The sequence below is a fragment of the Stenotrophomonas sp. P5_A8 genome (assembly GCF_056400545.1).
In genome coordinates this window covers 1-44,198 of record NZ_JBFULB010000004.1, presented here as the reverse complement: position 1 = coordinate 44,198, position 44,198 = coordinate 1, and the positions used below count along the sequence as shown (strand labels likewise).

Sequence of the window (44,198 nt, the reverse complement as noted above, 5' to 3'; positions counted from 1 at the left end):
GGCGGGGCCTTCTGCGTTGTAGGTGCCGACATCCGACGGGGCCGGAACAGGGGGGATCCAGAGTTTCCCGCCGGATATCGACATAGAACTGCATGTGACGCGTTCTGTCGCYTTTGTCACTTTGCGACCGAAGCCGTCACCACCTGACTAGATTGAACCGGGTGGGTGGTGAAAATCAAGACGGCTCAGGGCTCAACTGTGCGCTGGTGCAAATTGTTCATGTTCCGCCACGGCGAACCATTCGACCGCTGGGCTGGGCGCGGGGCCTGCTGGGCCGGGCGCGACTGCGGCGGCGGCGAGGGACGCTGCTGCTGTTGCGGGCGGCCGACCGAATCCATGTTCCGCCACGGCGAGCCGCCGTTGTACGACGGACGCGGGCGATCCGGACGCACCGGCGGATTTCCGCCGTTGCCCGGGCGCGGCGGCGGCCGGTGGTTGTGCGGCGGGCGATAGTTCGGGTACGGACGGTAGTTGGGATAGCCGTAGCCGTAGCCACCGCCATACCCGCCGCCGTAATAGCCGCCACCGTAGTAGCCACTCCCGTAACCGTAGGACGGATAGCCGTACGGGTAGCGATACTCCACCGACGGCGCGCCGTGGTAGTAGCCGCTGCCGCCACCGCCACCGCCACCGCCGACATAGTCGTAGGTGGCGCAGCCGGACAGGGCCAAGAGCAGGCCACCGGCGAAGATCAGGCGCATTTTCATGATGGGGTCCCCCCGAGGGTATGGAGCCAGCTTCGGCCCGGCGCATTGAATCGGCCCTTAACTCAGCCCCGATCCGATGAATGATTGCCATGTTGGCACGCGCGACCGGCGCGATGCGAACCGTGGGCATACGTTAATCTTGCGTCATGAGCGATTCACCCTTGCCCTGTGTCGACGACCTCCTGGCGGCCGCCGCACGCATTGCCCCGTATGCCAGCGTGACCCCGGTACTGCAGTCGCACGTGCTCGACGGGCTGGGGGGCGCGTCGCTGGCGTTCAAGGCCGAGCACCTGCAGCGCGGCGGCGCCTTCAAGTTCCGCGGCGCCTGCAATGCGGTGTGGTCGCTGGAGCCGGAGCAGGCCGCGCGCGGGGTGGTCACCCATTCCTCCGGCAACCATGGCGCCGCGCTGGCGCTGGCCGCGCGTACCCGGGGCATTGCCTGCAACGTGGTGGTGCCCGAGGGGGCAGTGGCCACCAAGCTGGCCAACATCGCCCGGCAGGGCGCTACGGTGTGGCGTTGTGCGGCCAGCATCGAGGCGCGCGAAGCCATGTGCGCCGAGGTGAAGGCCCGGACCGGCGCCAGCCTGGTGCATCCCTATGCCGACCCCCGGGTAATGGCCGGCCAGGGCACGGCAGCGCTGGAACTGCTGCGCAGCCACGGCCCGTTCGACGTGCTGGTGGTGCCGGTCGGCGGTGGTGGTCTGGCCGCCGGCACGCGCCTGGCGCTGCAGGCGGTCGCACCGAACACCCGTCTGGTGCTGGCCGAACCGGAGGGCGCGGCCGACACCGCGCGCTCGCTGGCCGCCGGCGAACGCCGCATCGACTTCACCCCGGCAACCGTCTGCGATGGCCTGCGCACCACCCTCGGCGCGCCCAACTTCGCCCTGCTGCATGGGGCGGCCGAGGTCATCACGGTGCCCGACGCGGCCACCCTGGCGGCGATGCGGCTGCTCTGGCAGGTGCTCAAGCAGGTGGTTGAACCGTCCTCGGCGATCGTGCTGGCCGCGATCCTGTCCGACCCGGCGCGGTTTGCCGGGCAGCGGGTCGGGCTGGTGCTGTCTGGCGGCAATGTCGACCTGGACGCACTGCCCTGGGGGCGCGCATGAGCGGGCACGCGCGGGTGGGCCTGCTCGGCTGGCTGTGGCGGCTGTGCGTCGTGCTGTTCGCCTGGCTGCTCGGGGTGACCGCGTGGATCGTGTGGGTGGGCGAGCGCGACCAGGCCGCCAAGGCCGATGCGATCATCGTGCTGGGCGCGGCGGCCTACGATGCCAAGCCGTCACCGGTGTTCGAAGAGCGCATTCGCCATGGGCTGGACCTGTACGAGCAGGGGTATGCGCCGCTGCTGATCTTCACCGGTGGCTACGGCGGCACCGGGGCGCGCTTTTCCGAATCGCAGGTGGCACGGCGCTACGCGCTCAAGCAGGGCGTGCCGGACAAGGCGATCCTGATCGAGACCGCCTCGCGTACCACCCGGCAGAACCTGATCGAGGCACGCCGGCTCATGGAGCAGCGCAACCTGCACCGGGTGATCATCGTCAGCGATCCGCTGCACATGGCGCGCGCGCTGCGCCTGGCCCGTGAGCTGGGCATCGACGCGCTCTCCTCTTCGACCCCGAGCACCCGCTTCCGCAGCTTCCACACCAGCTGGAAGTTCCTGGTGCAGGAGATCTACTTCTTCCACCGCGACATGTTCCCGGCGTAGAGCCGACCGTTGGTCGGCTGGACCGCTTCCACCAGACATGTTCCCGTCGTAGAGCCGACCGTTGGTCGGCTGGACCACCGACCCGCCACACGGGCAGCCGACCATACGMGTGGCCGACCACACGGCAGCCGACCAACGGTCGGCTCTACGATCAATCGTTCTGCGCCGGATCGGGATCGCCGATTCCACACCAGCTCGAAGTTCCCGGTGCAGGAGATCTACKTCTTCCACCGCGACATGTTCCCGTCGTAGAGCCGACCGTTGGTCGGCTGGACCACCGACCCGCCACACGCGTAGCCGACCATACGAGTGGCCGACCACACGGCAGCCGMCCAACGGTCGGCTCTACGATCAATCGTTCTGCGCCGGATCGGGATCGCCGATTCCATACCAGCTCGAAGTTCCCGGTGCAGGAGATCTACGTCTTCCTCCACGACATGTTCCCGTCGTAGAGCCGACCGTTGGTCGGCTGGACCGCCGACCCGCCATACCGGCAGCCGACCACACCGGCAGCCGACCAACGGTCGGCTCCACGCGATCAGCGCGGTCGGCTCAGGGCGTTCTGCGCCGGATCGGGATGGCCGACACCGGCACGCTGGCCACGTCCTGGCCGCGCTCGCGGATCGGGGCGCCGGCCTCGGGTGCCCAGGCATGGGCGTAGATCACTTCCCAGCTGCTGGGCAGCTTGCCGTCGTCGCGGCGCAGCGGCTCGTAGGCCGCGCGTGCGGCGGCAAAGCGTCCGCGTCCAGTCAGTGTGTGCCGGCGATCCTGGCGGGCGTTGGTGGCGCCAATGGCCTGCAGCTCGCGCATCAGTGCGGTCAGGTCGTCGTAGGTGAGGGTGAACAGATCGCGGTCCAGCACCGGATCGCGGAAGCCGGACATCATCAGCGCATCGCCGAACTGCGCGATCGGGGCGAAGCGACTGACATGCGGCACCGCGTCGGCCTGGGCGAAGGCCTCGCGCAGTTCGACCAGCGTGTCCGGGCCGAAGGTGGAACACAGCAGCAGGCCGCCGGGCTTGAGCGCGCGGCGGAAGCCGGCGAACACCGCCGGCAGGTCGTCCACCCACTGCAGGCACAGGTTGCTGTAGATCACATCCACGCTCTGGTCCAGCAGCGGCAGTGCCTGTGCATCGGCGCAGACACGCGAGAACGGTCTCCACCAGCCGGCCTGCTTCTTCGCTTCGCGCAGCATCGGCTCGGCCAGATCGAGGGCGATCACCTGCGCCTTGGGCCAGCGCTTCTTCATCGCCGCGCTGGCATGGCCGGTGCCGCTGCCAATATCCAGCACCACCTGCGGTTGCCGGTCTTCCAGATAGTCCAGCGATTCGAGCAGGCGCTTTTCGACCTCGCGCTGCAACGCGGCGGCGGCATCGTAGCTGTGGGCGGCGCGCGAGAACGCGCGGCGGACGTGGCGGGGATCGAAGCTGGACGTCATGGAAGGCTCACTGCGGAAAACACGATGGCGAAGGTCAGAACGTGCCGGGGTAGGCGCCGCCGTCGATCAGCAGGTTCTGCCCGGTGATGTAGCCGGCGTGCGCGCTGCACAGGAACGCGCAGGCCGCGCCGAACTCATCGGCGGTGCCGAAACGGCCGGCCGGAATGGGGGTGCGCTTGCGCTCGGCCAGCTGGCCGGCATCGATGCCCTGCTGCTGGGCGAGATAGGCGAAGTTGCCGCGCAGGCGATCGGTATCGAACTGGCCCGGCAGCAGGTTGTTGAGGGTGACGTTGTGGGCCACGGTCTTGCGCGCCAGCCCGGCGACGAAGCCGGTCAGCCCCGAGCGTGCGCCGTTGGACAGGCCGAGGATGTCGATGGGGGCCTTCACCGACGAGGAGGTGATGTTGACCACCCGCCCGAAGCCGCGCTCGATCATGCCATCGACGGTGGCGCGGATCAGTTCGATGGGGGCCAGCATGTTGGCATCCAGCGCGGCGATCCAGTCCTCGCGGGTGAACTGGCGGAAGTCGCCGGCCGGTGGGCCACCAGCGTTGTTGACCAGGATGTCTACCTGCGGGCACGCCGCCAGCGCGGCCTGCCGGCCTTCGTCGGTGGTGATGTCGGCGACCACGCCGATGACCTGGCGCGCGCCCGGCAGCGCCTGCAGCTCGCGTACGGCGCGGTCCAGCGCGTCTTCACCGCGCGCGGCGATCACCACGTTGACGCCTTCGCGCACCAGCGCACGTGCGCAGCCCAGGCCGAGGCCTTTGCTGGCGGCGCAGACCAAGGCCCAGCGCCCGGCGATTCCAAGGTCCATGGGTCAATCCTGTGGTGGGAGACGGGCGTACATGATCGGCGATGCGTAGCGGCAAGGTCAGGGCAGGGCGGCAACGAAGTGTTGCAGCTGCGCGGCAACCTCATCGCTATGGCCCAGGAACGGGGCGTGGCCACCGTGGGCGACCACGTGCGCCTGCGCCGCCGGGGCCAGTGCGGCCGCCGCCTGCATGGCCTTGGCCGAGACCAGCCGGTCGCGCTGGCCGGCCAGCCACAGGCTGGGCTTGCCCAGGCCGGGCAGGGCGCCGCGCAGATCGGTGGTTTCCAGTAGCCGCAATCCTTCCTGCAACGCGCGTGGGGCCGGCTCGCCGCGCGCGACGAGCAGGTCGCGCAGGGTGCGCAGTTCCTGGCGGGCGTGTTCGGAGCCCATCGCATCCAGCGCCAGGAAGCGTTCCAGTGTGCCGCGGTAGTCCGTGGCCAGGTCCTGGCCGAACTGTTCGAACACCGCCGGCTCGACCGCGTGCGGCCAATCGTCGGCGCACACGAAGCGCGGGGTCGCGGCGATCATCGCCAGCGCGCGCACCTGCGGCAGCGTGGCGGCAGCGTGCAGCGCGAACAGGCCGCCCAGCGACCAGCCGCACCACACCGCCGGCGGCGTGGCCGCGGCAATCGCATTGACCACGTAAGGCAACCGCAGCGGGGTGGGGTCGTCGTGGCTGTGGCCGTGGCCAGGCAGGTCGACCAGGTGCAGCTGATGCTGCGCGGCCAGGCGCTCGACCAGTGGTGCGAACACGCCGCCGTGCAACGCCCAGCCATGGATGAGGACCAGCGCCGGCCCGTGCCCGAGCACCTCGATATGCAGGCTCACAGCGACCGGCTCACGCGCTCAGTGCATCCAGCGACTGCTGCCGCAGCACGGTATCGCGTGCATGCCCGATCGCATCGGTGAGCGCGCGTACCTGGGCCGGGGTGTGCAGCGCGGACAGCGTCACCCGCAGCCGCGCCTTGCCTTCGGGCACGGTCGGCGGGCGGATCGCGCTGACCAGGAAGCCGGAGGCTTCCAGTGCCGCCGACAACGCCATCACCGTCGATTCGCTGCCGCACAGCAGCGGCTGGATCGGCGTGTCCGACGGCATCAGTTCCAGGCCGTGCTGGCGTGCACCGGCGCGGAACACACCGACCAGCTCGGCCAGCTTTTCGCGGCGCCAGTCATCGCGCCGGGCCAGCTTCACCGCCGCCAGCGACGCGGCGGCCTGGGCCGGCGACACCGCCGTGGTGTAGATGTAGGGACGTGCGGTTTCGGCCAGGTGCTGGATCAGCGCTGCATCGCCCAGCACTACCGCACCGCTGCCGCCGAGCGCCTTGCCCAGCGTGGCCAGCTGCAAGGGCACATCGGCCACGCCCAGGCCGGCATCGGCCACGCAGCCGCGGCCGTGCTCGCCGACCACGCCGATACCGTGCGCGTCGTCCACGTACAGCAGCGCTTCCTGCATGCGCGCCACCAGCGACAGCGAACGCAGCGGGGCGATGTCGCCATCCATGCTGAAGACGCCATCGGTGACCAGCATCGCCGCGCCGTCCGGCGCGTGCTTCAACTGGCGCAGCGCGCCTTCGGTATCCAGGTGCGGGTAGCGGCGCAGACGGCAACCGGCCAGGCGCGCGGCATCCAGCAGGCTGGCGTGGTTGAGCCGGTCCTGCACGCACACATCGTCTTCTTCGCTGAGCAGGGCCTGCTGCACCGCCAGGTTGGCGGCAAAGCCGCTGCCGAACAGCAGCGCGCGCGGATAACCGAGCCAGTCGGCCATTTCCTGTTCGAGCGCTTCATGCAGGGCATGGTGGCCGCAGATCAGGTGCGAGGCGGTGGCGCCGGCACCTTCGCGCGCGGCCGCGTCCTGCAGCGCGCTGACCACGCCGAACTGTTGCGACAGCCCCAGATAATCATTGCTGCAGAAGCCGGTCAGCCATTGGCCATTGATCTCCAGCCGCACACCGTCGCGACGGGTCACCGTGCGGCGCACGCGGATGCGCCCCTGCGCGTCGCGGAGCTTGCGCTGGGCCTGGATGCGGTCGTGCAGGTCGGGGCGGGCCATGGTCGTCGGCTGGCATGGATGGGCGGTTAGCGTACCCGGTTGACGGGCCCGGCGCTGCCCCGGCAGGGCCGGCCGGGCGCCGCCCTCAGGCGGCCTGCTCGCAGCCACCCTTGCAGCGGCCTGCCTCGGCCGTGATGTCGGCGTGGACCGTGCCCGGGTGGTCGTGGTCGGCCGCGTCCACCTGGACCGCCATCGGGCGCAGGCCCAGCCGTTCGAACAGGGCCAGGTCGCGCGCGGTGTCCGGGTTGCCGGTGGTGAGCAGCTTTTCGCCATGGAAGATCGAGTTGGCCCCGGCAAGGAAGCACAGCGCCTGCAGCTCATCGCTCATCGCTTCGCGCCCGGCCGACAGCCGCACCATCGAGCGCGGCATGACGATGCGCGCCACCGCGATCATCCGCACGAACTCGAACGGGTCCAGTTCGGCGATGCCGTGCAGGGGCGTGCCGGCGACCTGCACCAGCCGATTGATCGGTACCGAATCGGGATGCGCGGGCAGCGTGGCCAGCGCCAGCAGCAGGCCCGCGCGCTGCTCACGGGTTTCACCCATGCCGACGATGCCGCCGCAGCAGGTCTTCAGCCCGGCATCGCGCACGTGCGCCAGGGTATCCAGGCGGTCCTGGTACTGGCGGGTGTGGATGATCGCGTCGTAGTAGTCCGGCGCGGTGTCCAGGTTGTGGTTGTAGTAATCCAGCCCGGCCTCGCGCAGGGCCACGGCCTGGTCGCCGCTGAGCATGCCCAGGGTGGCGCAGGTCTCCAGCCCCAGCGCCTTCACCTCGCGGATCATCGCCGCCACCTTGGGCACATCGCGATCCTTGGGCGAGCGCCAGGCCGCGCCCATGCAGAACCGCGACGCACCGGCGGCCTTGGCCTGGCGTGCCTTGGCGACCACCGCCTCGGTGTCCATCAGCTTCTGCGCCGCCACCCCGGTGCTGTAGCGCTGGGCCTGGGGGCAATACGCGCAGTCCTCCGGGCAGCCGCCGGTCTTGACCGACAGCAGGGTGGAAACCTGCACTTCCGCCGCATCGAAGTGCTCGCGGTGGATGCCGGCGGCGCGGTGCAGCAGGTCCGGGAACGGCAGTGCGAACAGCGCCAGCAGTTCGTCGCGGTGCCAGTCGTGGCGGAGGGCAGCAGCCATGGGGTGTCCTGACGGAGAGAGGCGAAAGGGCGGCAGTCTGGTGAGTGCAGTCGAAGCTGTCAACCTTGAGGATCAAGTATAGGTTTACAGTGAAACGGTTTGCTCGAGCGGATCAATGTTGAATAAATCCAACACAAACCCCGCGAATGTTGGATTTATGGATCATGGGTGTCTGGCTACGACCCGATGCCGTATGAAATGTAAGATAAAAATGACACCAGCCGCCAAAGTGATGGTTTAATTACGCATGGCCAAGCGAACGCCACCGGTAAGACCAGGAGATGCCAAGCGCATCGCCGCGCTCGGCGAGCGCCTGCGTACCGCGCGGCTCGCGCGTCGCATGAGCCAGGCAAACCTCGCCGAGCGCGTCGGTGTGGATCGCACCACCATAGGCAAGCTGGAAGCCGGCGATGCCGGCACCAGCCTGTCCACCGTCCTGCGCGTGCTTTCCGCGTTAGGCCTGGAGCGGGACATCGAGCGCATTGCAGCGGACGACGCGCTGGGTGCACAGCTGGCTGCAAGCAGCCTGAAACGACCGCCACCGCGCCGCGTGCCCGCCGCAACCGGCCGGGCATCGAGCCCGCAAGGTACGACGCCCGCCACGCTGCAGGTCCGGGAGCCAAGGGGTGCTGAAACGCACCCCACCTATTCGACCGATCACACCGGGCCATCGCAGGACGCAACCGGCGACCGATACACGTTGGTTGCAGGCCATCGCGCGCCGCGTCTGGATGCTCCGGCTGCAACGCCGACGCGGCGTCGATCCCGCGCACCCGGTAGCCGCTGAACATGGCCGGCCGGGAGCAGATCGACCGGGAAGTCTGGTTCGACGCACCGGAACTCTGCCCACCGGTGCAGGTGGGATGGATCAGCCGGCACGCCGGTCGCACCGGCGACACCGTCGCCTTCACCTACGCCGATGTCTGGCTGCGTGGCGCCATGGGCATCGCTCCTTTCGCACTCGATCCCGGCCTGCCGCTGGTGGAAGGCCACCAGTTCGCCCGCACAGGCGCCGGCGAGGTGACCGCCGCGTTCCAGGACTGCTCGCCCGATCGATGGGGGCGGCTGCTGATGGATCGGCGCGAGGCAGTACGCGCCAATCGCGATGGAGTGCCTCGCAGATCCCTGCGGTCGTGGGACTACCTGATGGGAGTGGATGACACCACCCGCATGGGGGCGCTGCGTCTGCGTGATCCGGACACGCAGACGTGGATCACTTCGGACAGCCCGGCCGCACCGCCGGTCACCGACCTGCGCCGATTGGAAAGCATCGCGGGAAAGGTGGAGTCCGGTGCCAGACTCACCCGCGACGAGGAGACGCGCTGGCTGATCCAGCTCGTCGCACCTGGCGCATCACTGGGCGGGGCCCGCCCCAAGGCAGGGTATCGAGATTCCGACGGTGCGCTGTGGTTGGCGAAGTTTCCCGGCAACGAAGATCGCCATGACGTCGGGCTCTGGGAATACATCACCTACCGCCTCGCCACGGAAGCCGGCGTGCGGATGCCGCCGGCCGCCCTGCTGTCGCTTTCCGCGCGCGGGCACACGTTCGCCGTCCAGCGCTTTGATCGTAGTCCTGAGGGGCGGCGTCACTACGCGTCGGCGTTCACCCTGCTCGACGCGACGCACGGCGAAGGCCACAGCTACCTGGATCTGGCCCAGGTGATCGAAAACGTCGGCACGCAGCGGGGCATCGCAGACGATCTTGACCAGCTTTTCCGCAGGGCCCTGTTCAACGTGCTGGTCGGCAACCGCGATGACCACCTGCGTAACCATGGCTTCCTGCGGACCCGGACGGGCTGGTCGCTTTCCCCCGCGTTCGATGTGAACCCGAATACGGCCAGCGACACGCACGTGCTGGCGCTGGACGATGCCGATCCCACGCCAACGACCGCGCATGTTCTGGCGACGGCTGCGTATTACCAGCTGACGCCGGCCGATGCGGCTGTCATTGAACGGCAGGTGCGGCACGCGGTGCGCAAATGGCAGGCAGTTGCCAAGGCACAAGGTGCCAAATGTGCCGAGATGGAGTTGATGGCCTCGGTGATCGACGCCGACCGATAAGGCACCTGCAAGGCGAAACGCCGACGCGCTCGAAGGGAACGCACTGACAGACATTCGCCGACCGAGGCGGCAGCCTTGTCGCACTCCACGCGCTGCGGTGACACCTTGCCTCTTCACTGGTTCGATTCTCTGGCGTGGCTGTCCCGACAGGCCCTGCCGCTGCGCTGCCTGGTCTGTGACGAAGCCGGGGCCGACGGGCGCGACCTGTGCCTGGCCTGCCATGCCGCATTGCCATGGAATGAGCACGCCTGCCCGCTGTGCGCGCTGCCACTGCCAGCCGACGAACCTGCCGAGCGCTGCGGCAGCTGCCAGCACGATCCACCACGCCAATCCGCCGCCGCTGCGGTGTTCCTGTATGCCGCGCCCGTTGACCAGTTGCTGATCCGCTTCAAGTTCCATCAGGATCTGGCGGCGGGACGGCTGCTTTCCCAGCTCATGCTGCAGCGAGTGCCCGCGTTCGCGACCGGTCCGCTGGCGCCGGTGCCACTGCACTGGCGGCGCCTGCGTTCGCGCGGCTACGACCAGGCCCTGGAGCTGACACGCCCGTTGGCGCGCGCGCTGCGACAGCCTCTGTGGTGCGGGCTGCACCGGGATCGGCTCACTGCCGCGCAATCTGACCTGGATGCCGATGCGCGACGTCGCAACCTGCGCGATGCGTTTGCAGTGACCTCGCCGCCACCGTCACGGCTGACCCTTGTCGATGACGTAATGACCACCGGCGCCACGCTCGACGCGGCGGCGCACGCGGTGGAGCGAGCCGGACTGCCCGATGCCGCCCTGTGGGTGTGCGCGCGGGTGCCGTAAGCGACCGCTCTATACTTGGCCGCTGTCATAGGGAAAGCGCACCCGATGGATCCGTTCGCCACGTTCGACTTTGATGATTTCTGGGACGACTGCGAGTACGCCCTGCAGAACTACCAGGAGCCGCCGCCCGGCGATGCAGTGATCGCCGAACTCCAGGCCGAACTGGGCTACCGCATCCCCGACGCATACGTCGCCCTCGCGCGGCGCCACAATGGCGGCCTGCTGCAGCGCAGCTGCCATCCGATGGATGAGGCCACCAGTTGGGCCGAAGACCACATCCAGGTCTGCGGCCTGTACGCGCTGGGGCGGCAGAAGCCCTACTCGCTGGGGGGCGAATTCGGTTCGCGTTTCATGCAGGAGCAGTGGGGCTACCCGGACATCGGCATCGTCTTCGCCGACTGCCCCAGCGCCGGCCACGACGTGATCATGCTGGATTACCGCCACTGCGGGCCGCAGGGCGAGCCGCAGGTGGTGCATGTGGACCAGGAGGCGGACTACGCGATCACGGTGGTCGCCCCGGACTTTGCCGCGTTCATCCGCGGGCTGGTGGACGAGGAGGCCTTCGATGACGCCGCCGAAACGCTGGAGATCGATCTGGTCACGGTGGATCGGGGCACCTTGTCACCGATCGTGCGCCGCGCGCTGGATGCATCGGTGGCCGTGCGTCCGCACGGCGAGCGCCACCTGCGCGCGCTGGCTAGGAAGATCACCGAAGAGAAGGGCTTCTTCGCCCTGCACGCCGACGCAGACTCGCACCGCATGTACGACTGGATGTTCTGGCTGTATTCGCAGTTGGCTACGGCCAGGTCGTTCACGCAGTTCCTCAAACTCCCGGCCGAGCAGAATGACTACGCAACGCCGTGCTACGAACTCATGCTGCCCTTCGACCTCGTCGCGGCGCCGTTCGGCTTCAAGACCGGTGGCTTCGCGCCCGGGTTCGTCGAGGACTGGTGGAACGCGCGGGTGGCCGACGGTGCCATCGTGCCGGTGGACGGCGGCTATCGTTTCAGTGCCGAGGCCGAGCAGCGGCTGCTGGCGGAGGCGGCTACCGCGACGGGCTGATGGACACGCGGTGATCGAGCCTCTCATCGCCCGGCGCCGGATGGACCACTGACCCCTGCACGGCGCTGGCGATGAACACCCCCTTGTCCCCTGTGTTGTCCCTGATCGGCCGCAGCTGGTGGGTACTGCTGCTGTACGGCATCGTGGCCGTGGTGTTCGGCCTGATCGCCATCGCCCGGCCGCTGGCGGCCGCCACCGCGCTGGCCTGGGCGATCGGTGTGATGGCACTGGTGTGGATCGGTGTGGGCAGTCTTATCTACGGTGTGCTGCAGATTGTGGTGGGCTGGCGGCTTCGCCGGCTGCGTTGAGTCGCCCGAGCGGTGATACTGCTCCCAGATCCGAGTGGAGGTGGATGTATGCGCGCTGTTGTGCTGACTGGACTGATCCTGGCTGGATGTGTCGCCCTGACCGGTTGCCCGCGGAAGGAGATGACCTCCCCTGTTGCGGATGTCGCCGGTGTTGCACCGCTGCCCCAGGCCCGCATTTTGATGCGCGAAGTGGACGAACAGCGCGCCGCCGGCTCCACCCACCTGAAGAATCGCGACGGCACCCCGCTTGCGCTGCTGGAGCCGCCTTTCGTTCTCACCGCCGACGTAGCGTCGGTGGCGCTGGGGATGGATTCCACCGGCCAGCCGGTACTCAACCTGCAGATGACCGAGGCCGCCGCGCCACGCATCCTGGCGGCCACCGAGGCGCGGGTCGGCCGCCGTGTGGCCTTTACCGTGGGCGACCGGGTGCTGACGGTCGCCACCATCCGGGGGCCCTTCGGCAAGGCGATGCAGGTCGCCGGGCTGGAAGATGCCACCGACGCGCAGCGGATATTCACCGAGATCACCGGCAAAGCGCACTAGCCGAACACAGCCTGCGAGGGCCGGTGGCTTGACCACCGGCGCGTTTCATCAACGGAACGTAGCCTCGATCTGCTCCAGCGTCTTCCCCTTGGTTTCCGGCAGCCAGAAGGCGGCGATCAGGAAGTACAGCAACGTGCAGCCGGCCCAGAAGAAGAACATGCTGGCATAGCCGTGGTGGCCGACCGTGGGCAGGAAGATCGCCGCGATCACGGTGGACACGAACTGGTTGATCAGCAGCGCGATGCTCATCCCGTTGGAGCGGATCCGGGTGGGCATCAGTTCGGACAGCGCCAGCCACACGCACACGCCGGGACCGACGGCGAAGAAGGCCACGAACAGCAGGATGCAGCCGGCCACCAGCCAGCCGTGGGTGGGCGAGGGGACCGGGCCGATCATGGCGCGCTCGATCACCAGCGGCGCCTGCGCGGCATGGGCCGGGTCCGGGAACGGGTTGAGGTGCAGCGTGCGGAAGAACGCGCCGATCACGCTGTCAGCCGAGACCGCATCCTCACGGCGGATCTCCAGCGCGGCATCGATGGGATTGTCGCTGCGCAACGAACGCACGTTGCTGAAACCGCCGTACGCATAGGACACCGTCAACTGCTGCGGCCCCATGCCGGCATGGCCATCCAGCCGCTGCCACTGCGCGGCGTCCAGCGGCAACGACAAGCTGCTGCCGGCCACCTGCTGCTGCAGCTGCGCATGCACGTCCACGCGGCCGTGCTCGCTCTTCACGAACAACAGCGCGGCCGCCAGCAGCGCCACGGTGATGCCGCCGCTGCCCAACATCAGCAGGAACTTGCGGCCCTTGCGGTCCACCAGCACCAGCGCCACCACCGTCATGATCGCGTTGAGCAGCTTGATCGCCACGTCCGCGCCATTGGCCACCGAGCCGGGCAGGCCGGCCTGGTTGAGAATGTTGACCGCGTAGGCCAGCACCGAGTTGATGCCGGTGGCCTGGGTGAAGGCCAGCACCAGGCAGGCCAGCACGAACGGCCACACATAGCGCCGGCTCAGCAGCGGATCGCGCGTGCCGTTGCGGCCGGCCTGCACGTCGTCCGGAGCCTGCATGCGCTGCAGGGTCGGCTCCACCTCGGCAGYGGCGACCGTGCGCTGCAGGGCAACGCGTGCCTTGTCGATGCGCCCACGGCGGACCAGCCAGCGCGGTGATTCGCTGATGAGCAGCACGCCGGCGGTGAACACCAGGCCGGGCAGCAGGCAACTCCAGAAGATCGTGCGCCAGGCGTGGTCCTTGACCACGAACAGCAGCCGTTGCTGCTCGGCGGCGGGCAGCTGGCGCACCGCGTCGGTCGCCGCGTCCACGGTATGCGCGTGGTACAGACCGATCAAGGCGGCCAGTACCAGCCCGATGGTCAGCAGCAGCTGGAACATCGCCGCGCCGCGGCCACGCCGCTCGGGGCTGAGCACTTCGGCCAGGTACAGCGGCACCACCACACCGATCAGGCCGCCGCTTACACCCTGCAGCAGGCGCCCCATCAACAGCGCGGCGTAGCCATCGGACAGTGCCATGACCGGAATGCTGGCGGTGAACAGCACGCCGGCCACCAGCATCGCCCCACGGCGGCCGATCAGGTCGGCGACCATGCCGGCGAACAACGAGGACAGCACGCTGCCCAGCAGCACCGCAGCGACCACGAAGCCCAGCTGCTGGCTGGTGAGGTGCCAGCTCGCGGTCGCGGTCGCTTCCAGGTAGGGCAGGGCGCCGGCGATGATGCCGATGTCGATGCCGTAGAGCAGGCCGCCCATGCCGCCGATGAACAACAGATAGCGTACCGGCCAGCGCGGCGCGTCGGCGTGGGCATGCATGGGCGTAGCGGCGGAAACCTGATTCATCGAGCCGGTCCTGTCTGCAACTGCATGCGCCGCATCGGCGCGGGATTCAACGCTTAATCGAGTGCGATGTCGTCGCCTTCCACCACCACCCCGCGCACCTGCAGGTCGCGGTCGAGCACGACCAGGTCGGCCCAGGCGCCGAGCGCGAGGCGACCGCGATCGGCGATGCCCAGGTAATCGGCGGGGTAGCGCGACAGCCGGTTGCTGGCATCGGCGATATCCAACCCCAACGACACCAGGTTGCGCAGTGCCTGGTCCATGGTCAGCGCGCTGCCGGCCAGCGAGCCGGTCGACAGGCGCACGCAGCCCAGGCACTTGTGCACGCGCYGCACGCCCAGCGCGTACTCGCCATCGGGCATGCCGGTGGCGGCGGTGGCATCGGTGACGCAGTAGAGCTTTGGGATCGCGCGCAGCGCGGTGCGGATGGCGCCGGGGTGCACGTGCTGCAGATCGGGAATCAGCTCGGCGTACTCGGCATGGGCGAGCGCGGCGGTGGCGATGCCCGGGTGGTAGTGGTCCACGCCGGTCATGCCGTTGAACAGATGGGTGAAGCCCGACGCGCCGGCCTGCAGTGCGGCCACGCCGTCGGCGTAGCTGCCGGCGCTGTGGCCGAGCTGCACGCGGATGCCCAGGGCGCTCAGCGCGGGAATCAGCGCCAGGTGCTGGCCGATCTCCGGGGCGAGCGTCAGTACCTTGATCGGGGCGATGGCATGCAGGCGGCGCACGTCGTCCAGCGTGGCTTCCACCACCAGCGGGGGCTGCGCGCCCAGGCGCTGGGCGCTGATGAAGGGGCCTTCCAGATGCACGCCCAGCATGCGCGCCGTCCCGGGCGCGCGCGTTGCGATCACCGCGGCCAGGCCCGCCAGCGCCTGCACGATGTCATCCTCGTGCGCGGTCATGGTGGTGCCCAGCAGTGCGGTGGTGCCGTGGCGCGCATGCGTTCGGGCGACGGTGCGCCCCGCCTCGCCACCCTGCATGATGTCCACGCCGGCCGCGCCATGCACGTGCAGGTCGATGAAGCCGGGCAGGATCAGCGGTACCTCGTGGTCATCGCGCCGGTCTTCGTGCGCGGTGTCGATGGCGGTGATGCGCTGGTCGAAATGGATGTCGCCGCGCATCCAACCGGTAGCGGTGAGCAGGCGGCCATGCAGGGAGCGGGTCTGGGTCAAGGCGGGGACTCGGCGATGATCACTTCGATGCCCAGCCGCTGCAGTCCTTCCAGGTACTCGGCGTCGATGCTGGCGTCGGTGATGACGGTATGGACCTGGTCCAGCTGTGCGATACGGTGCAGGCTGACCCGGCCGAACTTGGAGGCATCGGTCAGCACCACGATGCGGCGCGCGCGCTCGACCATGCGGTGGTTGAGGCTGGCTTCGGCCTCGTGGTGGGTGGTGAGACCGAACTGCAGGTCCAGGCCATCCACGCCCAGGAACAGGGTGTCGAAGCTGTAGGTGTTGAGGCTGGCCTCGGCCTGGCTGCCCTGCAGCGACAGCGACTGCTTGCGCAGCAGTCCACCGGTGAGCAGCAGCTCAACCCCCGGTGCGTTGGCCAGCTCCCAGGCGATGTTCAGGCCGTTGGTCATCACCGTCACGTCGCGGTGCGCGCGCAGGTGGCGGGCCAGGGTCATCGTGGTGGAGCCGGAGTCGATGATGATGTTGTCGCCTGCCTTGACCAGCCCAGCCGCGTGCGCGCCGATGCTGTCCTTGACCGGCAGGTTCAGCGTGTCCTTCTCGTGGATGTCCTGCTCCGGCAGCGGCGTGCGCACCAGCGTGGCGCCGCCGTGGGTGCGGGTGGCCATGCCCTGCGACTCGATGTGGGTCAGGTCGGCGCGGATGGTCACCGCCGACACGCCAAAGCGCTCGACGAGATCGCTGACCTGCACGTTGCCGTGGTCGACCAGCAACTGCAGGATCTGTTGGCGGCGCTGCCGTGTGTTGCGCATGGGGACGATTCCGTTCAGAAGGAAAGCCAAAGCTTACCGTTCCGAAAGCTCCGTGGCCCGGGAAGTTTCGTTATCGGCAGCTGCCCGGTTGCGATTGCAGGCGCGGGCGTACTCGGCAAGGCGCTCGGCCACCTTGTGCTGGATCAGCGCGCGGGGCTCGGCCTGCAGCTCGCCGCGTTCGATGGCCAGCTGCTGGGTGGGCAGGAACTGACTGAGCAGGATCTGCGGCGGCGCGTGTTCGGTCAGGTTGGCCAGCAGGGTGTCCAGTGCTGCCTGCACCGGCGCTTCACCCCAGTAATAGCGGCTGCGGTCACTGAGTGCGTACGCGCGCAGCAGGCGCAGTTGGTCTTCATCGCCCTGGTAATAGCTGCGCCAGCTGCCTGGCATGTCGACCATGCAGCGGTCCAGCACCTCGATCAGGTTCGAGCACTGCGCGGCGGGCAGCAGTTCGCGCTCGATCATCGCCAGTGCGAACACCGCCTCGCGGAAGGCATAGGTCGCCGCCGGGCCCACCTTGAGGATGGCGAAGTGATCGCGCACCAGCGCATGCAGGCCAGCTTCGGTCTGGTAATCGGTGGAGTGTGCCTCGAACACGATGCGCGGCTGCTGCTCGACAAACGCCGACAGTTCGGCCGCGGCGGCCGGGTCGTAGTAGTGCACGCTGCTGTGGTCGAAATCCACACCCGGCTGCACCACCATCGCGATCACCCGCTCCCACGCTGGCAGCAGGTCCGGCGCGGCGAACGCCTCGCGGTGGATCGCCAGCGTGGTCGCCGCGGCGGCGGGCGTGGTGACCTGCAGGCCACCGGCCAGTGAGGCCTCGCCACCGGGGATCGGCACCTCGGTCCCGATCACATACACCGGCGGCGGCAGGCCGTGCTCGGCAGCGGTCCGCTCGGCGATGCGCGCCAGCTCGGCCGAGCGCGCCGCGACGGTCGCGTCCGGCAGCGGCACCGGGTCATCGGCGCAGGACATGCTGCAGTCCAGGTGGATCTTGTGGAAGCCGGCGGCCACGTAGGCGGCGATCAGCACGCGCGCATTGGCCATGGCCGCCTCGGCCGGACCCTTCTGCCAGGCGTTGGGGCCGAGGTGATCGCCGCCCAGCACCAATCGCTCGGCCGGGAAGCCGGCGTCGCGTGCCAGCTGCAGCACGTAGTCGCGGTACTGCGGCGGGGTCATGCCGGTATAGCCGCCGAACTGGTCGACCTGGTTGGAGGTCGCCTCGATCAGCAGCAGGGTGTCGTAGCGCCGGGCCACCTGCATCGCCGCCAGCAGCACCTGTGCGTTGCTGCAGCACACGCTGTACAGCCCGACGGGGTGGCCTTGGCGATGGGCGGCGATCAGCGATTGGATGGCAGACATGGCAACTCCAGTAACAACGGAAGATCAGTGGGCCCGGTGGTGCTGCCGCGCGAGCAGGGCGGCGCCGCGTGCGCCACCGGCATCGCCGAAGGCCGGCGGCAGGATCGGGGGCACGCGCACCCCCTGGAACAGGTACGGAGCGATCGCCGCTGGCAGGTCGCGGTAGAGCTGCTCCAGCTTGGACAGCCCGCCGCCGAGCACGATCACGTGTGGATCGACGGCCAGGATGAGGTTGGCGAAGCTGTAACCGAGCAGATCGCGGTGGACCGCCAGCGCCTGCGCCGCGATGGGATCGCCGGCGGCGGCCAGGGCCACCACGGTCGTGGCGTCCATCGCCTCGCCGCCGCGGCCTTCGTAAATCAACGTCAGCCCATTGCCGGAGACATACCGCTCCAGGCAGCCGCGCAAGCCGCAGGCGCAGGCCAGCACCGGCAAGGCATGGCGCTGCAGGAGGGTGGCCGGAATGCTCCAGTGCCCCCACTCGCCGGCAATGCCGTTGGCACCGGCGACCAGGCGCCCACCCACGCAGAAGCCGCCACCGGCACCGGTGCCGAGGATCGCGCCGAACATGCTCGCGTAGCCCGCACCCGCGCCGCCGTGTGCCTCGCTCAACGCGAAGCACTGCAGGTCGTTGCCGAACTGCAGCGGGCGTTGCAGCAACGCCTGCAGGTCATCACCGACCAGGCGCCCGGTCAGCACCGGTACGTTGGCGCTCAGTTGGCGGCCGCTGACGCGGTCGCGCACGCCGGGCAGGCCGATGCCGATGGCAATGCCTGCACCGCCCAATGCCGCGTCCGCGCCGTGCACCAGACCGGCGATGGCCTGCAGGAACGCGTCGTAGTCCTGGGTCGGCGTGCCCACCCGCTGCCGATGCAGCTCGCGCAGGTCGCCGTCGTAGGCGACCAGTTCGATCTTGGTGCCACCCACATCGAGGCCGTACCAACACTGCATGGGCGTTGCCTGCTCAGCCATGGGGATGGATGGTCACGCCCTGGACGACCCGGTTGACGGTGCCGTCGGGGAAGGGATTGTCCGGCGTGATGCCGAGCGCGGCCGAGCGCTGCAGGGCATAGCACTGCGGCACCAGCAGCCACAGCGGCGCCAGCCACGGGTCGGCCAGCGCGGGCGCATCCAGGACGAAGTCGCCCTCGACGCGGTCGGCGCCGTCGGGGCCCACCGAGATCACCTTGGCGGCGATGCGGTCGCGGCGCAGTTCGTCCAGCAGGTCCTGCTCGTAGCGGCGCGACAGCGGCTGCGCGCTGCGCAGCATCACCACCAGGGTGTCGCCATCGAGCGTGGACTTGGGACCATGACGGAAGCCGAGCGGCGTGTTGGCCAGCGCCAGGACGCGGCCGCCGGTGAGTTCGAGGACCTTCAGCGCTGCCTCGCGTGCCAGCGCTTCCAGCGGGCCGCTGCCCAGGTAGATCACCCGCGAATACGCCGCTTGCGCCAGTGTACCCACGCCGGTATCCCAGGCGCCCAGCGCCTGCTCACCGTGCGTGGCAAGCGTGCGCAGACGCTGCAGGCGCTGCGGCCACGGCGCGGTGTCGAACACACTCAGCGCGGCGAGCAGCATGCAGCTCAGGCTGCTGGTCATGGCGAACGCACGGTCGCAGCTGGCCGCCGGCATCAGCAGCGACAGCGTGTCGCTGCGGCCCTGGCCACGCCGGGCCAGTTCGCCGTCGGGGTTGCAGGTGATATCCAGGAAGCGCGCCTCATCCACCATCGCACGCACCAGCTCCACCACGGCAACGCTTTCCGGGCTGGAGCCGCTGCGGCCGAAGGACACCAGCAGGGTCGGGCGGTCGCGGCGCAGGTACAGCGCCGGGTGGGTCAGCAGGCTGGTGGTGTGCAGGGCGCGCACTTCGGCCGGCCACTGCGCGTTGATCTGGTCGGCCACCATCTCGGCGATGAAGCCCGAGCTGCCGGCGCCGGTGAAGATGACCAGTTGGCCCGGCTGGCGCAGGGCCTGGCCGAGGAAGGTATCGATCTTCGCCTGCGCGCTGTCCAGGCTGTCGGCCAGCGCCGTCCACATGCGCGGCTGCTGGGCGATTTCTTCGGCGGTATAGGCGCCGCCGAGGCGCTGCCACGCGGGCAAATCAGTGAGCAGAGAAGCGTCCATTCGCAATTCCTGTTGGGCGACCGCACCTTCTGTGTTTTCTTTCGAAATGTCAAATATCGAAAGATAAAGAAAAGCTGGGTCGATCACATTTTCCCGCGAACAATACGGCGCCAATGGCACAGATGCCGCGCTGCGACATGGTTACACGCGACACGAAGTCCGCATTCAGCCGCCATATAGAAAGTGGTGCCCCGCAACAACTTTCGTTTATCCTAAAATATCCTTCTTTTTTCTTTGCAATTTATTGACATCTTTCGAGACCCTGCCCTAGAGTCGGCCGCACTGGTTGCAGATATCCGCTCATCGCGGGCTTGGGGGCAAGGTGGAATTCCGGGTACGACGCACGGGTTTGACGATCGCACTGCTGGCCGCGCTGGCGGTGGCCGCACCGGTGATGGCCGAACCGCTGGGCAACCTGCGCGCCATCACTGCCGCCCCCGGCAAGGACGGCAGCCCTGGCTGGACGCTGAGCACCGACAACGGCGTGGCGCTGCGCGTGGACCTGCTCGGCGCGGACGTGCTGCGCATCCAGGCCGGGCGCAACGGCACACTGCGGCCGGCCGGCGACAAGGCCGCCCCGATCGTGCTGCCGCAGCCGGCGGCCAAGGTCGCCTTCCAGCTGGAAGAAGACGGCAACGAAGTGCGCATCCGCACCGATGCGCTGGTGCTGCACATCCAGCGCACGCCGCTGCGGCTGGCGCTGGACCGCCGCGAGCAGGGCACCGACATCGCGCTGTGGCGCGAACTGCAGCCGCTGGACCTGGACAAGGAGCAGAGCGTGCAGGTGCTGTCCAGCGAGGCCGGCGAACACTTCTACGGCGGTGGCCAGCAGAACGGCCGCTTTGAGTTCAAGGGCCGCGAGCTGGAGGTGTCCTACTCCGGTGGCTGGGAAGAGGGCGACCGCCCCAACCCGGCACCGATGCTGCTCAGCTCGCGCGGCTGGGGCATGCTGCGCAACACCTGGAGCGATGGCAGCTACGACCTGYGCCAGGCCGACCAGGCCACGCTGCTGCATCGCGAAGACCGCTTCGATGCGTACTACTTCGTCGGGCCCAGCCTGCACACGCTGCTGGACCGCTACACCACGCTGACCGGCCGCGCCGGCCTGCTGCCGCGTTGGGCGTTCTCCTACGGCGATGCGGACTGCTACAACGACGCCGACAACATCAAGAAGCCCGGCAGCGTGCCCGACGGCTGGAGCGATGGCCCCACCGGCACCACCCCGGACGTGGTCGACAGCGTGGCCAAGCAGTACCGCGCGCACGACATGCCCGGCGGCTGGATCCTGCCCAACGACGGGTACGGCTGCGGTTATAAAAAACTCCCGGAAACGGTGCAGGGCTTGGCGAAATACGGCTTCAAGACCGGCCTGTGGACCGAGAACGGCGTGGACAAGATCGCCTGGGAAGTGGGCACCGCCGGCAGCCGCGTGCAGAAGCTGGACGTGGCCTGGACCGGCAAGGGCTACCAGTTCGCGATGGACGCCAACCAGTCCGCGTTCAACGGCATTCTCAACAACTCCGACTCGCGTCCGTTCCTGTGGACGGTGATGGGCTGGGGTGGCATCCAGCGCTACGCGGTGGCCTGGACCGGCGACCAGAGCAGCAGCTGGGATTACATCCGCTGGCACATCCCGACCCTGATCGGCTCGGGCCTGTCCGGCATGGCCTATGCCAGTGGCGATGTGGATGCGATCTTCGGCGGCAGCGCCGAAACCTTCACCCGCGACCTGCAGTGGAAGAGCTTCACCCCCGTGCTGATGGGCATGTCCGGCTGGTCGGCCAATGCGCGCAAGCACCCGTGGTGGTTCGACGAGCCGTACCGCAGCGTCAACCGCGACTACCTCAAGCTGAAGATGCGCATGACCCCGTACATGTACGGGCTGGCGCACGATGCGGCCACCAGCGGCGCACCGCCGCTGCGCGCGCTGATGTGGGACTACCCGCAGGACCCGCAGGCGTATACCGAAGCGCACAAGTATCAGTTCCTGCTCGGCCGCGAACTGCTGATCGCCCCGGTGTACCGCAGCCAGGCCGCCAGCCGTGGCTGGCGCCGCGACATCCACCTGCCGCCGGGCCGCTGGATCGACTACTGGGACGGGCGCCAACTGCAGGCCGGTGCCGACGGACGTTCGCTGGACCGCCCGGTCGACCTGGCCACGATCCCGGTGTTCGTGCGCGCCGGGGCGATCATCCCGATGTACCCGGACATGCTCTACGACGGTGAAAAGCCCCTCGATGAAGTGACCTTCGACCTGTATCCGCAGGGCGAGGCCAGCTACACCCTGTACGAAGACGACGGCGCCACCCGCCGCTACGAGAAGGGCGAATCCAGCACCCAGCAGATCCACGTGCAGGCACCGGCGCAAGGCAGTGGCCCGGTGCAGGTGCGCATCGATGCCGTGCAGGGCCAGTACGCCGGCCAGCGGGCGCAGCGCCGCTATGGCCTGCGGGTGCTCAGCCGCCAGCGTCCGAGTGCGGTAACGCTGGGCGAGCGCACGTTGCCGATGCTGGCCGACAAGGCGGCATGGCAGGCGGCCAGCGAAGGCTGGTACTTCGATGCCAGCGAGCGTCGCGGCACCGTGCACGTGCGTACCGCCCCCAGCGACATCCGCCAGCCGCTGCGCCTACAACTGGCGCTACCGGTCGCCGCCGCCGTGGCCGATGACGCCTACCCGGCTGCGCCCGAACTTGGCCGTGCACTGCCGTCGGACAGCCTGCTGGTGGTCAACCGCCCGGCCGAAGAACAGGGCTACGAACTGGAAAAGGCCTTCGACGACGATCCGGCCACGTGGTTCCGCACGGTGCGCAACCAGGCGGTCAAGACCGGCGCGCACGAATGGGTGGTCGGCTTCGGCGAGCGCAAGCTGATCGATGGCATCGAACTGGCCCCGCGCAACGACCAGCACTGGAAGAACGGGCAGATCCGCGACTACGAGATCTACCTGGCCGACAGCAACGGCGAGTGGGGCGAACCGGTCAAGCGCGGTCGCCTGATCCTGCAGCAGGGCAAGCAACAGATCGACTTCCCCGCCCACGCCGGCCGCCTGCTGCGCTTCCGCGTGTTGAGCACGCAGAACCCGGAAGGCGACGGCGCCAGTGCGTCCGATCCGATGGTGACCGCCGCGCAGGGCAGCGTGGCCCGCGCGGTGGATGCGCTGCAACCGCGCGATGTGGGTCCGATCGTGCTGTCGACCTTCCATGTGCTGGAACACCAGCAGCCTGAAAAGCCGGCGCAGCAGCTGTACCTGTCCGCATTGCCACTGCCGGCCGCGTTGCAGGCCAGCGTCGCCACCGACCACGCCTTCGGCGGCACGGCGGACATGCGCATGAACGGCCTGCACTTCCGTCGCGGCCTGGGCGTGAATGCCAGCAGCCGCATCGACCTGCAGCTGGGCGGCAGCTGGCGCCTGCTGCGCGCCGACCTCGGCATCGATGACCAATGCCGCGCCGCCGGTGGCATGCAGTTCCAGGTCTGGGGCGATGGCCGGCTGCTGTACGACAGCGGCCTGGTCAAGGCACCGGGCGTGGTCAAACCGGAAYTGGACGTGCGCGGCCTGCAGCGCCTGAGCCTGCGTACGCTGGGCGCGCAGGGCCAGACGCCTGCGCAGGTCTGTGGCAACTGGGCCAATGCCGCCCTGATCGGACAGGAGGGCGATACCGCCAGCATCGTGTCGCCGTAACCGCTCAACCGCCCGCTTCAAAAACAGCTCTCTGCGTTTTCCCGACTGCGGCCCGCCGGCCGCGGAACGGGGGACGTTTGCCCGAAAACACCCATCCACCGCCAGCCCCACGCTGCGGATCGAACAAGGAGACAAAGATGTTGACCGAACGCCATCGCCATCGCCGCATCACCGCTACCCCCTTGTCCATCGCACTCGGCCTGGCCGTTGCCGTGGTCGGCAGTGCCAACGCGCAGGACGCCACCCCCGATCCCAAGGCCACCGAGCTGTCGCGCATCGAAGTGACCGGCTCCAACATCCGCCGCACCGACGTGGAAACCGCCTCGCCGGTGCAGGTGATCAGCAAGCAGGACATCGAGAACATGGGCGCACGCACCCTGCTGCAAGTGCTCGACAACCTGCCCGCAGCGCGTCCGGGCCAGCAGGATTCGCGCTCGCTGTTCACCGGCTCCGATGGTGCCTCGCAGGCCAACCTGCGTGGCCTCGGCGCGCAGGGCACGCTGGTGCTGCTGAACGGCCGTCGCCTGTCGTACTACGGCGCGCCGGCCGGCTTCCAGACCCAGTTCGTCAACATCGATGCGATCCCGGCCGCGGCCATCGAACGCATGGAAGTGCTCACCGACGGCGCCTCGGCGGTGTACGGCACCGATGCGGTGGCCGGCGTGATCAACGTGATCACCAAGCGCTCCTACCAGGGCGCCGAGATCAACCTCACCACCGATAAATCCTCGCGCATCAGCTCCTACGGCGAACACCAGGGCAGCATCACCGCCGGCTTCGGCGACCTCGACGCTGACCGTTACAACGTCTACGCCTCGGTCAACCTGTACCGCCGTGATGCGATTCCGCTGAGCGATTTCTACGACAAGCGCCCCAGCCAGTACTACGTCAACAACCCCAACTACCTGCCCAACCTGCGCCTGGGCACCGGCAGCAAGCCGGGCGAGTTCAACCCCGGCAGCTACTTCGCCTTCGACCCGGTCACCGGTCGCCGCGTGCAGGAAGCCGCGCCAGGCTGCAACAACGTGCTCACCAGCGAAGCGGCCGGCCCGCGCTGTATCTGGGAGACGTGGATGAACAACGAGATCGATGCCGGCGCCAAATCCGAGCGCAACACCGCCTACGTCAACGCGCATTTCCTCATTGGCGACAGCACCGAAGCCTTCGCCGAGGCGACCTATACCGACATCGACCTGACCGCCAACGGCGGCACCCCGCGCGCCTACGGCACTACCACCGGCAACCCCACCAGCTGGTTCTCGCGCAACACCGGCACCACGGTCAACCAGTTCCTGTACCCGTACCTGGGTCCGAACAACGAATACAACCACGCGTCGCCCGAACTGAAAGCCCTGATGGGCGGCGTGGTCGGCCTGCAGTACCTGCTGCAGGACGTGGGCGCCAACCACTTCGGCCAGCGCAACACCGACCAGAGCTACCGCGTGGTGGCCGGCCTGCGTGGCGACGTGGGTGACTGGAACTGGGAAACCGCGTTCGCCACCGCCGGCAGCCACTCGGTCACCTACCAGACCACCAACGTCAACCTGGCCGGTTTCGAGAAGGCCTTCGGCCCGTACAGCATCGACCCGGGCACCGGGCGGGTGATCATCTCCGACCATCCGGCCTACACGTTCGGCGAGCTCAGCGAAGCCAACGCCGCGCTGATCCGCGAGGCGTTCCCCACTTTCGACATCCAGTCGTGGACGCGCCTGCACACCCTGGACGGCAAGATCGAAGGCCCGCTGTTCAGCCTGCCCGCCGGTGAGGTACGTGCGGCCTTCGGCTTCAACGCCAGCCGCGAAACCTTCTACACCCCCGGCAACCCGGATGCGGCCAACGGCCTGATCACCCAGCAGGGCGGCTCGTGGTTCGACGGCAAGCGCAACACCTATGCGCTGTTTGCCGAAACCGTGGCCCCGCTCACCGAGAAGCTGGAACTGGACGCTGCGCTGCGCGTGGACAAGTACCCCGACTTCAGCGCCAACCTGGCCCCGAAGATCGGCCTGAAGTACCAGATGTTCGACCAGCTGATGCTGCGCGGCACGTACTCCACGGGCTTCCGTGCACCCAGCCTGGCCGAGTCCGGCAACGGCGGGGTGTTTGCGCAGCTGGGCGGCTACCGCGACGAAGTACGCTGCAACGAGACCAACGCCATTGCCAACCTGCTGCTGAAATCCGGCCGCGGCGGTGATGTGGACCTGGGCAAGACCCTGCTCAACAGCGACTGCAGCCGCACCGTGGCGCGCATGACCCAGCCCAACCCGGACCTGAAGCCGGAGAAGGCCAAGATCACCACGCTCGGCTTCGTCTACGAGCCCACCCAGTGGCTGTCGGTGTCGGCCGACTACTGGTTCATCTACCGCAGCAACGAAATCGTCGCCCCGGACTTCACCCGCGACGAAGACATCATCGCCTCAACGCGCTCGCCGATCACCGACAGCGACCGTGCCAACCAGGCCGCGCTGGCGGCGATGTGCGCCGACCCGGCCAGCGGCGTCAGCTGCCCCGGCACGCTGCCCGGCTACAGCGTGGGCAACGTGGCCAGCGTGGTGGGCCAGTACAAGAACCGCGGCAAGACGCTCATCGACGGCTTCGACATCGACGCGCGCAGCCGCTTCACCCTGGGCGACTGGGGCAACCTCAACATCGGCCTGGCCGCCACCATCGCCAACCGCAACCGCTCCTACACCGACGCGGAAAGCGGCTGGTACTACGGCGACCTGGTCGGCTATTACAACAACCCGCGCCTGCGTGCCACGCTCAACGCCGACTGGACCTACAAGCAGTTCACCACCAGCATGTTCATCAACTACGTGGGCGGCACCAAGTGGGCGCTGCAGCAGATCGATGAGGAAGACAACAACCCGCAGACCTGCACCGCCGGCTACCTGCCGCTGGAGCAGAGCAAGTGCGATGGTGCCCCGTCGTGGTGGACGGCAAACCTCAGCGTGGGCTGGCGCCCGGATGAGCACTGGAATGTCGGCTTCACCATCAAGAACCTGTTCGACCGCCTGCCGTTCTACGATCCGAACAGCTTCCTCGGCGACTCCAGCGATTACGCCACCATCTACGGTCGTGGTTACAGTCTGACCGTCGGCTACAAGTTCTGATGCTTCATCGCGCCGGTGCACGCCGGCGCGATCTTCAAACGAGGTACTGTCCATGAAACGTAGGGAATTCATCGCCGCCAGCGCGGCCGTCGCCGCCACCAGCCTGCTGCCGCAGACGCCGGCCTGGGCGCGCGGGCGCAAGGTAAGACTGGGCCTGATCGGTACCGGTATGCGTGGCCAGGTGCTGCTGACCGAACTGGTGCGCCGCGACGATGTCGAGGTGGTGGCGCTGTGCGACATCGAACCGATCATGCTCGGTCGCGCCCTGGAAAAAGTGGCCAAGGCCGGCAAGCCGACGCCGAAAACCTACGGCCAGGACCGCGACGTCAACGCCTGGAAGCGCCTGCTCGAACAGCGCGGCCTCGATGCCGTGATCATCGCCACGCCGTGGGACTACCACGCGCCGATGGCCATTGCCGCGATGCAGGCCAAGATCGCGGTCGGCTGTGAAGTGGTCGCCGGCATCACCTTGCAGGACCACTGGGACGTGCTCAAGACCCAGCTGAGCACCGGCACCCCGTACATGCTGCTGGAAAACGTCTGCTACCGCCGCGATGTGATGGCCGCGCTGCAGATGGTACGCAAGGGCCTGTTCGGTGAACTGGTGCACCTGCAGGCCGGTTACCAGCACGACCTGCGCGGGGTGAAGTTCAACTCCGGCGACCCCGACCAGCCCTATGACAGCGGCGTGGAGTTCGGGGCCAAGGGCTGGTCCGAAGCGCGCTGGCGCACCGAGCACTCGGTCAAGCGCAACGGCGAGCTGTACCCCAGCCATGGCATCGGCCCGTGCGCGATGTACACCGGCATCAACCGTGGCAACCGCTTCACCCACATCAACGCGTTTGCCAGCAAGGCGCGTGGGCTGCACGATTACACCGTGGCCAAGAGTGGCGGCACCACCCACCCCAGCACCAAGGTTGCTTTCAAGCTGGGCGACATCGTCACCACCACGCTGGCCTGCGAGAACGGCGAGACGATCCTGCTGCAGCACGACACCTCGCTGCCGCGTCCCTACTCGATGGGTTTCCGCGTGCAGGGCACCAAGGGCCTGTGGATGGACGTCAACCAGTCCATCCACATCGAAGGCCGCAGCCCCCCGCACAAGTGGGAGGACTTCAAGACCTACCAGGACCAGTACGAGCATCCCCTGTGGAAGCAGCACGCCGCCACCGCCGCCAGCGCCGGCCACGGCGGCATGGACTGGTTCGTCATCCACGCCTTCGTTGAAGCACTCAAGGCCAGGGCGCCGATGCCGATCGACATCTACGACGCCATCACCTGGAGCGCGATTACGCCATTGTCGGAGCAGTCCATCACCACCGGCTTCCAGACGTTGGAATTCCCGGACTTCACTGCCGGGTTGTGGAAGCAGCGCAAGCCGATTTTCGCGTTTGACGGGACGTATTGAGCGCGGCACTCCGGAGCGAATCGCTTGCTCCGGAGGCCCTCGGGAAAGGCCGGCGCCTCAATCCGCAGGCCAGCGCGGCGCAATGCGATCGGCCAGCACCATCTCTGCCACCGCCGCCTTTCCATCGCGAACATAGCCGACCGCAACGCGTTCGCCTACCGGCAGTTCCCGCAGCATCACCCGCCAGTCGCCGAGGCCGCGGGTGGCCACCGGCGCACCGCGCAGGGACACGATGCGATCGTCCTCGCGCAGCCCCGCCCGCGCGGCGGCGGTGCCCGCAGCAACATCGCCTACGCGCACTACCGCGCCATCGGCTTGCAGCCACAGCCCGCTGCGGTCGAACGGCTCCGGTGACGCATTTTCGGCATTGGCGGTCAGGTACATGTGCTTGCGGTCGTAATCCAGACCCACCGTAAAACGCCGCAGCACCGCGCCGCCGAGGATCGCGCCGTAATCGGCCGTGGCCAACGCGCCCTTGCCGGTCGTCGACAGGTCCCCCGCCAGCCCCTCAACCACGATGCTGCCCAGGTGCAGAACGCCCAGCCGCGCCGGATGGGCGCGGGCCGGCCCACCGATGCCCCAGCCGACCACGGCTTCGCCGCTGGCACCGTACTTTTCAAGCAGGCCGTGGCGGCGCACGAACGGGCTGTTCAGGCTGAGCGAACCGCGTGACCCCGAGTCGATCCACAGCCGCAACGGGATCCCGTCCAGCACGCCGGACAGGACCGGCGCACGGTCGTCCTGCTCGAAGGCAAGCACGACCGCATCGACCGGCGGCGGGAAGCGACCGGGCTCAGCGAAGGTCAGTACGCCTGYGGCGTAATCGAAGGTGGTGACGAAACGACGGAAGGTCTCATAGCCGATGAAGCCGTCGTAGGCCACGCCCATCGAATTCAGCTGCTCGCCCAGCTCAACGACGTAGAACACCGGATGCGGCAGATGCGCCTCACCGACGCGCAGCGCGCGCCCTTGTGCCAGGCTCAGGTCGATGGCCGCGTCGCCGGCACCGCTGATGCTCAGCTTTCCCGCGCTGGCGACGCCCAGGCGCTTGGCCGCGGCGGGCGTGAGCAGGTTCACCGCGCCGGTATCGACCAGGAAGCGCGCCGGCTTTCCATCCACTTCGGCATCGACATACATATGGTTGTTGACCAGGTCGAAGGGCACCCGGGTGATGCCGGCAGGGTTGTCCACGTAGGCATCGGTCGGCATCGGCGGTGGCGCGAAGGCTGCCTCGGCGAGCGGTGCGTTGATCGCGTAACGCTGCACCTGCAGCACAGTGCGCAGGCGCGGATCGCTGTGGCCGCGGCTGTCGATCGCGTCGACGGTGATCCGGTGCGGCAACTGCAGGCCGTCTACCTGCCGGTAATCGCTCGGCACCGATACCGTCGACCCCCCGATGGCCGGAACCACGACGCGGGCAAGCAGGCCGGTGCCGGCATCGAACCACAGCTCGAGCGGATCGCCACCGTCAGGCGTTGCTGCGATGAGGGTGTAGCGCCGGCCTTCCAGCGTCTGCGCGCGCACGGCGGCATGGCCTGCCGGCAGGCCGCCGACATGCCAGTACGTCCGCGCCGCCAGCCACGCCTGGGTACGTGCCTGACGCAGCGGCACCACCCCATTGAGCAACCCGATCTCGCCGCCCGGGTCGCGCCGCCACACGTGCTGGCCATCAAAGCCGTGGGCCTGTTGGAACGCACCCAACGCCGAGGATTCGACGTAACGGCCGCTGCCCAGCGCCTGGGTGAGCTGCCAGGCACCGCTCAGGCCGCCGGCCGATCGGGTGCCCGCCATCTGCAGCGTCTGCACGCTGTCCCAGTTCGCGCCCCCGCTGCTGGCCTTGGCACGCGCCAGTACCGCTTCGGCATCCTGCGTCTGCGCCGTGACCGCGCCGGCCRCCATCAACGCAACAAATAGCCATCGTATGCATCGCATCCCGCACCCCACCTTGTCCGAGTAGGTGCGCAGGACAGCAGAGGTCAAGGCACGATTCGTCTGATCGTGCCGGATCGCACCTTCAGGGGCAGCTGCCGGCCTGCTTGTCGGTGGCGGGCAGGCGCCGGTACTCGCGCGGAGTGTGGCCGGTCACCCGCTTGAACACTGCGTTGAAGGTCGATTTGCTGCCGAAGCCGGAGGCCAGGGCGATCTCCAACACGCTGCGACCATCGCCGCCATCGGCCAGGCTGGCCGTCGCACTGGCGATGCGGAAGGTGTTCACGAACTCGAAGAAGTTCTGCCCCAGGCCCTGATTCAATGCCTGCGACACATGGTTCGGTGGCCAACCGCTGCGCTGGCTCAGGCGCAGCAGGTCGAAGTCGGGGTCGGCATACAACCGCTCGGCCTGCACCAGACGGGTGAGTTCGGCGGCGATCCGCGCGCAATGGGATGCATCCAGCCCGGAGCGCTGGTAGCGCGGGTCCATCGCGGTGCCGGTGGCGGTTGCGTCGCGCGCGTCCGTGTTCCTGGCGGCCGGCGGCCGTGCCATCAGGATGCGCTGGCGCAGACCGGACAGGGCCAGCACGTACATGCCGGCGGTGGTCAGCCAGTTCAGCGCCACGCCGAGCCACGGCCAACCGGGGATATCGGCCGCCGGTGCCCAGCGTCCGAGCGTGCTGGAGATCCAGCACGCCACGATCACCGCCAGCAGGCCGCGCAGCCAGCCGAGCTGGCGCGCCGCGTCGTGTTCCTGCGGCAGGTGCGGGTGAAAGGCATGCCATAGCGCGGCCAGCAGATACGGGGTGCCCTGCAGCAGCCACGCATGGAAGCTGAGCAGGAAGACCGTTTCACCTGCCGCGGCGGTATCGAACGGTGCCACTGCGTTGGCCAGCGAGACGACGAAGGCCATCCCCGCCGGCAGCAGGTGCCAGCGCAGGCGCGCGCGCGTGGGCGTATGGCCAGGGCGGGTCACTGCACGCGCATAGCCATACAGCAACGGTCCCAGCAGGTAGACCAGCGGCACTTCAATCACGCGCAGCCAGCGCACCGCTGCCGCCGTCAGCCACGCATCGCCGCCCAGCAGGAAGGTGCCGAACAGATTGGCCAACGCAAAGCAGGCGAAGAACGCGGTGATATACCGGGCCGCACGCGTCTGCAGCCCGCATCCCATGCCCGCACTCAACGCAGCCAGCCCGAGCGTCGCGGCACCCGCCGCCAGGTTCAACAGATCCGGTGGAGTCATGCCGGCAGTGTTGATGATGGGAGGGGAGGGCGTCCAGCGCACGCGGCGCGTGCCACGGACGCACAGCCATGCCGCCGGCGGCGACTTGGAGAAACGGGGAGGCTGGGGTCGCCATGCAATGGCGGAGATGGTGCGCCCGGAGGGATTCGAACCCCCGACCAATGGCTTCGGAAGCCACTACTCTATCCGGCTGAGCTACGAGCGCGTTGTGTCCTGCGTTCCCGGGCGCCGATGCTGGCCGCCTGACGCCTTGGTGGCGCGGGAGGAGCATTCTAGCGGGAAACGCCGCGCAGGTCTGCCCCCTGTACAAACGCCTGCCCCGGCAACGCCGGCTGCGGGGCTTGGCGGTATCCTTTGCGCATGGCTTATGAACGTTTTGAAGTCCCCGCCGGCGGTGCGCCGTCGCGCTGGGGCCAGTACTGGAAACTGATGCGCGCCGATCGCCCGATCGGCACCCTGTTGCTGCTTTGGCCCACCTGGTGGGCGTTGTGGCTGGCCACCGGCGGCCTGCCGTCGCTGTGGACCCTGTTCGTGTTCAGCGCCGGGGTATGGCTGACGCGGTCGGCCGGCTGCGTCATCAACGATTACGCCGACCGCTGGCTGGACCCGCACGTCAAGCGCACCAAGGACCGCCCGCTGGCCAGTGGCAGGGTGTCCGGGCGCGAGGCGCTCGTGCTGTTCGCGGTGCTGATGCTGGTCGCCTTCGCCCTGGTGCTCACCCTGAACGCGCTGACCATCGGGCTGAGCTTCATCGGCATCTTCCTGGCCGCCAGCTACCCCTACCTCAAGCGCTACACCCACCTGCCGCAGGTCTACCTGGGCATGGCCTTCGGCTGGGGCATCCCGATGGCCTTCGCCGCCGTGCAGGGCGAGGTGCCGGTGATCGGCTGGCTGCTGTATGGCGCCAACATCCTGTGGTCCACCGCCTATGACACCTGGTACGCCATGGTGGACCGCGACGACGACCTGAAGATGGGCTCGCACTCCACGGCGATCCTGTTCGGGGATCTGGACCTGGTCATCCAGGGCATCCTCTACGCACTGTTCCTGGGCACGATGGCCCTGGTCGGCGTCCGCGCCGGACTGGGCGCGGCGTACTGGCTGTCACTGGGCGTGGCTGCCCTGCTGATCGTCTACGAGTTCATGCTGTGCCAGAAGCGCGAACGCGACCGCTGCTTCAAGGCCTTCCTGCACAACAACTGGGTAGGCGCCACCCTGTTCGCCGGCATCGCCGCCGCCCTGGCGTTCCATTGAAGGCAGGCCAACGCCAACCGGTCATGCCCCGGTAGTGCCGAGCCATGCTCGGCAGCCCTTAACCCAGCAGCGCCATGACCCGGTAGTGCCGAGCCACGCTCGGCAGCCCACAACCCAGCAGCGCCATGCCCCGGTAGTGCCGAGCCATGCTCGGCATCCCGTAACCCAGCAGGTCCATGACCGGTAGTGCCGGCCGCTGGCCGGCTCCCGACCCTGCTCAGGCGCCGCCCATGCGCCATCCCCACGTGCCCAACACCGCCCCCTAAGACCAATAGGCGACTGACACCGCCCCCGCCAACCCACAGAATCCCCCCATTGAATGCTCCGGGAGAGAGCCAATGGCCACGTCGACAACGATTCGGGACGGCTTCATGGCGCGCGCAGCCCTGCGCTCGGCCGCATGGGCCGAAAAATGGTTCCCCGATGCCTACGTCTTCGCCGTCCTCGGCGTCATCATCGTGGCCGGTGCCGCCATGGGCTTCGGCGCCACCCCACAGGCCACCGCCAGCGCCTTCGGCGAGGGCTTCTGGAGCCTGATCCCCTTCACCATGCAGATGGCGTTCGTGGTCATCGGTGGCTACGCATTGGCCACCGCCCCCATTGTGGCGCGCTTCATCGACCAACTGGCGCGGGTGCCGCGCACCGGCCGCGGCGCGGTGGTGTACGTTGGCCTGGTCAGCATGCTGGCCTCGCTGCTCAGCTGGGGCTTCTCGCTGGTGTTCGGCGGGCTGCTGGTACGCGCGCTGGCGCGCCGCGAAGACCTCAAGATGGATTACCGCGCCGCCGGCGCCTCGGCCTACCTCGGGCTGGGCGCGGTGTGGGCGATGGGCCTGAGTTCCTCGGCCGCGCAGCTGCAGGCCAACCCGGTCAGCATGCCGCCGGGACTGGTGGAGATCACCGGCGTGTTGCCCTTCACCGAAACCATCTTCCTGTGGCAGTCCATCGCCCTCACCACCGCGCTCATCCTGGTCTCGCTGCTCATCGCCTGGCTCACCGCGCCGGGCCCGGCCACGGCCCGCACCGCCCGCGAATTCGACGGTGCCGCCCAAGCCGAGCCGCAGCCGCTGCAACCGCGCACCCGCCCCGGCGAATGGCTGGAATACAGTCCGCTGTTGACCGTGCTGCTCTCGCTACTGGCCTTCGGCTGGCTGTTCGGCGAGTTCGCCAGCAAGCCGCTGGTAAGTGCGATTGCCAACCTCAACACCTACAACTTTCTGTTCATCTCGCTGGGCCTGCTGCTGCACTGGCGGCCGCGCAGCTTCCTCAACGCAGTGGCCAAGGCCGTGCCCAGCACCACCGGCGTGCTGATCCAGTTCCCGCTGTACGGCGGCATCGCCATGATCCTCACCCACGCGGTGGGCAGCGGCGATGAAACGTTGGCGCATCGGCTCTCCAGCCTGTTCGTGCATATCGCCACCACCGACAGCTTCGCCTTGGTAATGGGCGTGTACTCGGCGGTGCTGGGGTTCTTCGTGCCCTCCGGCGGCGGCAAGTGGATCATCGAGGCGCTCTATGTGATGCAGGCGGCCAACGAACTGCGCGCGCACCTGGGCTGGGCGGTACAGGTCTACAACGCCGCCGAGGCGCTGCCCAACCTGATCAACCCGTTCTGGATGCTGCCGCTGCTGGGCGTGCTGGGGCTGAAGGCGCGCGACATCGTCGGCTTCACCTTCATCCAGCTGCTGGTGCACATCCCGCTGGTGCTGGGCCTGCTGTGGCTGCTGGGCATGACCCTGACCTACGTGCCGCCCGTAATGCCCTGRGCCCTCGGGCGCTCAGTCCAATGGCACCGCCTCGAACAGCGCCGCCCGGCCAAGCAGCGCGGGCAGGCCGTCCAGCACGGCGTCGCGCTGCTGCGGCGTGAGCTGCATCGGCCAGGCGGGCGTCAATCGTCGGCGCAGCGCCATCGCTATCAGATGCGGCGCGCCCGCGTGCGCTACGCGGACATCAATCAACGCCGCTTCCAGCTGCGCGGCCAGCGCCTGCCGCAGCCGCAGCTGCGCCCGGCCGCCGGCAGCGCCCAAATGACGGGTAAGCAGCCCGTGGCAGGCTTGCAGCAGTGGAGATGCAGCGTACTCAGCGCCGGACCCATCACGGTCGAGGGTTGCGTGCAGCGCCCTCAGGCCCTTCAAGCGTCGGGCCGGCGTGGCAGGCTGGGCCAGCAGCGCACGCAGCTGATGGTGCGTGCGACGTCGCATCTCCGGGGCGACCGTATCGACGTCCAGCTGGACGCGCAGTTGGCTGTGCAGCGCGTCCGCCTCATGCCGGACATCCGCCGTGTCCATGGCCTGCAGGCTGAGGTACTCCCACGCCGGTTCCTGCACCTGCGGTGCCCGCTCGCGCGCCCAGTGCCGGATGCGCACGTCCTCGGCCACATACAGCGGCTGTTCCTGCGCGTCCACGGTGACGGCATCGCGCAACAACGAACAGAAGTGCAGGTCGTACTGGTAGCGCCAGCGCTGGCTGCCCTCGGCCATGTCCTGCTGATCATCGGCGGTGAGCAACGCGGCTTGGAGCTGCTGGCCGAACGTGGTCACCCGTCGGTGCAGGCAGCGCCGACGCTGGCGGTGCAGGTCACGGGGTTCGCCGTGCGTGTCCAGTGCCCAGCGCGGCGCCAGGTGCGTGCGACAGGCGTGGAAGTTGCTGCCGCTTGCGGCCGGTAGCAGAGCGCGCAGGCGTTGATGGTGGCGGGGCAGGGCGGCGTCCAGGTCTTGTCGTGGGCCCGGTGCCCACGCGTCCGGCCCCGGTAGGGGGCAACCCGAGGCGCGCAGGTTCACCAGCCACGCGCAGCGCTTGTCTTGGTGTGGGCGGCTGAGCAGGGCCACGGCGCCCGCCAGCGGAGTGCCAGACAACTCGCGGTCCAGATACACCACCGCCAGACGCGCATCGAACGAGGGCAGTGCCACGCCGGCAGCAGCGATCAACAGCTGTATCTGCCCGAGATCACCATGGCGACGGCTGGCCACGCACCGCGCGGTGGCCGGTACGAGCGCACTGCGCAACGTGCCTTCCCGCACGAAGGCGCGCTGATAGTGCCGCGCGTCTTCGTTGCTGGCCACCAGCAGCAGTGCCTGCAGGTCGCGTTCGGTGCGCAGGAGGCTGTCGGCAACGTGCTGGCAGATCGCCGCAGCCAGTGCAGCCACGCGGGTATCTGGTGAATCCGGCTGGGTATCGTGCACGATGGCGGCTACCGGCKAAGACTGCAACGTCTGCTGATACACCGGCGCCAGTACACCGTCCGCCACGCCGTGCGCGGGCGGATAGGCATACAGCAGCGGGGCGTCCTGTCCGCCTTCGCCCACGCAGGGGGCCGGCGTCGATGTCAGCCACAACCACGCCGCGCGCGGCAGGCGCTCGTGTGCACGTTGCAGCCAGGCGGGATGGCTGTGCTGCAGGTCGGCGTCCACCAGCAGGACCAGGTCGTCGCCAGCGTACTGTGCATCGCGTCGGCGCAGCCATGCCTGCAGCGTCACCAGGGAGGTGTGAAGCGTGGTGCCGCGCCCGTCGGCCAGGAAGGCGGCCAGACGCCGTCCCGGCGACAGCGGCGACGGCGCGTCGCGCATCGCCGCAGACAGCGACGCGGGCGACTGCACCCGCAACACCCGGCAATGACGCAACCAGGGATCGCGTCGCAGGTGGTGCAGCAGCCAGTGCCGCGTCAGCTGCATCCCGCTGCCGGGCGCCAGACACAGCTGTCCGCCGCAGCGTCGCCCCTGCACATCGATGCGCCGCAGCTGATCCAGTGCCRCCTGCACCGCAAAGAACTGCGCCGAGCGCGCGATGCGGCGCCGTCCATCGGCGGCGACATCGATGAAACCGCGCAGCAGGGCCAGCACCCGCTCCGGTGCCATTACCCCTGCCAGCAGCGGGGCGTGTACGGCGCGTAGATCGGCAAGCGCCTCGCCACGGTCGTTATCCGTCGGTGTGGGCAGCGCCATGCGCAGTTGCTGCAGGCGTGCGGGCGCCCAACCCTGTTCGCGCCAGTGCACCCAGTCTTCAGGCGGCGAGCCGTGGGTGGCGTATCGCCCGCCGCGACGATCCAATGCCATCAGCACCTGTGCAGAAGAAAGTGCCGGCCCGGGACGCTGCCGCTGCAGTAACGCAATCGCCTCCACGTCGCTTCCCCAGCGCCACTGGCCATCGCGCTCCACACACAGCACACCCAGCAGCGGCAGCCCGTTGACGTAGCCAGCCAACGCATCCACACGGGCGACGGCATCGCGGGCTACCTGTCCACCCGGAGATTCCGCAACATCCCAGCCGTTGCGCTCCACGTGGTCCCAGTCGATCACCTGTACACAGGCGTGTACCCGTTGGCCGTCCGGCAAGTGCTGCTCGATATCGATGCCGTCCAGCAACAGCCGAAGCAGCGCGTCATTGCCCTCGCGGACCCCGCGCCGCTGCACCACCCGGCCCAGTGCCGCCAACACCTGGGCCATGCCGCTTTCGTCCAGGGACCAGGTCTGTCCGCGCGCCGCAAACCGTATTGCCTGCAGCCGCTGCCGCAATCTTGGCAACAGGATGCCATTTGCATTTTCGCTCTGGTACGCCGCATGGTCCACCGGCGACAGGTACCGCCAGCCCAACCGGCGCAGCCAGCCCAGTGCCGAGTGCTTCACGGTAGTCGCAGGTTTCATGCGCGACTCCCAGCAGCGTCATGTGTGCGATGGCTGGGCCGGCGAGATGACCTGCGCACGTGTACGCAGGCGGACGAGACAGTAAGGGAAAGGGAATGCGACATACCCGCAGTCTGGCGCAGCGGGCTTCGCCCACACCGTGTGCATCATTCCGTTTCCTGATCACCGCATGACGCGGGTGCCGCATAGTTCTGATGCTTTCCAACAAGCAGATAGCACCCGTCGATCAGCCGTTCTGGCCGTGCCGGTCATGCCGCGCCACGCTCAGCGGCCGCCGCATACGGTTGTTCCAGCGTGCGCAGATCCACGTCCAGCGCCTGCTCCAGCGCATTCAACCGCGACCGCAACGTCGCCCGCTCGCGGCGAACGGCGTCCAGCGATGGCGAGGCGTCTGTGGATTCCGGGTGCACGTAGCGGGCAACGCTCAGGTTGCCATCGTGGTGTGCAATCAGCGCCGGATCGGCGCGGCAGACCAGCCCGGGCACATCCTTGCGCGCCTGGCAGAGCGCCAGCAGCTGCTCGGCGCCAGCACGGTCCAGCTTGGCGGAACGCCTGCCACTGGACTGCAGCTGGCGCGCATCGATGAACAGCACCGCTTCGTCATTGCGCACGCTGCGCAGGACCAGCAGCGCCGTGGCGACCGGGGTGCCGGCAAACAGCCGGTCGGGCAGGCCGATCACCGTCTCGATCAGGTTGGCGTCCAGCAGGCGTCGGCGGATGAGCGCCTCATCGCCGGCGCGGAACAGCACGCCGTGTGGCACCACGAGGGCGATGCGCCCGCGCTGCGGGTCCATCGCCTTGAGCATGTGCTGCAACAGCGCCAGATGTCCCCACTGGCGCGGGGGCAGGCCGTGCACGAAGCGCCGGTGTGGATCACGAGGCGCGCGCTCGGGCGCCCACGCCAGCGCAAACGGCGGCCGCGACAGCTGCACGTGAAAACGCTGCAGCGTGCCGTCCGGCTGCACCAGCATGTCGTGCCGCAACGGCGTGCCCCCGTGTACGGCATGATTGTCTTCGCCGTGCAGCAACAGGCGCAGGCGGGTGCGCGCCCAGCCGTCGTCCATGTCCTCCTGGCCGGCCAGCCGGTGGCGGCGGGCACCATGCCGCGTTCGCGCCCAGCGGCTGGCGGCCAGCAGCAGGCTGCCGCTGTGGCAGGACGGATCACAGATGCCCTCGTCCTCTGCCGGGTCCATCAACGCAGCCATCAGCCAGCCCAGCGCATCGGGCACATGTGCAAGCGGCAGTTTGCTGCGCCGCGGTTGATTACGCTCCAGCAACCGATCCACTGCCTCGCCGATGTCGCTGCGATAGGCGCCGCGCAGGCTGCGGAAATCCAACGCAGGCACTGACAACCGCCCCAGCAGCCGCGACAGGGCCACCTCGCGCCGGTCGGCATCGCGCGGCCAGCCATCGTGCAGGCGCAGCACATCGAACACCTCGCCCAGCGTGGCCGGATTGGATTGGGCCAGCCGCTGCAGGGCGGTCATGATGCGCAGGTCGTTGCCTACTGCGAAGCGATGGTGATGCAGCGCCTCAAAGCGGGCATCGGCCGGTACCGCCAGCAGCTGTGCGCCGGGAGCGCCGGGCGGCCAGGTAAGCGGTGACCCATACGCGCCGCTCGGATCGTGCGCGGCGGCCTCGGTATCGCTGGCGATCTTGAGCAACAGCAAAGCCAGCAGCAGGTGCGTGGCGGCCTCGCCCTCGGCGGCGTCTACCAGCACCTCGCGGGCGGCGGTGAGCGCGGCCAGCGTGGCATGCGCGCCCGGCAACGCGGCAATCAGGTTCATGCGGCACCTCCCTGCAGAAACTGCTCGGCCACAACGGCGATCTCCTGTTGGCGGTTGTGGATCAGCGCTTCCAGGCAGCGCTGCTCGGCCTGCACCGCCTGGGCGATCGCCACGATGCGCTGCTGCTGTGGCAGCGGCGGAATGCGCAGCGGCAACTGCGCCACCACCGTCTTGCGCAGGCTCTGTTGGCGCGATCCCGCCGCCTGCTGGTGCAGGTAGGCCTGGGCCGCGCGCTGGTTCAACTGCCATGCCAGAAACGCCGGCAGCAGGTCGGCCGTGCTCACCCTCACCATGTACATGTGCGGACTGCACACGGTGGATTCTGGCGGCGCACGTAGCAACATCGCCAGCGGGTGATTGCCGCGTGCCGCGATCAGGACATCCTGATCCTGCACCCAGTCCGGCGGCTTGCGTGCGCGCAGCACGGTACGCAGCAAGTGCTCGCGCTCCCGCAGGCCATCGGCGCAGAGGTTCTTCAATTGGATGACCTGCACCGGGCCCCCCGGTACGGCGCCGATGGCACCGCGAAAGGGGTGGCCTTGGCGGATGCTGGCCACGTCGCCAAGCAGGGCGATGCGCGTGAGAGTGTTCATGCGTGCACCATGCTTTCGGGGTGGGGGAGGGTCAACCGAGCAGGTGGGCAGCATTTGCAATGATGCGAAATGGAGTGCGGTGGATGTGCGGAAGTGGGATGAAACTCGCAGGGGGTCGCAGCTGGTGCGAACGACGGCGTCAACTGGAGTTGAGGTTTTGGAGAGGTGGGGGTGATGGTGGGGCGAAAGTTGCGCGGGTTGATTCTGGTTGAGGGCGATCGGGTAGCAGCATTCGAAGAAGCTGGACCAATGCCGTATCGAACTCGAACGTAGGCCATCGCACTTGCGGCGGCAGAGACGCCGCGGGTGTTGAAAGCGTGCGTACGTTTCGAATGCGCAGCTAACAGATAGGAAAAACCATATCTCGCGGTTGGCATGAGAGTTCTCCTTGGCAAAGCAACCCTACTGCGGCATCTGGGATATCCGAAATCAGGATATCGACCGGTGATCGTGCGGCGGAAAAGTCACTGTGACCTGGAACGTTCGTGCCATTCTGGACGTAGATCGAAAGCAAAGTGCATCGCGGATTGCCACTCTTCTGACATCCACTTCAAGTTCTTTCCAACCCCGTCAAGAAGACGCCGCGCGCCTGGAGGTCAGTGTGGAGCATTGTTGGCCACCGGATCGACCACGACCGACTGACACTGGGACATAGTCAGCCATTAGGGAGAGTCATCAYGCCGTCTTGACATAATGCCAGGTGTAGCGGAATACTCGCTCCCGACAATTAGGGGGCATGGATGCGGATCGAGTCTAGGAAAGACGTAGTGTCGCTGCGCGCGCGCGCTATCGCAGCATTGGTGATCGCCGCAGCAATGGCATGCTCGGCACATGCTCAACAAGTCGTCCAGAAACCATATCAAGAGTACGACAAGCAATTGCGGTCGTCAGAACTCGTGGGACCGTTGACCTCGGATCTGTTCGGGGACTCAATCAACGTGTTCGACCAAAGTGCCTATTTTGGCCAGACGGACATTGATCTGCCTGGCACGAATAACCTGCCTGTAAAGCTGACGCGTAGATTCAACCTCCGTCCTATACCGATGCTCGGGCTTGATCCACTCATCTACGGCGGAGCCGGTGATTGGAACATCGACGTTCCATTCATTTCTGGAGTGTTCGACTCCAGCTATGGCTGGACCTACAGAGGTTCCAGGAAGGTTCAACGGTGTAGCGAGAACTTCATCCCRTATACGCCGCCGCCGTTCCGCATTGAAGATATTTGGTCAGGGTATACGGTCAATCTACCGGGCGAGGGCGCCCGCTCCCTGATAGGCGACCCTCCGGCTCGCTTTAGGCCTGCAAGCAGGCAGAGCAGCAACTGGAGCTGGACTACGAGCTCACTTGATACGGTGAGCTGCACGCCGATGATCGCTGGGTATGAGGGTGAGGGCTTCATTATCCAGACAACCTCAGGGATAAAGTACACATTCAACGTGGGTACTGAACGAATTGTCGGTCTTATGGGATCAATCAGCTCAGTTAATGCCAATCAAGCGCGCGTAGAAGTGTATTTGATGGCCAGTCGTATCGAAGATCGCTTTGGTAACAGCGTAAGCATCAGCTACAACGGGAACGGTCACCCCACCTCAATTTCTTCCAGTGACGGGCGAGCCATTAGTCTGAGTTACTCCGGTAACAAGCTACAGAGTGCATCGGCCAACGGAAGAACGTGGAGCTACGCATACGCAGGGAACGCCTTGCAGCGGGTCACCCAACCCGATGGCGCCGGCTGGGAGATTACTCATCTGGATGACAATCGCATTGCCTACGAGGAGTGGTCGGAAGACCCCGGCGAGGGCTGCGCTGGCGGCGCGCCGTTTCGCGACAAGGTTTATCGCCTGCGCATGAAACACCCTTCGGGCGCTGTGGGAAATTTCAGATTCGATCACCAAAGAAGATACCGAGCTGGTGTTCCCAAGCTGTACTGTTTCGTCGAGTCAGCCGGAGAAGGCTCGCTACGCCATACGTTGGGGGTGCCGTACTACTCTGATGTTCTGGCCATCACCGAAAAGACCATCGACGGCCCAGGGCTGCCGCAGATGCGCTGGACTTACGGCGACTATGGCGACTACCAGGACATGTGGGAGGGATCCATCACGCCCTGCACGACCTGCACGCAGTCGAAGATGGTTAAGATCACCCAGCCCGACGGTAGCCGTATCGAGGAGACGTACGGAATCGTGTACGAGCACAACGAAGGAAAGTTGCTCGGACGCAAGATCGTGGCGGCGTCCGGCGCGGTTCTGGAAGCTGAAGAGCTTACTTACTTGACCTCTTCCCAGGCGGCAACGATGCCCTTCCCGGATCGCTATGGCTGGACATGGGGTGGGTTTGATGGGACCTCCGCGCTTGTACGACCGCTTCAGCGGCGTCAGGTCGTGCGCGATGGTGTGACGATGACCTGGCAGGCCAACTCGTTCGATAGCTATGGTCACCCGGCAAGCGTGACGCGAAGCAGCACGCAGGGCGTCAGTCGAACTGATACAACCGCTTACTACAACGACACAAGCGCTTGGATTCTGGGGCAAGTAGCCACGCAGACCAACAACGATACGGGCCTGGTCGAAGCGCAGACCACCTATAATGCAAACGGACTGCCATATGAGCGTCGGCAGTTCGGGAAGCTCGTGCAGAAGTTGGCATATCACGCTGATGGGAGCATCGCCAGCTTTTCCGATGGGCGCGGGAATGTCACCACCTTGAGTAGTTGGAAGCGCGGCACCCCGCAGGCTATTGGCTTTGCCGATGGCACGTCGATTTCGGCGAGTGTGGATGACAATGGTTGGATTCGCTCTGTTACCAACGAGATGGGCTATCAAACGACGTATGCTTATGACCCGATGGGTCGGCAGACTCAAAGGGCATTTGCATCCGGAGATACCGTCGCATGGAATTCCACGACGCAGGTGTTCGAGCGCGTCGATTCCGTTGAGCATGGACTAGCTGCGGGCCACTGGCGGTTGACTAGCAATACCGGTAACCGCAACAAGGTAACGTGGTTTGATGCGATGTGGCGACCAGCGTTGACCCGCGAACGTGACGGAAGCAATGTCGCCGCGACAGAGCGATATCAGCGCTTCACCTACGATCATTCTGGCCGGACGACCTTCCAGTCATATCCTGCCTCGGGTAGCAACCCAGTGTCGGGACAGTGGAGTGAGTATGATGCCCTGGGTCGACCGACATCCAGTTCGATTGACAGCGAACAAGGTCTACTGACCACGGTAACAGCGTATGAGGCTGGCATGCGTGTTCGCACGACCGATCCTCGCAAGCAAGCCACCATAACGCAGTATCGCGTATATGACGCTCCCGCCTATGACTTTGCAGTGGCGATCGAGCATCCGGCCGGAGCATTCACAGAGATAGGGCGCGACGTATTCGGCAAGCCCATTTCGATCAAACGCCGCAACGCAACGGGTAGCGTGGCCGTGACCCGTTCATACGTGTACAACTCGCAGCAGGAACTCTGCAAGAGCGTAGAGCCGGAGACCGGAGCCAGCGTAGCGGGCTACGATGCCGCTGGTAACCTTGCATGGTCTGCGGCTGGGCTTTCGCTGACGGCGACCAACAGTTGCGATGAAGCTGCGGCGCAAGCTTCGGGACGTCGCGTCGACCGTAGCTATGACGCTCGAAATCGACTTAAGCAGTTGATCTTCGCTGACGGCAGTGGGAACCAGACTTGGACCTACAACAACGCTGGGTTACCGACTCAGGTCGTGACTAACAATCCAGACGGCAAACAGGTCATCAATACGTATGCATACAGCAAGCGCGGCCCAGTCATCGGTGAAACGCTCCAGCAGCCTGGGACGGGAATATGGTCCATGGGTTATGGATATGATGCCAATGCGTCACTAGCCAGCCTGCAGTATCCCAGTGGCTTGCAGCTCATCTTCGCGCCGAACGCGCTTGGCCAACCGACACGTGTCGGAAGCTACGCAAGCGCTATTTCTCACTATCCTGATGGTGCCTTGCGTTCATTCGCATATGGAAATGGCATCGCGCATAGCATGGTGCAGAATGCCCGTGGTCTTCCCGCCCGAGCAATAGACACCGGCGTTCTTGATACGAGTTTTATGTACGACAAGAACGGAAACGTGGCGAGCGTCACCGATGCGGTTGAGCCGTCAAAGTCACGGCAGATGCAGTACGATGCTCTGGATCGCCTAACCCAGGCGAACTCCTCATCGTTTGGCGGCGACAAGATCTACCGTTTTACGTATGACGTGCTGGACAACCTCCGTAGCGCCAAGCTGGGAGGGATTAAGCAGCATAACTATTGGTACGACGCACGCAATCGCATGATCACCGTGAGTCAGGATGACGGTAGCGCGATCATAGGCTTGGACTACGACGTACAGGGAAACTTGGCCAAGAAGAATGGCGAGCCATTCCGCTTCGATCAAGGGAATCGACTCCGTGACGCAAAGGGAAGGGAGTCATACGCATACGATGCGCATGGTCGTCGCGTAGCGAGCTACAGCGCCGCTGACGGGGATATMTTCTCGTTCTACGGCAACGACGGAGTGCTGCGTCACCAGCATAATAAGCGGACTCGAAAGGAGATTGAGTACATCAGCCTGGGTGCTCACCTCATTGCTCGAGTCGAGAACACTACCGGATTGGCCGCACCCGTGTTGTCC

General features: G+C 67.2%; 31 protein-coding genes, 1 tRNA gene and 2 pseudogenes. 16 read left to right on the top strand and 18 right to left on the bottom strand.

Features of this window, described 5'->3' with window-relative positions:
* Window positions 1-185 precede the first annotated feature (185 nt).
* Window positions 186-707 (bottom strand): hypothetical protein, encoded by a 522-nt coding sequence (locus tag AC1DQP_RS00625; RefSeq protein WP_478050939.1) that lies wholly within the window; start codon window positions 705-707, stop codon window positions 186-188.
* A 146-nt stretch (window positions 708-853) separates the two neighbouring features.
* Between AC1DQP_RS00625 and AC1DQP_RS00620 the strand changes: the two genes are divergently transcribed.
* Both AC1DQP_RS00620 and AC1DQP_RS00615 read left to right on the top strand, forming a co-directional pair.
* The gene (locus AC1DQP_RS00620) at window positions 854-1,813 is read left to right on the top strand and encodes a pyridoxal-phosphate dependent enzyme (protein WP_457318015.1); all 960 of its coding nucleotides are present in this window, start codon (window positions 854-856) and stop codon (window positions 1,811-1,813) included.
* Complete coding sequence (locus AC1DQP_RS00615; RefSeq protein ID WP_457318016.1) at window positions 1,810-2,409, top strand: YdcF family protein; 600 nt, start codon at window positions 1,810-1,812, stop codon at window positions 2,407-2,409. Before AC1DQP_RS00620 ends, AC1DQP_RS00615 begins: the two co-directional genes overlap by 4 nt.
* Window positions 2,410-2,961: 552 nt before the next feature.
* Here AC1DQP_RS00615 and bioC read toward each other — a convergent pair.
* From bioC to bioB, 5 genes are all read right to left on the bottom strand, one after another.
* Window positions 2,962-3,846, bottom strand: a complete 885-nt coding sequence (bioC, locus tag AC1DQP_RS00610) for a malonyl-ACP O-methyltransferase BioC (RefSeq protein ID WP_478050938.1) — start codon at window positions 3,844-3,846, stop codon at window positions 2,962-2,964.
* A 34-nt stretch (window positions 3,847-3,880) separates the two neighbouring features.
* On the bottom strand, window positions 3,881-4,663 hold the full coding sequence (locus AC1DQP_RS00605) for an SDR family oxidoreductase (RefSeq protein WP_478050937.1): 783 nt from the start codon (window positions 4,661-4,663) through the stop codon (window positions 3,881-3,883).
* A gap of 57 nt (window positions 4,664-4,720) precedes the next feature.
* A complete protein-coding gene (gene bioH / locus AC1DQP_RS00600; protein WP_457319593.1) occupies window positions 4,721-5,482 on the bottom strand; it encodes a pimeloyl-ACP methyl ester esterase BioH in 762 nt (253 codons plus the stop codon).
* Between the two features lie 16 nt (window positions 5,483-5,498).
* The gene (bioF, locus tag AC1DQP_RS00595; RefSeq protein ID WP_457319591.1) at window positions 5,499-6,710 is read right to left on the bottom strand and encodes an 8-amino-7-oxononanoate synthase; all 1,212 of its coding nucleotides are present in this window, start codon (window positions 6,708-6,710) and stop codon (window positions 5,499-5,501) included.
* An 85-nt stretch (window positions 6,711-6,795) separates the two neighbouring features.
* Window positions 6,796-7,845 (bottom strand): biotin synthase BioB, encoded by a 1,050-nt coding sequence (gene bioB / locus AC1DQP_RS00590; protein ID WP_256774803.1) that lies wholly within the window; start codon window positions 7,843-7,845, stop codon window positions 6,796-6,798.
* 247 nt (window positions 7,846-8,092) lie between these two features.
* On the opposite strand from bioB, the gene AC1DQP_RS00585 reads away from it, so the two are divergent.
* The 6 genes from AC1DQP_RS00585 (at window position 8,093) to AC1DQP_RS00560 (ending at window position 12,623) form a co-directional block, all read left to right on the top strand.
* Window positions 8,093-8,632, top strand: a complete 540-nt coding sequence (locus AC1DQP_RS00585; protein WP_457319590.1) for a helix-turn-helix transcriptional regulator — start codon at window positions 8,093-8,095, stop codon at window positions 8,630-8,632.
* 2 nt (window positions 8,633-8,634) lie between these two features.
* Entirely contained in the window at window positions 8,635-9,906 is a 1,272-nt protein-coding gene (locus AC1DQP_RS00580; protein ID WP_457319589.1) for a type II toxin-antitoxin system HipA family toxin, read from the top strand.
* A gap of 75 nt (window positions 9,907-9,981) precedes the next feature.
* Window positions 9,982-10,710, top strand: a complete 729-nt coding sequence (locus tag AC1DQP_RS00575; protein WP_457319588.1) for a ComF family protein — start codon at window positions 9,982-9,984, stop codon at window positions 10,708-10,710.
* Window positions 10,711-10,755: 45 nt separating this feature from the next.
* Window positions 10,756-11,772, top strand: a complete 1,017-nt coding sequence (locus tag AC1DQP_RS00570) for an SMI1/KNR4 family protein (RefSeq protein WP_478050936.1) — start codon at window positions 10,756-10,758, stop codon at window positions 11,770-11,772.
* Between the two features lie 71 nt (window positions 11,773-11,843).
* Window positions 11,844-12,080 (top strand): hypothetical protein, encoded by a 237-nt coding sequence (locus tag AC1DQP_RS00565; protein WP_457318439.1) that lies wholly within the window; start codon window positions 11,844-11,846, stop codon window positions 12,078-12,080.
* Window positions 12,081-12,200: 120 nt separating this feature from the next.
* Window positions 12,201-12,623: a SecDF P1 head subdomain-containing protein gene (locus AC1DQP_RS00560; protein WP_256774798.1), complete on the top strand. Its 423-nt coding sequence runs from the start codon at window positions 12,201-12,203 to the stop codon at window positions 12,621-12,623.
* A 48-nt stretch (window positions 12,624-12,671) separates the two neighbouring features.
* Here the strand turns inward: AC1DQP_RS00560 and AC1DQP_RS00555 are convergent, their stop codons facing one another.
* Genes AC1DQP_RS00555 through AC1DQP_RS00530 form a run of 6 tightly spaced genes read right to left on the bottom strand, consistent with a single transcriptional unit; the run spans window position 12,672 to window position 19,903 of the window.
* Window positions 12,672-14,477, bottom strand: a complete 1,806-nt coding sequence (locus AC1DQP_RS00555; RefSeq protein ID WP_478050935.1) for an MFS transporter — start codon at window positions 14,475-14,477, stop codon at window positions 12,672-12,674.
* Window positions 14,478-14,530: 53 nt separating this feature from the next.
* Window positions 14,531-15,646, bottom strand: a complete 1,116-nt coding sequence (gene nagA, locus AC1DQP_RS00550) for an N-acetylglucosamine-6-phosphate deacetylase (RefSeq protein ID WP_478050934.1) — start codon at window positions 15,644-15,646, stop codon at window positions 14,531-14,533.
* The gene (locus AC1DQP_RS00545; protein ID WP_256774795.1) at window positions 15,643-16,419 is read right to left on the bottom strand and encodes a DeoR family transcriptional regulator; all 777 of its coding nucleotides are present in this window, start codon (window positions 16,417-16,419) and stop codon (window positions 15,643-15,645) included. Before AC1DQP_RS00545 ends, nagA begins: the two co-directional genes overlap by 4 nt.
* Window positions 16,420-16,452: 33 nt before the next feature.
* The gene (locus AC1DQP_RS00540) at window positions 16,453-17,781 is read right to left on the bottom strand and encodes a D-tagatose-bisphosphate aldolase, class II, non-catalytic subunit (protein WP_457318442.1); all 1,329 of its coding nucleotides are present in this window, start codon (window positions 17,779-17,781) and stop codon (window positions 16,453-16,455) included.
* Window positions 17,782-17,805: 24 nt separating this feature from the next.
* The gene (locus tag AC1DQP_RS00535; protein ID WP_457318443.1) at window positions 17,806-18,732 is read right to left on the bottom strand and encodes an ROK family protein; all 927 of its coding nucleotides are present in this window, start codon (window positions 18,730-18,732) and stop codon (window positions 17,806-17,808) included.
* A gap of 13 nt (window positions 18,733-18,745) precedes the next feature.
* Complete coding sequence (locus tag AC1DQP_RS00530) at window positions 18,746-19,903, bottom strand: SIS domain-containing protein (protein ID WP_457318444.1); 1,158 nt, start codon at window positions 19,901-19,903, stop codon at window positions 18,746-18,748.
* A 322-nt stretch (window positions 19,904-20,225) separates the two neighbouring features.
* On the opposite strand from AC1DQP_RS00530, the gene AC1DQP_RS00525 reads away from it, so the two are divergent.
* The 3 genes from AC1DQP_RS00525 (at window position 20,226) to AC1DQP_RS00515 (ending at window position 28,103) form a co-directional block, all read left to right on the top strand.
* Window positions 20,226-23,585 carry a TIM-barrel domain-containing protein gene (locus AC1DQP_RS00525; RefSeq protein ID WP_478050933.1) on the top strand — a complete coding sequence of 1,120 codons (3,360 nt, stop codon included), beginning with the start codon at window positions 20,226-20,228 and terminating at the stop codon, window positions 23,583-23,585.
* Between the two features lie 137 nt (window positions 23,586-23,722).
* Window positions 23,723-26,695, top strand: coding sequence for a TonB-dependent receptor domain-containing protein (locus tag AC1DQP_RS00520; RefSeq protein WP_457318446.1), 2,973 nt, complete (start codon window positions 23,723-23,725; stop codon window positions 26,693-26,695).
* A gap of 52 nt (window positions 26,696-26,747) precedes the next feature.
* On the top strand, window positions 26,748-28,103 hold the full coding sequence (locus AC1DQP_RS00515) for a Gfo/Idh/MocA family protein (protein WP_457318447.1): 1,356 nt from the start codon (window positions 26,748-26,750) through the stop codon (window positions 28,101-28,103).
* A gap of 57 nt (window positions 28,104-28,160) precedes the next feature.
* Here the strand turns inward: AC1DQP_RS00515 and AC1DQP_RS00510 are convergent, their stop codons facing one another.
* The 3 genes from AC1DQP_RS00510 to AC1DQP_RS00500 form a co-directional block, all read right to left on the bottom strand.
* Window positions 28,161-30,002 (bottom strand): pepsin/retropepsin-like aspartic protease family protein, encoded by a 1,842-nt coding sequence (locus tag AC1DQP_RS00510; RefSeq protein ID WP_478050932.1) that lies wholly within the window; start codon window positions 30,000-30,002, stop codon window positions 28,161-28,163.
* Window positions 30,003-30,117: 115 nt separating this feature from the next.
* Window positions 30,118-31,278 carry a helix-turn-helix domain-containing protein gene (locus AC1DQP_RS00505; protein ID WP_457318985.1) on the bottom strand — a complete coding sequence of 387 codons (1,161 nt, stop codon included), beginning with the start codon at window positions 31,276-31,278 and terminating at the stop codon, window positions 30,118-30,120.
* Between the two features lie 128 nt (window positions 31,279-31,406).
* A tRNA-Arg gene (locus AC1DQP_RS00500) sits at window positions 31,407-31,483 on the bottom strand.
* Between the two features lie 155 nt (window positions 31,484-31,638).
* On the opposite strand from AC1DQP_RS00500, the gene ubiA reads away from it, so the two are divergent.
* The 4 genes and pseudogenes from ubiA to AC1DQP_RS00480 all read left to right on the top strand — a co-directional run bounded on the left by ubiA (window position 31,639) and on the right by AC1DQP_RS00480 (window position 36,419).
* Window positions 31,639-32,532 carry a 4-hydroxybenzoate octaprenyltransferase gene (gene ubiA, locus AC1DQP_RS00495; RefSeq protein ID WP_457318984.1) on the top strand — a complete coding sequence of 298 codons (894 nt, stop codon included), beginning with the start codon at window positions 31,639-31,641 and terminating at the stop codon, window positions 32,530-32,532.
* A 371-nt stretch (window positions 32,533-32,903) separates the two neighbouring features.
* Window positions 32,904-34,292: pseudogene (locus AC1DQP_RS00490) on the top strand (short-chain fatty acid transporter); the annotation flags it as partial.
* A 1,188-nt stretch (window positions 34,293-35,480) separates the two neighbouring features.
* Complete coding sequence (locus AC1DQP_RS00485) at window positions 35,481-35,690, top strand: hypothetical protein (RefSeq protein WP_478050941.1); 210 nt, start codon at window positions 35,481-35,483, stop codon at window positions 35,688-35,690.
* A 222-nt stretch (window positions 35,691-35,912) separates the two neighbouring features.
* Window positions 35,913-36,419, top strand: coding sequence for a hypothetical protein (locus tag AC1DQP_RS00480; RefSeq protein WP_478050940.1), 507 nt, complete (start codon window positions 35,913-35,915; stop codon window positions 36,417-36,419).
* A 288-nt stretch (window positions 36,420-36,707) separates the two neighbouring features.
* On the opposite strand, the pseudogene AC1DQP_RS00475 reads toward AC1DQP_RS00480, so the two are convergent.
* The 3 genes and pseudogenes from AC1DQP_RS00475 to AC1DQP_RS00465 form a co-directional block, all read right to left on the bottom strand.
* Window positions 36,708-37,169 (bottom strand): annotated as a pseudogene (locus tag AC1DQP_RS00475) (type I restriction endonuclease); the annotation flags it as partial.
* Between the two features lie 248 nt (window positions 37,170-37,417).
* Window positions 37,418-38,956 carry an HsdM family class I SAM-dependent methyltransferase gene (locus AC1DQP_RS00470; protein ID WP_457318981.1) on the bottom strand — a complete coding sequence of 513 codons (1,539 nt, stop codon included), beginning with the start codon at window positions 38,954-38,956 and terminating at the stop codon, window positions 37,418-37,420.
* A complete protein-coding gene (locus AC1DQP_RS00465) occupies window positions 38,953-39,549 on the bottom strand; it encodes a restriction endonuclease subunit S (RefSeq protein ID WP_478050931.1) in 597 nt (198 codons plus the stop codon). The genes AC1DQP_RS00470 and AC1DQP_RS00465 overlap by 4 nt, the downstream gene beginning before the upstream one ends.
* Window positions 39,550-40,316: 767 nt before the next feature.
* Here AC1DQP_RS00465 and AC1DQP_RS00460 point away from each other — a divergent pair.
* The coding region (locus AC1DQP_RS00460) for an RHS repeat domain-containing protein (RefSeq protein ID WP_478050930.1) at window positions 40,317-44,198 on the top strand (3,882 nt) is incomplete at its 3' end.

Bases quoted from the DNA above. Each gene is read 5' to 3' on its own strand.
- AC1DQP_RS00540 (WP_457318442.1), bottom strand. From the start codon at position 17,781: ATGTCTGCCATCCAATCGCTGATCGCCGCCCATCGCCAAGGCCACCCC.
- AC1DQP_RS00625 (WP_478050939.1), bottom strand. From the start codon at position 707: ATGAAAATGCGCCTGATCTTCGCCGGTGGCCTGCTCTTGGCCCTGTCC.
- AC1DQP_RS00520 (WP_457318446.1), top strand. From the start codon at position 23,723: ATGTTGACCGAACGCCATCGCCATCGCCGCATCACCGCTACCCCCTTG.
- bioF (WP_457319591.1), bottom strand. From the start codon at position 6,710: ATGGCCCGCCCCGACCTGCACGACCGCATCCAGGCCCAGCGCAAGCTC.
- AC1DQP_RS00530 (WP_457318444.1), bottom strand. From the start codon at position 19,903: ATGGACGCTTCTCTGCTCACTGATTTGCCCGCGTGGCAGCGCCTCGGC.
- AC1DQP_RS00560 (WP_256774798.1), top strand. From the start codon at position 12,201: ATGACCTCCCCTGTTGCGGATGTCGCCGGTGTTGCACCGCTGCCCCAG.
- AC1DQP_RS00585 (WP_457319590.1), top strand. From the start codon at position 8,093: ATGGCCAAGCGAACGCCACCGGTAAGACCAGGAGATGCCAAGCGCATC.
- AC1DQP_RS00535 (WP_457318443.1), bottom strand. From the start codon at position 18,732: ATGCAGTGTTGGTACGGCCTCGATGTGGGTGGCACCAAGATCGAACTG.
- AC1DQP_RS00485 (WP_478050941.1), top strand. From the start codon at position 35,481: ATGGCGACGGCTGGCCACGCACCGCGCGGTGGCCGGTACGAGCGCACT.
- AC1DQP_RS00620 (WP_457318015.1), top strand. From the start codon at position 854: ATGAGCGATTCACCCTTGCCCTGTGTCGACGACCTCCTGGCGGCCGCC.
- AC1DQP_RS00545 (WP_256774795.1), bottom strand. From the start codon at position 16,419: ATGCGCAACACACGGCAGCGCCGCCAACAGATCCTGCAGTTGCTGGTC.
- AC1DQP_RS00465 (WP_478050931.1), bottom strand. From the start codon at position 39,549: ATGAACACTCTCACGCGCATCGCCCTGCTTGGCGACGTGGCCAGCATC.
- bioC (WP_478050938.1), bottom strand. From the start codon at position 3,846: ATGACGTCCAGCTTCGATCCCCGCCACGTCCGCCGCGCGTTCTCGCGC.
- AC1DQP_RS00570 (WP_478050936.1), top strand. From the start codon at position 10,756: ATGGATCCGTTCGCCACGTTCGACTTTGATGATTTCTGGGACGACTGC.
- AC1DQP_RS00515 (WP_457318447.1), top strand. From the start codon at position 26,748: ATGAAACGTAGGGAATTCATCGCCGCCAGCGCGGCCGTCGCCGCCACC.
- AC1DQP_RS00470 (WP_457318981.1), bottom strand. From the start codon at position 38,956: ATGAACCTGATTGCCGCGTTGCCGGGCGCGCATGCCACGCTGGCCGCG.
- AC1DQP_RS00580 (WP_457319589.1), top strand. From the start codon at position 8,635: ATGGCCGGCCGGGAGCAGATCGACCGGGAAGTCTGGTTCGACGCACCG.
- AC1DQP_RS00615 (WP_457318016.1), top strand. From the start codon at position 1,810: ATGAGCGGGCACGCGCGGGTGGGCCTGCTCGGCTGGCTGTGGCGGCTG.
- AC1DQP_RS00605 (WP_478050937.1), bottom strand. From the start codon at position 4,663: ATGGACCTTGGAATCGCCGGGCGCTGGGCCTTGGTCTGCGCCGCCAGC.
- AC1DQP_RS00505 (WP_457318985.1), bottom strand. From the start codon at position 31,278: ATGACTCCACCGGATCTGTTGAACCTGGCGGCGGGTGCCGCGACGCTC.
- bioB (WP_256774803.1), bottom strand. From the start codon at position 7,845: ATGGCTGCTGCCCTCCGCCACGACTGGCACCGCGACGAACTGCTGGCG.
- AC1DQP_RS00565 (WP_457318439.1), top strand. From the start codon at position 11,844: ATGAACACCCCCTTGTCCCCTGTGTTGTCCCTGATCGGCCGCAGCTGG.
- ubiA (WP_457318984.1), top strand. From the start codon at position 31,639: ATGGCTTATGAACGTTTTGAAGTCCCCGCCGGCGGTGCGCCGTCGCGC.